At 69.4% G+C, this 56,329-nt stretch carries 48 protein-coding genes and 1 tRNA gene; 29 read left to right on the top strand and 20 right to left on the bottom strand.

Annotated elements, in window-relative coordinates:
- Positions 1-361 precede the first annotated feature (361 nt).
- Complete coding sequence (locus VQ03_RS08885; protein WP_048450511.1) at positions 362-994, bottom strand: HdeD family acid-resistance protein; 633 nt, start codon at positions 992-994, stop codon at positions 362-364.
- A 276-nt stretch (positions 995-1,270) separates the two neighbouring features.
- On the opposite strand from VQ03_RS08885, the gene VQ03_RS08880 reads away from it, so the two are divergent.
- Positions 1,271-2,527: an HlyD family secretion protein gene (locus tag VQ03_RS08880; protein ID WP_083467866.1), complete on the top strand. Its 1,257-nt coding sequence runs from the start codon at positions 1,271-1,273 to the stop codon at positions 2,525-2,527.
- A gap of 176 nt (positions 2,528-2,703) precedes the next feature.
- Entirely contained in the window at positions 2,704-4,239 is a 1,536-nt protein-coding gene (locus tag VQ03_RS08875) for a DHA2 family efflux MFS transporter permease subunit (RefSeq protein WP_083467865.1), read from the top strand.
- Positions 4,240-4,395: 156 nt separating this feature from the next.
- Here VQ03_RS08875 and VQ03_RS08870 read toward each other — a convergent pair whose 3' ends face one another.
- Positions 4,396-5,634, bottom strand: coding sequence for a transglycosylase SLT domain-containing protein (locus VQ03_RS08870; protein WP_048450509.1), 1,239 nt, complete (start codon positions 5,632-5,634; stop codon positions 4,396-4,398).
- Between the two features lie 350 nt (positions 5,635-5,984).
- Between VQ03_RS08870 and VQ03_RS08865 the strand changes: the two genes are divergently transcribed.
- The 11 genes from VQ03_RS08865 to VQ03_RS08815 all read left to right on the top strand — a co-directional run bounded on the left by VQ03_RS08865 (position 5,985) and on the right by VQ03_RS08815 (position 18,281).
- The gene (locus VQ03_RS08865; protein WP_048450508.1) at positions 5,985-7,175 is read left to right on the top strand and encodes an inositol-3-phosphate synthase; all 1,191 of its coding nucleotides are present in this window, start codon (positions 5,985-5,987) and stop codon (positions 7,173-7,175) included.
- Between the two features lie 2 nt (positions 7,176-7,177).
- On the top strand, positions 7,178-8,104 hold the full coding sequence (locus tag VQ03_RS08860) for an HD domain-containing protein (protein WP_048450507.1): 927 nt from the start codon (positions 7,178-7,180) through the stop codon (positions 8,102-8,104).
- 124 nt (positions 8,105-8,228) lie between these two features.
- Positions 8,229-9,401: a class I SAM-dependent methyltransferase gene (locus VQ03_RS08855; RefSeq protein ID WP_048450506.1), complete on the top strand. Its 1,173-nt coding sequence runs from the start codon at positions 8,229-8,231 to the stop codon at positions 9,399-9,401.
- Entirely contained in the window at positions 9,401-10,456 is a 1,056-nt protein-coding gene (locus tag VQ03_RS08850) for a Gfo/Idh/MocA family protein (protein ID WP_048450505.1), read from the top strand. The genes VQ03_RS08855 and VQ03_RS08850 overlap by 1 nt, the downstream gene beginning before the upstream one ends.
- Before the next feature lie 24 nt (positions 10,457-10,480).
- Positions 10,481-12,037 (top strand): YcaO-like family protein, encoded by a 1,557-nt coding sequence (locus VQ03_RS08845; RefSeq protein ID WP_245292011.1) that lies wholly within the window; start codon positions 10,481-10,483, stop codon positions 12,035-12,037.
- Positions 12,034-12,858 (top strand): sugar phosphate isomerase/epimerase family protein, encoded by an 825-nt coding sequence (locus VQ03_RS08840; RefSeq protein WP_048450503.1) that lies wholly within the window; start codon positions 12,034-12,036, stop codon positions 12,856-12,858. Before VQ03_RS08845 ends, VQ03_RS08840 begins: the two co-directional genes overlap by 4 nt.
- Positions 12,859-12,882: 24 nt before the next feature.
- The gene (locus VQ03_RS08835) at positions 12,883-14,118 is read left to right on the top strand and encodes a glycosyltransferase family 4 protein (RefSeq protein ID WP_048450502.1); all 1,236 of its coding nucleotides are present in this window, start codon (positions 12,883-12,885) and stop codon (positions 14,116-14,118) included.
- A 115-nt stretch (positions 14,119-14,233) separates the two neighbouring features.
- Positions 14,234-14,983, top strand: coding sequence for a PIG-L deacetylase family protein (locus tag VQ03_RS08830; RefSeq protein WP_048450529.1), 750 nt, complete (start codon positions 14,234-14,236; stop codon positions 14,981-14,983).
- Positions 14,980-15,603 carry a uracil-DNA glycosylase gene (locus VQ03_RS08825; protein WP_048450501.1) on the top strand — a complete coding sequence of 208 codons (624 nt, stop codon included), beginning with the start codon at positions 14,980-14,982 and terminating at the stop codon, positions 15,601-15,603. Before VQ03_RS08830 ends, VQ03_RS08825 begins: the two co-directional genes overlap by 4 nt.
- Positions 15,604-15,772: 169 nt before the next feature.
- Entirely contained in the window at positions 15,773-16,888 is a 1,116-nt protein-coding gene (locus VQ03_RS08820) for a lysylphosphatidylglycerol synthase domain-containing protein (protein ID WP_048450500.1), read from the top strand.
- Positions 16,889-17,021: 133 nt separating this feature from the next.
- Positions 17,022-18,281, top strand: coding sequence for an ATP-binding protein (locus VQ03_RS08815; RefSeq protein WP_157064027.1), 1,260 nt, complete (start codon positions 17,022-17,024; stop codon positions 18,279-18,281).
- Here VQ03_RS08815 and VQ03_RS08810 read toward each other — a convergent pair.
- Positions 18,248-18,883, bottom strand: coding sequence for a DUF1007 family protein (locus tag VQ03_RS08810; RefSeq protein ID WP_048450499.1), 636 nt, complete (start codon positions 18,881-18,883; stop codon positions 18,248-18,250). The genes VQ03_RS08815 and VQ03_RS08810 overlap by 34 nt on opposite strands.
- Positions 18,884-19,018: 135 nt before the next feature.
- Here VQ03_RS08810 and VQ03_RS08805 point away from each other — a divergent pair, with 135 nt between their 5' ends.
- A complete protein-coding gene (locus VQ03_RS08805) occupies positions 19,019-21,430 on the top strand; it encodes a heavy metal translocating P-type ATPase (RefSeq protein ID WP_048450498.1) in 2,412 nt (803 codons plus the stop codon).
- Positions 21,431-21,518: 88 nt separating this feature from the next.
- Here VQ03_RS08805 and VQ03_RS08800 read toward each other — a convergent pair whose 3' ends face one another.
- A complete protein-coding gene (locus tag VQ03_RS08800; protein ID WP_048450497.1) occupies positions 21,519-22,607 on the bottom strand; it encodes a mandelate racemase/muconate lactonizing enzyme family protein in 1,089 nt (362 codons plus the stop codon).
- 314 nt (positions 22,608-22,921) lie between these two features.
- On the opposite strand from VQ03_RS08800, the gene VQ03_RS08795 reads away from it, so the two are divergent.
- From VQ03_RS08795 to VQ03_RS32870, 5 genes are all read left to right on the top strand, one after another.
- On the top strand, positions 22,922-24,301 hold the full coding sequence (locus tag VQ03_RS08795) for an ABC transporter substrate-binding protein (protein ID WP_048450496.1): 1,380 nt from the start codon (positions 22,922-22,924) through the stop codon (positions 24,299-24,301).
- Between the two features lie 223 nt (positions 24,302-24,524).
- Entirely contained in the window at positions 24,525-25,394 is an 870-nt protein-coding gene (locus VQ03_RS08790) for a carbohydrate ABC transporter permease (RefSeq protein ID WP_048450495.1), read from the top strand.
- Positions 25,391-26,296 carry a carbohydrate ABC transporter permease gene (locus tag VQ03_RS08785; protein WP_083467864.1) on the top strand — a complete coding sequence of 302 codons (906 nt, stop codon included), beginning with the start codon at positions 25,391-25,393 and terminating at the stop codon, positions 26,294-26,296. Before VQ03_RS08790 ends, VQ03_RS08785 begins: the two co-directional genes overlap by 4 nt.
- Positions 26,297-26,567: 271 nt before the next feature.
- Positions 26,568-27,683 (top strand): DUF262 domain-containing protein, encoded by a 1,116-nt coding sequence (locus tag VQ03_RS31680; protein ID WP_083467863.1) that lies wholly within the window; start codon positions 26,568-26,570, stop codon positions 27,681-27,683.
- Positions 27,680-28,354, top strand: a complete 675-nt coding sequence (locus tag VQ03_RS32870; RefSeq protein ID WP_157064025.1) for an MAE_28990/MAE_18760 family HEPN-like nuclease — start codon at positions 27,680-27,682, stop codon at positions 28,352-28,354. The genes VQ03_RS31680 and VQ03_RS32870 overlap by 4 nt, the downstream gene beginning before the upstream one ends.
- A 159-nt stretch (positions 28,355-28,513) precedes the next feature.
- Here VQ03_RS32870 and VQ03_RS08780 read toward each other — a convergent pair whose 3' ends face one another.
- The 5 genes from VQ03_RS08780 to VQ03_RS08760 form a co-directional block, all read right to left on the bottom strand.
- On the bottom strand, positions 28,514-29,560 hold the full coding sequence (locus tag VQ03_RS08780; RefSeq protein ID WP_425350041.1) for an ABC transporter ATP-binding protein: 1,047 nt from the start codon (positions 29,558-29,560) through the stop codon (positions 28,514-28,516).
- On the bottom strand, positions 29,557-30,540 hold the full coding sequence (locus tag VQ03_RS08775; RefSeq protein ID WP_048450525.1) for an ABC transporter ATP-binding protein: 984 nt from the start codon (positions 30,538-30,540) through the stop codon (positions 29,557-29,559). The genes VQ03_RS08780 and VQ03_RS08775 overlap by 4 nt, the downstream gene beginning before the upstream one ends.
- 5 nt (positions 30,541-30,545) lie before the next feature.
- Positions 30,546-31,496, bottom strand: coding sequence for an ABC transporter permease (locus tag VQ03_RS08770; protein WP_048450494.1), 951 nt, complete (start codon positions 31,494-31,496; stop codon positions 30,546-30,548).
- 17 nt (positions 31,497-31,513) lie between these two features.
- Positions 31,514-32,494 carry an ABC transporter permease gene (locus VQ03_RS08765; protein ID WP_048450493.1) on the bottom strand — a complete coding sequence of 327 codons (981 nt, stop codon included), beginning with the start codon at positions 32,492-32,494 and terminating at the stop codon, positions 31,514-31,516.
- Positions 32,495-32,627: 133 nt separating this feature from the next.
- Positions 32,628-34,238 carry an ABC transporter substrate-binding protein gene (locus tag VQ03_RS08760; RefSeq protein WP_048450492.1) on the bottom strand — a complete coding sequence of 537 codons (1,611 nt, stop codon included), beginning with the start codon at positions 34,236-34,238 and terminating at the stop codon, positions 32,628-32,630.
- A gap of 301 nt (positions 34,239-34,539) precedes the next feature.
- Between VQ03_RS08760 and VQ03_RS08755 the strand changes: the two genes are divergently transcribed.
- Together VQ03_RS08755 and VQ03_RS30925 are read left to right on the top strand one after the other, a co-directional pair.
- Positions 34,540-35,709 carry a M20 aminoacylase family protein gene (locus VQ03_RS08755; protein WP_048450491.1) on the top strand — a complete coding sequence of 390 codons (1,170 nt, stop codon included), beginning with the start codon at positions 34,540-34,542 and terminating at the stop codon, positions 35,707-35,709.
- A gap of 206 nt (positions 35,710-35,915) precedes the next feature.
- On the top strand, positions 35,916-37,277 hold the full coding sequence (locus VQ03_RS30925) for a hypothetical protein (protein WP_053078460.1): 1,362 nt from the start codon (positions 35,916-35,918) through the stop codon (positions 37,275-37,277).
- A gap of 20 nt (positions 37,278-37,297) precedes the next feature.
- On the opposite strand, the gene amaB is transcribed toward VQ03_RS30925, so the two are convergent.
- Complete coding sequence (gene amaB, locus VQ03_RS08745; RefSeq protein WP_048450490.1) at positions 37,298-38,827, bottom strand: L-piperidine-6-carboxylate dehydrogenase; 1,530 nt, start codon at positions 38,825-38,827, stop codon at positions 37,298-37,300.
- A gap of 107 nt (positions 38,828-38,934) precedes the next feature.
- Positions 38,935-39,969, bottom strand: a complete 1,035-nt coding sequence (locus VQ03_RS08740; protein WP_048450489.1) for an aspartate-semialdehyde dehydrogenase — start codon at positions 39,967-39,969, stop codon at positions 38,935-38,937.
- Positions 39,970-40,397: 428 nt separating this feature from the next.
- Here VQ03_RS08740 and VQ03_RS08735 point away from each other — a divergent pair, with 428 nt between their 5' ends.
- Both VQ03_RS08735 and VQ03_RS08730 read left to right on the top strand, forming a co-directional pair.
- Positions 40,398-41,309 carry a hypothetical protein gene (locus tag VQ03_RS08735; RefSeq protein ID WP_048450488.1) on the top strand — a complete coding sequence of 304 codons (912 nt, stop codon included), beginning with the start codon at positions 40,398-40,400 and terminating at the stop codon, positions 41,307-41,309.
- A 97-nt stretch (positions 41,310-41,406) separates the two neighbouring features.
- The gene (locus VQ03_RS08730; RefSeq protein ID WP_048450487.1) at positions 41,407-41,820 is read left to right on the top strand and encodes a hypothetical protein; all 414 of its coding nucleotides are present in this window, start codon (positions 41,407-41,409) and stop codon (positions 41,818-41,820) included.
- 94 nt (positions 41,821-41,914) lie between these two features.
- Here VQ03_RS08730 and VQ03_RS08725 read toward each other — a convergent pair whose 3' ends face one another.
- The 3 genes from VQ03_RS08725 to VQ03_RS08715 all read right to left on the bottom strand — a co-directional run bounded on the left by VQ03_RS08725 (position 41,915) and on the right by VQ03_RS08715 (position 44,728).
- Positions 41,915-42,493 (bottom strand): LOG family protein, encoded by a 579-nt coding sequence (locus VQ03_RS08725; protein WP_048450486.1) that lies wholly within the window; start codon positions 42,491-42,493, stop codon positions 41,915-41,917.
- Between the two features lie 17 nt (positions 42,494-42,510).
- The gene (gene leuB, locus VQ03_RS08720; RefSeq protein ID WP_048450485.1) at positions 42,511-43,617 is read right to left on the bottom strand and encodes a 3-isopropylmalate dehydrogenase; all 1,107 of its coding nucleotides are present in this window, start codon (positions 43,615-43,617) and stop codon (positions 42,511-42,513) included.
- 169 nt (positions 43,618-43,786) lie between these two features.
- Positions 43,787-44,728, bottom strand: coding sequence for a polyprenyl synthetase family protein (locus tag VQ03_RS08715; protein WP_048450484.1), 942 nt, complete (start codon positions 44,726-44,728; stop codon positions 43,787-43,789).
- 55 nt (positions 44,729-44,783) lie between these two features.
- Between VQ03_RS08715 and mtgA the strand changes: the two genes are divergently transcribed.
- From mtgA to VQ03_RS08700, 3 genes are all read left to right on the top strand, one after another.
- On the top strand, positions 44,784-45,584 hold the full coding sequence (mtgA, locus tag VQ03_RS08710) for a monofunctional biosynthetic peptidoglycan transglycosylase (RefSeq protein WP_083467862.1): 801 nt from the start codon (positions 44,784-44,786) through the stop codon (positions 45,582-45,584).
- Positions 45,585-45,925: 341 nt separating this feature from the next.
- Positions 45,926-46,882: a DUF4424 domain-containing protein gene (locus VQ03_RS08705; protein ID WP_048450483.1), complete on the top strand. Its 957-nt coding sequence runs from the start codon at positions 45,926-45,928 to the stop codon at positions 46,880-46,882.
- A gap of 158 nt (positions 46,883-47,040) precedes the next feature.
- On the top strand, positions 47,041-47,382 hold the full coding sequence (locus VQ03_RS08700) for a hypothetical protein (RefSeq protein ID WP_048450482.1): 342 nt from the start codon (positions 47,041-47,043) through the stop codon (positions 47,380-47,382).
- A gap of 81 nt (positions 47,383-47,463) precedes the next feature.
- Here VQ03_RS08700 and VQ03_RS08695 read toward each other — a convergent pair whose 3' ends face one another.
- A complete protein-coding gene (locus VQ03_RS08695) occupies positions 47,464-48,705 on the bottom strand; it encodes an argininosuccinate synthase (RefSeq protein ID WP_048450481.1) in 1,242 nt (413 codons plus the stop codon).
- 190 nt (positions 48,706-48,895) lie between these two features.
- Between VQ03_RS08695 and VQ03_RS08690 the strand changes: the two genes are divergently transcribed.
- Positions 48,896-49,522, top strand: a complete 627-nt coding sequence (locus tag VQ03_RS08690; protein WP_048450480.1) for a 2-hydroxychromene-2-carboxylate isomerase — start codon at positions 48,896-48,898, stop codon at positions 49,520-49,522.
- Between the two features lie 224 nt (positions 49,523-49,746).
- Complete coding sequence (locus VQ03_RS08685; protein WP_053078465.1) at positions 49,747-50,316, top strand: DUF2087 domain-containing protein; 570 nt, start codon at positions 49,747-49,749, stop codon at positions 50,314-50,316.
- A 67-nt stretch (positions 50,317-50,383) separates the two neighbouring features.
- Here VQ03_RS08685 and VQ03_RS08680 read toward each other — a convergent pair whose 3' ends face one another.
- The 3 genes from VQ03_RS08680 to VQ03_RS08670 form a co-directional block, all read right to left on the bottom strand.
- Entirely contained in the window at positions 50,384-51,748 is a 1,365-nt protein-coding gene (locus VQ03_RS08680) for an MFS transporter (RefSeq protein ID WP_048450478.1), read from the bottom strand.
- A gap of 125 nt (positions 51,749-51,873) precedes the next feature.
- The gene (locus tag VQ03_RS08675; RefSeq protein WP_048450477.1) at positions 51,874-52,845 is read right to left on the bottom strand and encodes a PDR/VanB family oxidoreductase; all 972 of its coding nucleotides are present in this window, start codon (positions 52,843-52,845) and stop codon (positions 51,874-51,876) included.
- A 4-nt stretch (positions 52,846-52,849) separates the two neighbouring features.
- Positions 52,850-53,953: an aromatic ring-hydroxylating dioxygenase subunit alpha gene (locus VQ03_RS08670; RefSeq protein WP_048450476.1), complete on the bottom strand. Its 1,104-nt coding sequence runs from the start codon at positions 53,951-53,953 to the stop codon at positions 52,850-52,852.
- Positions 53,954-54,321: 368 nt separating this feature from the next.
- Here VQ03_RS08670 and VQ03_RS08665 point away from each other — a divergent pair, with 368 nt between their 5' ends.
- On the top strand, positions 54,322-55,227 hold the full coding sequence (locus tag VQ03_RS08665) for a helix-turn-helix domain-containing protein (protein ID WP_048450475.1): 906 nt from the start codon (positions 54,322-54,324) through the stop codon (positions 55,225-55,227).
- A 69-nt stretch (positions 55,228-55,296) separates the two neighbouring features.
- Here the strand turns inward: VQ03_RS08665 and VQ03_RS08660 are convergent.
- Both VQ03_RS08660 and VQ03_RS08655 read right to left on the bottom strand, forming a co-directional pair.
- Positions 55,297-55,372, bottom strand: a tRNA-Asn gene (locus tag VQ03_RS08660).
- Between the two features lie 93 nt (positions 55,373-55,465).
- Positions 55,466-55,900 (bottom strand): hypothetical protein, encoded by a 435-nt coding sequence (locus tag VQ03_RS08655; protein ID WP_048450474.1) that lies wholly within the window; start codon positions 55,898-55,900, stop codon positions 55,466-55,468.
- Positions 55,901-56,329 lie beyond the last annotated feature (429 nt).

Raw genomic sequence — 56,329 nt, 5'->3', positions numbered from 1 at the left:
CCTTCAGTCAGCCGGCCCGGATTCTAGGTCAGGCCTCCTCACCCGGGGGTTAATACGATGCCGGAACGAGCATCGCCGAACCGGCGGGCAGTCCGGGTTCCGTCGGGACGAGAAGCGGCGCCGCTCTCCTCTGCCGACCGGCCTGGCGTCCTCACATCTCTCGCCCCGATGCCCTGGCTGGAAGCGTGACGGTCACAGGCCGGTCGGCGACTCCGTTGCGATTGCGACTGCGCTCAAGCTCGCGGGACCGCAACAACGACCACTCCGCTGAAGCACTGCCCATCCTTTGTTTCTCGCGATATGTGAACGCGCTGGCTCGCAGAGGGGGGATCATGCGCGCTCCGGCCGGATCGGTCGTCGCTCACGCCGGCCGCGCCGTCGCGCCCGTCCCGACATGACGGCTGCGCAGCCGGAAGGCGAGGACCAGCATGAACGCCCCGAAGGCGATGGCGTAGCCGCCCATCCAGTAGGTCAGGACCAGGAGCGACAGGGCCGGGCTGGCGATCAGGACGATCGCGAACAGGACGGACAGGGCACCGCCGACCGCCAGCCACCAGCGGCCGTGATCGAGGTGGAGCCGGAAGGCGGCGGCGATCATCAGGGCTCCGGTCACCAGGGCCCAGGCGGCAATGAGGTAGATGAAGGCGACGAGCGCGCTGCCCGGCATCAGGAAGGCGAGCACGCCGACGAGGATGTTGATCACGCCCGCGGCGAGGAGGTAGCCCCAGCGCTCGTGGCGCTCGGCGGCCCGGACCGCGGCGACGATCTCGGTGATGCCGTCGACCAGCATGTAGGCGGAGAAGAAGATCACCAGGGTCAGCAAGGTGGCGCCCGGCGCGATCAGCGCGATGATCCCGAACAGGATCGCGAAGACGCCGCGAAGCGCGATCAGCCACCAGTTCCGGGCGAGGACCGCGCTCATCGCGCCGAGGCGGGCGAGCGGGTCGGACGGGGTACCGTAGGGAGAATTGACCCCGGACGTCGTATTCGGCATCGGTGTTCCAGTGCTCATCCCAGCATCCTCCAGGACGATCCGCGCAAGGTGCGCAACGGCAGGCCCGCTTTTCCCGACTCAACGTCCGTCGAGCGTGGCCGTTCCCGGGGTCGCCGTCTGAAAAAATGCCGCCTACGATTCGCGGCCCTGTTTCATCCAAGGACGAATGAAAGTTTTCGCCGCGCTGCGGAACCCGCGCCCGTGCCCGGGCGTCTCTCAGGCCGAGGCGGGCGCCTTGCGCGGTCGGGCCTCCGACTGCTGCGTGGAATTGTCGACATGCTGGACGATCAGTCGCGGGCGGAGGCCCCGGAGAGACGGGGCGCGTCGGCGCCCGTCGTGGCGCGGGCGGACGAGACGGCGTCGCGTGAGGAGAACACGCGTGCGCTTCTCGAGAATACCCGTGCCTTGCGCGAGCACGGCCCGCAGGACGAGGCGAAGGGCGGGAAGGCCGGCGCCGACGATCAGGACTCCGACGGACAGGACGCCGAGGAGAAGGCCGAGAGGCCGGGCCTGATCCGGCGCCATCCGCTGTGGTTCGCGCTCGGCGCGATCCTGCTGCTCCTCGCGGGCGCGGCGGGCTACTGGTACTGGCTGACCTTCGTCCACCCTTACGAGAGCACCGACGACGCCTTCGTGGATGCGCGCCAGTTCGCGGTCGCGCCCAAGGTCTCGGGCTACGTCACCGCCGTGCCGGTGACCGACAACCAGCATGTCGAAGCCGGGGCGGTGCTGTTCCAGATCGACAAGCGCGACTACGAGGTGGCCCTCCGGCAGGCGCGGGCCCAGGTCCAGTCGGCGCAGGCCCAGATCGAGGGCTTCGAGGCCCAGATCCGGGCGCAGCAGGGGACCATTCAGGAGGCCAAGGCCCAGGTCGAGCAGGCCCAGGCGGCCCTGCAATTCGCCAAGCAGGACGCCGCCCGCTACCAGGACCTCGCCCAGCGCGGTGCCGGCTCGGTGCAGCAATCGCAGCAATCGACCTCGAACCTGCAGCAGCAGCAGGCCAATCTCGATCGCGCCAAGGCTGCAGTGACGGTGGCGCAGCGCCAGATCGGTTCGCTCGAGGCGCAGAAGGCGGGCGCCGAGGCGAGCCTCGCCGAGGCGCGCGCGCAGGAAGCGCAGGCGACGCTGAACCTCGCCTACACGACGATCACCACCGCTCAGGCGGGCCGGGTGGTGCGCCTCACCGGCGCGGTCGGGCAGTTCGCGCAGGCCGGCCAGGCGCTCAGCATGTTCGTGCCGGACGACATCTGGGTCACGGCGAACTTCAAGGAAACCCAGATCACCGACATGCGGCCCGGCCAGCCGGTCGATGTCGAGATCGATGCCTATCCGGACCACAAGATCGCCGGCCGGGTCGCCTCGGTGCAGCCGGGCTCCGGCACCGCCTTCAGCCTGCTGCCGGCGGAGAACGCCACCGGCAACTACGTCAAGGTGGTGCAGCGCATCCCGGTGAAGGTCACGGTCGACAACTGGCCGAAGGACGTCTCGATCGGTCCCGGCATGTCGGTCGTGCCGACGGTGCGGGTGCGCTAGAGCGGTTCCCGATCGCGTCGCCACGGAAATCGCTCTAGATCATTGATTTTGCAGCATTTTCTTCGACAATCGGTAGCCGCTTCGTCGGAAGATGCTTCAGGCGCGGAGACGAAGCCGTGAGGACTCAGAGCCCCGCCGACAGCGCCGCGGGGGACCACAATCCCTGGATCATCGCCATGGTGGTGGCGATCGCCACCTTCATGGAGGTGCTCGACACCACCATCGCCAACGTGGCCCTGCGCTACATCTCGGGCGGGCTGGCGGTCGGCCCCGACGAGGCGGCCTGGGTGGTGACGAGCTACCTCGTCGCCAACGCGATCGTGCTCACCGCCTCGAGCTTCCTCGCCAAGCGCTACGGCCGAAAGGCCTTCTTCATGGCGGCGATCACGCTGTTCACGGTCTCCTCCGTGCTGTGCGGCCTCGCCTGGAGCCTCGGATCGCTCCTGTTCTTCCGGGTGCTGCAGGGGCTCGGCGGCGGCGGCATGGCCCCGCTGGCCCAGTCGATCCTGGCGGATTCCTTCCCGCCGGAGAAGCGCGGCCAGGCCTTCGCCCTCTACGGCGTCGCCATCGTGGTCGCGCCGGTGGTCGGCCCGACGCTCGGCGGCTGGCTCTCCGACCAGTATTCCTGGCACTGGTGCTTCCTCATCAACGCCCCCGTCGGCGTGATCGCCCTGTTCCTGATCTGGTGGCTGGTCCAGGACCCGAAATCGGCGGTCGAGGAGAGGAAGCGCCTGCGCCGGGAGGGGGTGCGCTTCGACATCGTCGGCTTCATCCTGGTGGCGACCTTCCTCGGCTCGCTGGAGGTCGTCCTCGACGAGGGCCAGCGCAAGGACTGGTTCGGCTCGAACCTCATCGTGGTCTTCGCCTGCCTGATGGTCGTGTCGTTCGTCGCGATGATCCCCTGGGAGCTCAACCACAAGAACCCGGTCATCGACCTGCGCCTTCTGGGCCAGCGCCAGTTCGGCTCCTGCTTCCTGGTGATGCTCGCCACCGGCGCGATCCTGATCGCCACGACGCAGTTCCTGCCACAATTGCTGCAGGAATATTTCGGCTACACCGCTACCTGGGCCGGCCTGGCTTTGTCGCCCGGCGGCATCGTCACCGCCCTGATGATGTTCGTGGTCGGCCGCCTCTCGACCTTCATCCAGCCGAAATACCTCATCGCTGCGGGCGCGACGATCATCGCCTTCGCGATGGTCGACCTGACCAACCTCTACGGCGACCTCAACTTCGGCTTCTTCGTCTGGTCGCGAATCTATATCGGCATCGGCCTGCCGATGATCTTCCTGTCGATCACCGCCGCCTCGTATGAGGGGATTTCCAAGGACCAGACCGACCAGGCCTCGGCGCTGATCAACGTCGCCCGCAACGTCGGCGGCTCGATGGGCGTGTCGCTCGCCCAGAACATCCTGGCCTACCGCCAGCAATTCCACCAGAGCCGGCTCGTCGAGCACATCGTGCCCTCGGAACCGGCCTACAAGGAGGCGCTGCGGGCGGCGACCCAGTTCTTCTCCACCCGCGGCGCCAGCACGGTCGACGCCCAGAACCAGGCCGTCGCCTGGATCGGCCAGCAGGTGCAGACCCAATCCGCCTTCCTGGCCTATATCGACGTGTTCTGGGCGCTCGCCGTGGTTTCGGCCTGCGCGGTGCCGCTGGCGATGATCCTCAAGAACGTCAAGCGCGGCGGCGAGGCTCCGGCCGGAGGACACTGAGCGACGCCTGACGCGGGGCGGATCGGTTAAAAAATCCTGAACGCTCTGGAACCGGCCGGCGCATCCCGTGTTATCGCAATGTCCCGGTGCGCGGGCCGTCCTTCCCGTGCGCCGTCCCCGTGGCCGCTTCGCTCAAGCTGAGGCCCGGGAACTGGATCAGGGGAGCTGGCTCAGAGCCGCAGGCGGGGCATCGCTCGGCCGGCGGGTATCGATCTGCTCCGCGATCGCCGCGACCGGCTGATACAGGTCGAGGCGCTGGTCGATCATGCCGTCGAGGCGGTCATAGACCTCGGCGACCGTCAGGCTGCGCGTCTTCCGGCCCTCGCGGCGGAAGAAGAGGCTGCGATTCGCCCGTGCGGCGGCCCGGAACGAGGCCTGTGCCGGCTGATGCGGCTTCTCGGCCGTCAATTCCATGAACTTGCCGGCGCTCGCCGCGCCCAGGAAATGCGCGAAGTAGCATTCCGTCGGCTTCAGGTCGCGGCCGAGGCGCTGCTCGACGCGGCTCCGGTCACGCTTCATCATCTCGCCGGCCATCAGGCTTGCCGCGTAGGGATCGCGCCGCAGGGCGAGAACCCGGCGCCGGTCGGCGTCCTTCAGCACCACCAGGGTGCCGCCGCGCTTCTCGATCAGCTCGGCCTCGGCCGAGTAGCCGTGCTTGGCGCCGAAGCTGCGCACCAGTTCGAGCCAGGTACCGGTGAGGAACTGGAACAGTCCTTCCGCCGTGGAGGTCGCGGCCCGTACGCTCGGCTGGAAGCTCGATTCCTTGTCGGCGAGCGCCATCAGGTAGACCGGATCGGTCTCGGTCTCGCGGGCGGCCCGCACGATGGTCTCGACCAGCGCCCGCGGCACCTTCTTGTCGCCGAAGATGACCAGGCCGTCCGCCGTCACCTCCGGGAGCGTCGGCTCGGTGCGCGCCGCATCCTCGACCCGGGTCGGCTCCTGCTGGACCTCGTACGGGAACGCTTGCGGAATCTCGTCGTGCAGGGACGGGTCCTGAAGGGAGGCTTGCCGGGAATCCTGCTGCAGGCGCTCCAGGTCGTCGCGGATCAGCGCCGTGGTGCTGGGGGTTTCCTCGATCAGGGCCGGGCCCGGCCAATCCGGCGACAGGCCGCGCAAGGCGAGCGGGGGACGGGGGGCCGCGAGGTCGATCCGGTCATGCGCCTCCGCCGCGGGAGCGACGGCATCCTGCGGCAGGCAGGCCGCGAAGGCGACGCCCACCGCCAAGGCGGCGGCGGCCTTGCGGCCCAGCAAGGCGGCCACGGACAGGGTCCGTCCGCGCGCTCCAGAATGGTGGCCTTCGCGGGCATCGAGCCAGCGGATGGTGTCGGTGCCCGCCTCGGGCACGAGTCGGCCAGCGTCGTCGGCGCAGGGCGCCGGCTCCGGGTAAACCCCCATCTCGAACCTTTTGTCCTTCGCGCGGGGCCAGTCCCGAGGCCACGCGCCGTTGCTTCGCTCGCCGGCACATCTGGCGGCCCGGTGTGTCCATAATGGGACGAGGCCGGGGCGGGGCCTGAGGCCATTTTGCGGCGCGGGTTCCGGATCGGGGGCGTGGCAAGGGCCGACACAGGGCCGACACCAAGGGCTGACATGCCCGCTCGAAGGCGATCTCAAGTGCACGAAAAAATCGCGCATCGCCCGGAACCAAATACTCCCCGGGGCATTTCCCGTCGCCACGCGGAGTGGGCGAACGATGCTCCGGCGCCCCTTTCGGGGTCCGCGGGTCTTGAAGAGGACAATCCCTACCGATGAGCATGCAGCCCGGTCGGCGCGTCGGCGTCGCTTTCGTCGGGATGGGTGGGGCTGTCGCCACCACTGCCATCGCCGGCATCGAGATGATCAAGTCCGGTTCGAACCGTCTCGATGGACTGCCCCTTGCGGGCCATGCGGTGGCCGGGATGGTCGGATACAAGGATCTCGTCTTCGGCGGCTGGGACCTCAACGGGGACGACCTCGGCGCCGCGGCGAGCGGGCACGGCGTGCTCACCAAGCAGGATCTCGAGAACGGCGCCCAGGTGCTCAACGGCATGAAGCCGTGGCCGGCGGTCGGCTCCGCCAAGTTCTGCAAGAACATCGACGGCGGCAACCGCATCGTCGCCAAGGACCACCGCGAGGCGGTCGACTGCATCGCCGACGACCTCAAGCGCTTCCGCGAGGAGTCGGGCGTCGACGACGTGGTGGTGGTCAACCTCGCCTCGACCGAGCGCTGGCCCGACCTCGACGACCCGACGCTGAACTCGGCTGCCGCCTTCGAGCGCGGCCTCGACGCGAGCGACGAGGCGATCAGCCCGGCGATGCTCTACGCCTATGCGGCGATCAAGAACGGCATCCCCTACGCCAACTTCACGCCCTCCGTCGCCGCCGACGTGCCGGCCCTGGTGGACCTCGCCCGGCAGCTCAACGTCCCGGTCGCCGGCAAGGACGGCAAGACCGGCCAGACCATGATGAAGACGGTGCTGGCCCCGGCCCTCAAGTCGCGGGCGCTCCACGTCGACGGCTGGTTCTCCACCAACATCCTCGGCAACCGCGACGGCCTGGCCCTGAACGACAAGGATTCGCTCCAGTCCAAGCTCAACACCAAGGGCACGGTGCTGGATTCGATCCTCGGCTATCCCGTCGAGGACCATCTGGTCCACATCCATTATTACCGGCCGCGCGGCGACGACAAGGAAGCCTGGGACAACATCGACGTCACCGGCTTCCTCGGTCAGAAGATGCAGATCAAGATCAACTTCCTCTGCAAGGACTCGATCCTGGCCGCCCCCCTGGTGATCGAGATCGCCCGCGTCCTGGATCTGGCCAAGAAGCGCGGCGACGGCGGCGTGCAGGAGCAGCTGTCGCTGTTCTTCAAGGCGCCGATGGTCAAGAACGGCCACGGCCCCGAGCACGCCTTCGGTGCGCAGGAGCGCATGCTGCTCGACTGGCTCGGCGTCCACTAGGGATGGCCGCGAGCCACGAACCGGCGGGCGGGGCTCGCGCCCCGCTCAACCACCGCGAGCTCCTGGTCGAGCTCAACGACATCAAGCGCGTCCGGTCCGCCGGGCGTGCCGGCTCGATCGCCGAGCGGCTGTTCCTCCAGGCCTGGGCGGCGTTGACCGGCGGGGCCGACCCGGCTGCGCTCGCCCTCGACATCACCGCCAAGGCGCTGGCGGCCTCCCGCCTCGGCGACCTCGACGCGGCTTTTCTGAGCCTCGCGGGCCTCTCGCCGGATCAGGCGTCGGCCGTGCTGGTACGGGGCTTCGACGAGGTGGCAGGCCCCCTCGACCCGGCCCTTGCCGCGGCCTTGCGTGCCTGCCTCGCCGCGCCGCGGGACTGGACACCGGGTCCGGTCCCCCACTTCGCCCTGCTTCAGGCCGACCAGCCCCGCGCCGGCGTCACCTGCCCGGGCAAGCCGCGCATCCTGCTCGAGCCGCCGGAGAACCATGCCGAGCACTGCCTGACGGTGGCGGTCTACGGCGTGACGTTGAGCCCGTTCTACGGCGCCGACCCAACCACGGTCTTCGTCGCCGCCCTCGCCCACCACCTGCACAATGCCCTGATGCCGGATGCCGGCTTCACCGGCGAGATCCTGCTCGGCGAGCATCTCGATGCGGTGATCGCCACCTTGAGCGAGCGGGCGCTCTCCGAACTGGCGACGCCGCTCCGTGACGTCGTCGCCTCGTCGCGAAAAATCCTGGCGGATGACGGGACGGCAGAGGGCCGGGCGTTCCACGCCGCCGACGTGATCGACAGGGTGCTCCAGATCGCCCAGCACCTGCGGGCGGCCTCGCTCACCATGGACACGGTCCTGGGCGAGATGGCGCTCGTGCATGACGGCCCGGTGAAGGGGTTTCACGATCGGGTGCTCGCCGACATGCGGCTGCCGTGACGCGCATCGCGGACGCCCTCGGGGGTCGGCACGTCCTTGAGGGCTCCGTCCTTGGGCGTTCGCGCCCGCGCTCTATCTCACGTCAGAGCCTGCCGCAGGGTGGGCGCCGCGAGGAAACGCATCCGTGATCCCGTTCGGGCTCCTCTCGCCGGTCACCGGCGAGGCGCTGCACCACGACACGCCCCATTCCCTGCGCGAGGGCAAGCGCGGGCCGCGCTGGCCGGTGGTCGACGGCATTCCCTATCTGCGCGTCGGGCGCGACGGCCTGATCGGGGACGTTCTGGGCCATCTCGACAAGGGCGCGCCGGGCCACGCCCTCGAACTCCTTCTCGCCGACCAGGACGATTGGTGGACCGGCCCGCCCGCCGACCCCGCGACGTTGCGCGACCTCGTGCGCGAGATGAAGTACGTCTCGTTGCGGGAGGCCTGCGCCCGTCTCGGCTGGGGCCGGGTCGGCGACTACTTCGTGCATCGCTGGAGCGACCCGACCTACCTGGCGGGGCTCGCCCTGCTGGAGGCGCATTGGAACCAGCCGGCCTGCGCCTTCGAGCTCGCCTGCGGCATCGGCCATTACCTGCGCGAACTGCAGGGACGGGGCGTGCGGGTCTCGGGGGGCGACGTGGTCTTCGCCAAGCTCTGGGTCGCCCGCCACTGGGTCGCCGGGCAGAGGCCGCAGCTCGTCTGCTTCGACGCCGCCTCGCCGCACTGGCCGATCGACCAGGCCCCGGTCGATCTCGTGATGTGCCACGACGCCTTCTACTTCCTGCCCGAGAAGGCCCGCATCCTCGATTGCTTGCGCAAGACAGCCGGCGAGGAGGGATGGCTGGCCCTCAGCCACGTCCATAACAGTGCCCGTCCCGGCTTCTCGGCCGGTCACGCGGTCTCGGCGGCGGAGGTCGAGGAGCTGTTTCCCGACGGGCTCGTCTACGACGACGACGAGCTGACCCGGGCCCTCGTCGAGGCCCGCGCGCCCGTGCCGGCCTCGCCCGCCGCCCTCGACCATGTCGAGGCCTTCTCGGTGGTCTGCGGCCCCGGCATGCGCCCGGCCCCCCGGCCCCTCGTCGACGGCCTGACCCTGCCGCGGGAAGGCGCCACGTTGCGGCTCAACCCGCTCTACAAGCCCGATCCGGCGGGCGGTTCCACCGTCGCCTGGCCCTCCGAGCGCTACCGCGACGAGTACGCTCCGCGCGCTACCTACCCGTTGCACTCCGAGGGCCCCGAGACCCTGGAGGCGACGCCCGACACCATCGATCGCGCCCGCATCCGCGAGTTCGTCGACCTGCCGGAGCGCTGGTGATGCCGGAATCGATCGGCTGGGGCATCGTCGGGTTCGGCTGGGTCGCGCGGGACTTCATGGCGCCGGCGATCCGGGAGGCCGGCCATCGCCTCGTCGCCATCTGCGATCCCGGGGCCGACGCCCGTGCCGCCGCGGCCGATCTCGGCGCGCGGGGACACGCCGAGCTCGCCGGGCTCCTCGCCGAGCCGGAGGTCGAGGCGGTCTATGTCGCGACGCCCAACCACCTCCATCGCGGCGCCGTCGAGGCCCTGGCCGAGTCCGGCAAGGCGATCCTGTGCGAGAAGCCGATGGCGGCCTCGCTCGACGACGCCGAGGCGATGGCGGCGGCGGTCGGCCGCACCGGCATCCTGTACGGCACCGCCTTCGACCAGCGCCACCACCCGGCCCACCGGCTGCTCCGAGACGAGATCCGCGCCGGCCGGGTCGGCACCGTGACGGCCATCCGGATCGTCTATGCCTGCTGGCTCGACCGGGGCTGGACGGCGATCCCCGGCCAGGCGAACTGGCGCATCGACCAGGCCCAGGCCGGCGGCGGCGCGCTGATGGACCTCGCCCCCCACGGCCTCGACCTGACCGATTTCCTGCTCGGCGAGCCGATTCTCGACGTCACGGCGCTGACCCAGGCGAGGGCGCAGGATTACGCCGTCGATGACGGTGCGCTGCTGATCGGCCGCACCGGCTCCGGCATCCTGGCGAGCCTGCACGTCGCCTATAATTGCCCCGATGCGCTGCCGCGGCGGCGCCTGGAGGTCGCCGGCACCCAGGGCCTGCTCGTGGCGCAGAACACCATGGGGCAGGAGGCCGGCGGGCGCGTCACCTTCACCGACGGCGCGACGGGCGAGACCGTGCCGCTCGCCTTCGACCGCCAGGCCTCGCCGTTCCTGGAGCAGGTGCGGGCCTTCGGGCGCAGCTTGCGCGATCCCGCGGGGCGCGGCGCCTGGTCGGCCACGCGCGACCTCCACACCATGCGGCTGCTCACCCGCGCCTACGCCGCCTCGCCGTCCCACCGTCCCGCGCATCGTCCCGCCCAATTCCCCGACATGCCGGCCGCCTGAGGCCTGCGGAGGAGTCTTTCCATCGTGGACACGCCCACCGCACCCCGCCCCTACGCCTACGGCCAGACACGCGTCATCGAGGGACTCCCCGAGCGCCTGCCGGATGCGGTCCGGGCCTATCTCGACGTGCTGCCGCCGGGCCGGATCGTCGGCTTTCCCCTGGCGCCCCTCGACCGCACCGGGGTGCCGTGCTGGTTCGTCTCGCTCTTCCTCGACGATCCCTATTTCGTCGGCGCGATGCCGAGCGGCATCGGCTACGGCGCCACCGACGACGAGGCGATCATCGGCTCGGTGGCCGAGATCGCCGAGAACCTGATGCCGAGCCTGGCGCTGATCCCGCGCAAGAAGGAGCGCGGCAGCTACCACGATCTGGTGCGGGTCTTCGGCGCCGGCTCCGTCGCCGATCCGCTCACCCTCGGCCTGCCGGCGGGCAGCCCGGTGGACCGCGACACCGTGCTCGAATGGACCGGCACGGTGCGGGCCCGCACCGGAGAGACGGTGCTGATGCCGCTCGACCTCGCGGCGACCGACTATTTCGAGCTGTCCAAGGGCTACCAGCCCTTCACCAACCTCATCACCAACGGGCTGGGCGCCGGGCCGGACGTGGACTTCGCCCTCGGGCACGGGCTGCTCGAACTGCTCCAGCGCGACGGCAACGGCCTGCTCTTCCGCGCCCTCGACCAGGGCGTGATGCTCGACACCTCGGAAGGCCTCGGCCCCGAGACGAAGGGAATGCTCGACCGGCTGGAGAGCTTGGGCATCCGCGCGATGCCGAAATTCGCCACCGACCAGTTCGGCTTCACCAACGTCTACTGCGTCGGCTACGACGTCGACGCCGCGCGCACCCCGGCGCCGATCGCGCTCTCGGCCTGCGGCGAGGCCTGCGACCCCGACCGCGAGCGGGCCCTGCGCAAGGCGATCCTGGAATTCCAGGCGGCGCGGGTGCGCAAGACCTTCGGGCACGGTCCCCTGGCTCTCGCCCGCTCGATCACCCCGCCCGGCTACGTCGACGCCTTCATCGAGAAGGCGCTCCCCAGCCTCGACCTGGAGGAGGGGAGGGCGCTCGCCGCGATGCTCGACTGGATCGGCGAGCCCGCCGAGACCCTGCGGGGCTTCCTGTCCGACACCGTCTATTCCGAGCGCAGCACCAAGCGCTTCACCGACCTGCCGACGCAGCCCGCCCCGACCGGCCAGGACCGTGCCCGCATCGCCCGCGAGCGCCTGGAAGCGGAAGGATTCGACGTGCTCTACGTTGACGCCTCGCCGCCGGGCGGCGGCGTCGGCATCGTCAAGGCGATCGTGCCGGGGCTCGAAGTCGAGACCATGAGCTACTACCGCATCGGCGAGCGCAACACCCGGAAGCTCATCGAGCGCGACCACCCGCTGATTCGCTTCGGACAAGCGAGCGAGACCTTGCGGCCGGTGCGCCTGACCCCGGAGGCGCTGGAGCGCTTCGGCGGGCAGCCGCTCTTCGACGTCGCGCTCGCGGACAGGCTCGTCGGACCGCTCTATCCGCTCTACCGCGAGCCGGAATCGCACCATGCGCCGTTCCGCCTCGAGCGCCGGGGGAGGGCGGCATGAGCTTACGCTTCGCCTACAACACCAACGGCGCGGCCAACCACCGCCTCGACGACGCCCTCGATCTCATCGCCGAGGCCGGCTACGACGGCGTGGCGCTCACCCTCGACATCCATCACCTCGACCCCTTCGCGGCGAGCTGGGCCCAGGATGCCGAGCGGGTGCGCGGCCGGCTCTATACCCTGGGTCTCGGCTCGGTGATCGAGACCGGCGCCCGCTTCCTCCTCGACCCGCGGGCCAAGCACGAGCCGACCCTGGTGACGGCCGACGCGGCGGGCCGGGCGCGCCGGGTCGCCTTCCTGCAGCGGGCCATCGACATCGCGGCGATCCTCGGCTCGGAGGCGGTGTCGTTCTGGGCCGGCGTGCCGAAGCCCGGCGTCGATCCGGAGGCCGCGAAGGGCTGGCTGCGGGCGGGGCTTGAGGAGGTCGTCACCTACGCCGCCGAGCGTCGGGTCGTGGCGGCGCTCGAACCCGAACCCGGCATGCTGATCGAGACCCTGGACGATTACGCCGCCCTCGATCTGCCCGGCCTCCGGCTCGCCCTCGATACCGGCCACTGCCTGGTGACGCAGGAGCGCGAGCCCGCCGCGGCGGTCCGGGAATTCGCCGACAGGCTCGGCACCGTGGCGATCGAGGACATGGCGCGGGGCACCCATATCCACCTGCCCTTCGGCGAGGGCGACATGGACGTCGCCGGCGTGCTCGACGCCCTGGAGGCGATCCGGTTCAGCAAGCTCGTCTGCGTCGAGCTGTCCCGCGAGAGCCACCGGGCCGACCGGATGATCCCGGATTCGCTGCGCTACCTCCGGGAGTGCCGCCGATGAGGATCTGCCCATGAGGATCTGCCCATGAGGATCTGTTTCGTCAGCCGGCGCTACTTCCCGGCGATTTCGGGCATGAGCGTCTACGCGCAGAACCTGTTGCGCGAGCTGGTCGGCGCCGGCCACGACGTGACGATGGTGAGCCAGTACCGGGGCGACGCCTTCGGCACCAAGGTCTATGGCGGCGGCCCGCCGCCGCCGGTGCCGGGCGTGCGGGTGATCGGCCTCGAACAGCTCGGCGAGCAGGAGAGCGGCGACTTCGAGCGCGACATCGCCACGATGGTCGAGACGATCGCGGCCGAGCACGCGAAGGCGCCGTTCGACGTGCTGCACGCGCAATACGGCTATCCCACCGGTTTCGCCACGCTGGTCGCCTCGCAGCGTTTGGGCGTGCCGAACGTGGTCTCGATCCAGGGCGGCGACGGCCACTGGGTCGGCTCGTGCTGCGAGACCCACCGCCTCGCCATGGTGCGGGTGCTGGCGCACGCCAACGCGCTGCTGATCGGCGGTCGCTCCTTCGTGGCCGAGGTCTGCGACCGGCTCGGCAGCGACCCCGACCGCTTCACCATCGTGCCGGGGGCCGTCGACACCGCGCGCTTCCGCCCGCCGCCGGGATGGCAGCCGGGCGACGCCGCCGATCCGGTGCGGCTGTTCTACCACGGCCGGGTCGACCGCCGGAAAGGCGTGCTCGACTTCCTCGACGCGCTCAGTCTCCTGCGCCTGCGCGGCACGCCCTTTACCGCCATCATCTCCGGCATCGGCCCCGACGTGGAACCGGCCCGCGCCCTGGCGGCCGATCTCGGCTTTTCCGACGCCCAAGTCCGCTTCACCGGCTACGCCGATTACGACGCGGTGCCGGGCCTCTATGCCATGGGCGACGTGTTCGTCTCGCCGACCTATGCCGAGGGCTTCTCCAACACCATCCTGGAGGCGATGGCGGCCGGCCAGGCGGTCGTCTCGACCCACTCGGTCGGCGTCTCGGATTGCCTGCGCGACGGCGAGAACGGGTTGCTGGTCCAGCCCGGCGACGTGCCGGCGCTCGCCGAGGCGCTGCACCGGATCATCACCGACCGTGCCTTGCGCGCGCGCCTCGCGGCCTCGGCCCTGGAGGAGTGCCGGCAGGTCTATTCCTGGCAGGCGGTGGGGCGGCAGATCATGGACGTCTACGCGGCGGTGAAGGGGGAGCGGCCGGATCCGGATTTCGACCCGGACCTGCCGCACGATCCGGGCTGCCGCTTCCGGGCCGAGCCGCATCTGCTGTGAGCGATCTGCGGCGCGGTCTCACAGTTTCACTCCCGGGCTGTGCGCATCTCCCCTCTCCCCGCCCGCGGGGAGAGGGGAGATGCGCGCCATCCTGGTTTTCGTCAGTCGAGTCCCGATGCCCACAGCCCTCGCCCTCTCGCCCCATCTCGACGACGCCGCCTTCTCCTGCGGCGGCACCCTGGCGCAACTCGCGAACGGGGGCTGGCGGGTGGTGATGGTGACGCTGCTCACCGCCAGCGTGCCGGACCCGACCGGCTTCGCGCTCGCCTGCCAGCTCGACAAGGGGCTCGGGCCGGAGGTCGACTACATGGCCCTGCGCCGCGACGAGGACCGGGCGGCCGCGGCGGCGCTCGGCCTGCATCCGCCGGTCCACGTCGCCCTCAGGGAGGCGCCGCATCGCGGCTACGCCTCGGCGCCCGCGCTCTTCGCCGAGACCCGGCCCGACGACACCCTCGCCGACGACCTCGCCCCCTTCCTCGCCCGCCTGATGGACGAGGGGACGCCCGACCTGCTTCTCGCCCCGCAGGGGGTCGGCGGCCATGTCGATCACGTCCAGCTGGTCCGCGCGCTGACCGCGCTGGCGCCGGCCTGCCCGGTCCTGTGGTGGCGCGACTTTCCCTACACCGTGCGCCACCCCGATCCGAAGGAGCCGTTCCGCGCCGCCTTCGCCGGATTGCCCGCCGTCACCGTGCGCCTCTCCCCGGAGGAGGCGGCCGCCAAGCATGCGGCCTGCGCGGCCTATGCGAGTCAGATCGGCTTCCAGTTCGGCGGCCCCGAAGGCCTCGCCGAGCGTTTGAGCGCCGAGGGCGCGTGCGAGCATTTCCGCCTCGCCGGCGTCCTGCCGGACGGGCTGACCCTGGCGTGAGCCCGTCCGCTCCGAAAAGCCTGGCCGATCCCGGCGCCGTCGCGGCGCGCCATGCCCTCGCCGAGGTCAGCCCCCACCTCGCGCCCCTGCGCCGCCTCGCCGAACGGATCCGGGCCGAGCAGGATAGACCGGTGCCGGAGGCCGATCCCCTCGACGGCGGCGTGAGCGCCCGCCTGCTCCTCCTCCTCGAGACCCCCGGCCCGGCCACCGGCCGCACCGCCTTCGTCTCCCGCGACAACCCGACCGGCACCGCCGCCAACCTGTTCCGCTTTCTCTCCGAGGCCGGCCTCGCGCGGGCCGAGACTCTGATCTGGAACGCCGTGCCATGGGTGATCCACGCCCCCGGCGCCCGCAACCGGGCGCCCCGCACCGGCGAGATTCGGGCGGCGCGGGCCTACCTGCCCCCACTCCTCGACCTGATGCCGAACCTCGCCGTCGTCGTTCTGTCCGGCCGGGTCGCGCAAACCCTGGCCCCCGTCCTCGGCGAGGCGCGACCGCACCTCCCGGTGGTCGCGATCCCGCATCCGAGCCCGACCTATGTCTGCACCAGCCCGGCGGTGCCGGCCCGCATCGCCGCCGGCCTCGGCGAGGCGGCCCGCCACCTCGGCGTCCCCGGTTGATTTCCCGCCTGCCCAACGGTCCGGCTGGTCATTCGCCGGCAGAGGGCCTACATGGCCCCTCATGCGAGCGGGGCTCGGTCGGAGTGCCGCCGGGCACCTTTGTGCGCGAGCCTGGCCGCGATCGGCCGTGGGCTCGCGCCGGCGACCAGCGGGGTCGGACGCCGACGCGATGAATTTCGCCAGCCAGGACAAGAACCTCGCGCAGGCCCGGCCCCTGCGCGATGCGCGCGCCGGGGACGGGCTGCCGCGCGACGAGGATCCGGCCGGTCACGAGCCCGGCCGTGGTCCGGAGGAGCACCGCGCCCGCCATCGGCGCCGCTATGCCTGGATCGGCACGCTCGCCAGCGTGGTGCTGTTCGTCATCTCCCTCGGGGTGCTGGGCAAGCTCGTCTCCACCGTCACCTGGGCCGACCTGCGCACCGCCTTCCTGGCGGCGACGCCGGAGCAGGTCGGGCTCGCCATCGGTCTCGTGGTGGTGAGCTACCTGTTCCTCACCTGCTACGATGCCCTGGCGCTGCGCCAGCTCAAGCTGAAGGTGCCCTACCGCACCACCGCGCTCGCCTCCTTCACCAGCTACGCGGTGAGCTTCAACCTCGGCTTCCCGCTGCTCACCGCCGGCACGGTGCGCTACTGGATCTATTCCGCGCAAGGGCTCAGTCCCGGGCGCATCGCGGCGCTGACCATCGTCGCCGGCTTCACCTTCTGGCTCGGCATGGGGGCGGTGCTCGGCATCAGCCTGATCCGCGAGGCCGAGCCGCTCTCGCACCTCACCTATACCAGCGTCCTGTTCAACCAGGGGCTCGGGGTCGCGACGCTGGCGGCGGTGCTCGCCTATCTCGCCTGGGTCACCGTCAAGCGCCGCAGCGTCAAGGTGCGGGGCTGGCGCCTGGAACTGCCGGGCCTGAAGCTGTCCTTGAGCCAGATGCTGGTCGGCGCCGGCGACGTCTGCGCGGCGGCCGGCGTGCTCTACGTGCTGCTGCCGGCCGGCCACGGCGTCAGCTTCGAGACCTTCGTGGCGATCTACGTGCTCGCCGCCATGCTCGGCATCGCCAGCCACGCGCCGGGCGGGCTCGGGGTGTTCGAGGCCACGGTGCTGCTGGCGCTCTCCGGCCTGCCGCGGGAATCGGTGCTCGGCGCGCTGCTGCTGTTCCGGGTCTGCTACTACCTGATCCCGTTCGTGGTGGCGCTCGCCGCACTCGGCGCCTATGAGATCGCCAAGCGGGCGCGCCTCACCCCGCGGGAGGCGCCCGACGATGATGCCGCCGAGAGCGACCCGACGCCCTGACGCCGTGGATCCGCCGCCGGACGACCGCGACCGTGCCGACCCCGAGACCGCGCTGCCGCCTTTCCTGCCCGGTGCCGCCGGCACGCTGTCCTCCGCCCGGCGGGCGGCCTGGCGGGGCGCGTTCTGTGCCGTCATGGTCCTCATGGTCGGCCTCACCTGGCTGCGGGGTCTCGACCTCGGCGCCTGGCTGATGGCGCTCGCCGCCCTCCTGATCGGCGGCCTCCTGGCCGCGCCGCGCCGGGGCGAGCCGGTGCTGCGCTCCGAGGCCGGGCCGGGCCGGGGCCGCCACGGCCTCGCCGAGGCCCTGCTCGCCAACATCCCGGACCCGGTCATCCTGATCGACCGCCGCGCCCTGGTGATCGAGTCGAACGCCGCCGCCCGCGCGCTCCTGCCCTCCCTGCGGCCCCGCCACCCGCTCTCCTTCGCGCTGCGCGACCCCGACGTGCTCGACGGCATCGAGACGGTGCTGCGCACCGGCGAGCCGCTGAAGACGCTCTATTCCCCCCGGGTTCCCACCGAGCGCACCTTCGAGGTGCAGATCGGCGCCATGCAGGGCGGCGAGGCCGGGCGCGCGGGACCGAACGTGGTGCTGTTCCTGCGCGACCTCACCTCGGCCCAGCGCCTGGAGACGATGCGGGTCGATTTCGTCGCCAATGCCAGCCACGAGCTGCGCACCCCGCTGGCCTCGCTGCTGGGCTTCATCGAGACCCTTCAGGGGCCGGCCCGGGACGATGCCAAGGCCCGCGAGCGCTTCCTCGGCATCATGCGGATGCAGGCCCTGCGCATGACGCGGCTGATCGACGACCTCCTGTCGCTCTCCCGCATCGAGCTGCGGGCCCACGTGCCGCCGACCCAGGTGGTCGACATCGTGCCGCTCGCCCGCCAGATCGCCGATGCGCTGGGGGTGATCGCCCGCGAGCGCGGCGTCGCCATCACGCTCGCCGCCGAGCCCGGCCCGCACCGCGTCCTCGGCGACCGGGACGAGATCCTGCGGGTGATCGAGAACCTGGTCGAGAACGCCGTGAAGTATGGCGGCGACGGCGGCCGGGTCGAGGTGCGGCTGGAGACCCTGCCGGCGGAGGAGGGACGGCCGCCGCAGGTCGAGATCGCGGTGCGCGACGAGGGCCCGGGCATCGCCCCCGAGCACCTGCCGCGCCTGACCGAGCGGTTCTACCGGGTCGATGCCGCCTCGAGCCGCCAGCAGGGCGGCACGGGCCTCGGCCTCGCCATCGTCAAACACATCCTCAACCGCCATCGCGGCCGGCTGGTGATCGAGAGCACCCCGGGGGAGGGGGCGACCTTCCGGGCCCTGATCCCGGCCCTGGTCCCGGCTCACGGCGATGCGAAGCAGGCCGCGGCTCAGGGGCAGGCGACGAGCAGCCGCCCGGTATAGTCGGCCGCGGCGGCGGCCGCGCCCGGCGTGCCGGTGGCCACGTCGTCGGGGATCAGCTGCTCGCCCTCCTGCGCCTGCCGGGCCGGGCGGTTGAGCTTCAGCACGCAATCCGGGCTGCCCGACAGCTTGACCGGGTCCCCCGGCGGCAGCCCGAAGGCGACGTAGAAGTCCGGATCGTCGAAGCTCACCACCAGGTTGCGCACCGGGCCGGCGGGTCCTTGCGGCACCAGCGTGAAATCGAGGGTGAGGCGGCCTTGCGAAAAGCTCGCCGTCGGGGAGGGCCCCGCCTTGAGGGCGAGCGGGCGGCCGTTGATCTTCCCTCGCGTGAAGAAGGCGGTCTCCGCCATCGCTTCCAGGCGCTCGACGGCCATCGCGTCGAGCTTTCCCTGGTCTGGCACCCCGTCGCGCTTCGAATCGAGGTTCAGCACCGCGAAGGCGGAGTATTCCGGGTCGAAGGTCCAGGATTCGCGGATCGCCACCAGGTTGCGCTTCTGGTCGAGCACCAGCTCGGCCCGGGCCTGCACCCAGACATGGGGATGCGCCAGCGCCGCGCCCGCCCCGCCGCACACCATCGCCAAAGCCGCCAGAACCCGCCCGATCATCGCCCGCTCCCGCTTCGCTCCGCGCTCTGGCGCCGGAGCGCGGCGAAACCATGTTCGCGACGCAACGGCCGATCGCGATCTCAGCCGTACCGGAAGGCCGCCCGGCGCCCCACATCGGGTCCGGGAGACCGCACCATGACCGCACCCGCCCGTCGCCTCACCCTGCCCGTCGAGGGCATGACCTGCGCGACCTGCACCGGCCGGGTCGAGCGGGTGCTGAAACGGGTGCCGGGGGTGCAGGCGGTGGCGGTCAACCTCGCCACCGGCCGCGCCACCCTCGACCTGTCCCCCGGCAACGATCCGGTCGCCCTCGCCGAGGCGGTGGAGGGCGCCGGCTACGCCGTGCCCGAGGCGGCGAGCGAGCTCGCCGTCGCGGGCATGACCTGCGCGTCCTGCACCGGCCGGGTCGAGCGGCTGCTCCGGCGCGTGCCCGGCGTGCGCGAGGCGAGCGCCAACCTCGCCACCGGCCGGGTGACCGTGCGCCATCCCGCCGGCCTCGTCCCCCTCGATGCCCTCGAGGCCGCCGTGCGGGAGGCCGGCTACGAGCCCCGCCGGGTGTCCGAGGAGACGGAATCGCCCTCGGGTCCCCGCGAGGCCGAGACGCTGACCCGCGACCTGATCCTCGCCGCCCTGCTCTCGCTCCCCGTCGTGGTGCTCGACATGGGGAGCCACCTCGTCGGCCACGGCCTCCTGCCCGGCGCCTGGAGCGCCGGCATCCAGGCCGTGTTCGCCACCCTGGTGCTCGCCGGGCCCGGCCGGCGCTTCTTCGCCCGCGGCCTGCCCGGCCTGGTGCGCGGCCATCCGGACATGAACGCCCTCGTGGCGCTCGGCGCCGGCGCCGCCTACCTGTTCTCCCTCGTCGCGACGCTGGTCCCCCACTGGCTGCCGGCGGGGGCGGCGCATGTCTATTTCGAGGCGTCGGTCCTCATCGTCACCCTGATCCTGCTCGGGCGAAGCCTGGAGGCGCGGGCCCGGGGCCGCACCGGCGCGGCGGTGGCGCGCCTCGTCGGCCTCGCGCCGAAGACCGCGCTCCTTCTGCGGGACGGCGCCGAGACCGAGGTGCCGGTGGCCGAGCTCGCGGTCGGCGACCGGGTCCGCGTCCGCCCCGGCGAGCGCCTGCCGGCGGACGGACGGGTGGTCGAGGGCACGTCCCGCATCGACGAGAGCATGCTCACCGGCGAGCCGGTGCCGGTGGCGAAGAACCCGGGCGATCCCGTCACCGGCGGCACCGTCAACGGCACCGGCGCGCTGACCGTCCGGGTCGAGCGGGTCGGCGCCGACACGGCGCTCGCCCAGATCGTCCGCATGGTCGAGGCGGCGCAAGGTGCCAAGCTCCCGATCCAGGCCCTCGCCGACCGGGTCACCGCCTGGTTCGTGCCGGCGGTGCTGGCCCTGGCCCTCCTCACGGCCCTCACCTGGCTCGTCCTCGCGCCGTCCCCCGCCCTCGGCCTCGCCCTGGTCCACGCCGTCGCGGTGCTGATCATCGCCTGCCCCTGCGCCATGGGCCTCGCCACCCCGACCTCGATCATGGTCGGGACCGGCCGGGCGGCGGAGCGCGGCATCCTGTTTCGCAGCGGCGCCGGCTTGCAGGCCCTGGAGGATGTCCGCGTCGTCGCCTTCGACAAGACCGGCACCCTGACCGAGGGCCGCCCGACCCTCACCGACCTGATCCCGGCCCCCGGCTTCGACGCCGACGAGGTGCTGGCCCTGGCCGCCGCCCTCGAAGCCCGCTCGGAGCACCCGATCGCCCGGGCCATCGTGGCCGCCGCCGCCGAGAAGGGCCTGGACCTGCCGCCGGTGAGCGAGTTCGCGGCAGTGCCGGGCCACGGCATCACCGGTCGGGCCGGCGGCCGCGCCGTCGCGGTCGGTGCCGCCCGCCATTTCGCCGGCCTCGACCTTTCGGGGCTCGCGCCAAAGGCCGAGCGCCTGGCGGCGGAAGGGCGCTCCCCGGTCTACCTCGCCATTGATGGCGTGCCGGCGGCTCTGCTGGCGGTGTCCGATCCGATCAAGCCCGGCGCCGCGGCGGCCGTGCGGGCGCTCACCGGCCAGGGGCTGACGGTGGCCCTCGTCACCGGCGACGCGAGGCGCACCGCCGAGGGCGTCGCGCGCAGCCTCGGCATCGCCACGGTCCTCGCCGAGGTGCTGCCCGCCGGCAAGCGCGACGCCGTCCAGTCCTTGCGCGCTCAGCACGGCCCGGTCGCCTTCGTGGGCGACGGCATCAACGACGCCCCGGCCCTCGCCGAGGCCGATGCGGGCCTGGCGCTCGGCACCGGCACCGACGTGGCGGTGGAAAGCGCCGACGTGGTGCTGATGGCCGGCGATCCCGCCACCGTCGCCGAGGCGCTGAGGCTGTCGCGGGCGGTGATGCGCAACATCCGCCAGAACCTGTTCTGGGCCTTCGCCTACAACGTGGCGCTGATTCCGGTGGCGGCGGGCGGCTTGCGGGCGGTCGGCGGGCCGTCCCTGTCGCCGGTGCTGGCGGCGGGCGCCATGGCCCTGTCGAGCGTGTTCGTGGTCGGCAACGCCCTGCGGTTGCGGCGGGCGTGACCGTCAGCGCTCCGCACCCTTGCGCCGCACCGCGACGCGGCCACCGGGAAGCCGGCGCCGTAAGACCTGGAGCCGGCCCTCCGCCGGCTCAGGCGCGGATGGCGTCGAGCCCCTTCCAGTCGAAGGCGATGCCGTGGCCCGGCCGGTCCGGCGCCACCGCGACGCCGTCCTCGATCGCCAGCGGCTCGGCGATGTAGGCGTCGAGGCCGAAACCGTGCGCCTCCAGGTAGGAGCGGTTGGGCGCCGCCGCGAGCAGGTGCACCGTCACGTCGTGCGCGCCGTGGGACGTGACCGGCAGGTTGAAGGCCTCGGCGAGGTGGGCGATCTTCATGAACGGCGTGACGCCGCCGCAATTCGTGACGTCGGGCTCCGGGAAGGTGACGCCGCCCGCCGCGATCAGCTGCTTGAAGTCCCACAAGGTGCGCAGGTTCTCGCCCGCGGCGATCGGCAGCCCGCCCTCGCGCACGACGCGGGCCTGGCCGGCGACGTCGTCGGGGATGACCGGCTCCTCCAGCCAGAACGGCTCGAAGGGCAGCAGGGCCCGCGCGGCGCGGATCGCCTCGTCGGCGCTCCAGCGCATGTTGGCGTCCACCATCAGCGGAAAGCCGTCGCCGAGATGCTCCCGCATCGCCCGCACCCGCTCGACATCCTCGGAGAGCTTCGGCCGCCCCACCTTCATCTTGATGGCGCGGAAACCCTTCTTCAGGTTGTCGTCGGTCTGCCGGAGCAGCTTGTCGATGGGCAGGTGGAGGTCGATGCCGCCGGCGTAGCACGGGACGCGCGGGTCGTGGCCGCCGAGCAGCGTCCAGAGCGGCTGGCCCAGGCGCTTCGCCTTCAGGTCCCACAGGGCCATGTCCACGGCCGACTGGGCGAGGACCGTGGGGCCGCCGCGGCCGCCGTAATGCTGTCCCCACCAGAGCCTGTGCCAGAGATGCTCGATCCGGTCGGCCTCCTGGCCGATGATCTGCTCGGGGATGTCGCGCCGCAGGATCGCGTCGATCGCCGCGCCGTTGCGGCCGCAGGTATAGGTGTAGCCGACGCCCTCGGCGCCGTCCGCGTCGCGCAGGGTGACGGTGTTCAGCTCGAAGGCCGGCATGTCGCCGTGCATGCTGTCGCTGAGCGTCACGGCCAGCGGCACGCGATAATAGCCGGCCTCCAGCGAAACGATGCGGGGCATGGCGCTCCTCCCTTGTATGCAGCTCATCGACTGCTTATGAATATTTGATTATATTATTTTGGGCGCCTTATATGGTTGTTAGGCCTCGTCGTCAAGACGTGATCATGATGTATTGTCGGGGGTGGCGGACCGTTATTATCGGGTCCGTCCCGTCCGTCGCGTGATATTCATGCGCGGCTAACCCTGTCGCGCGCAATTGAATCTCGCCGAATCTCGCCCGTCCTTGACTTTCGCCGAATTGCCTCGGGCTCCGTCCCGTGCTGATATATCGGGACAGACGCCCGACCAACGAGGCGAATGGGAGGAACGGACCGATGAAGCGAGTGATCGCGGGAGCGCTGTCGCTGGGCGCGCTGATGCTGGCAGCGCTGCCGGCCGTCGCGCAGGACAACAAGACGCTCACCGTCTGGTTCAGCAAGGGCTTCTACCGCTCCGAGGACGAGTCGCTCTGGGCGACCATCAAGAAGTTCGAGCAGAAGACCGGGATCAAGGTCGAGCTGTCGCAATACGCGATCCAGGACATGATCCCCAAGACGGTCGCGGCGCTCGATTCCGGCTCGCCGCCGGATGTCGGGTATTCCGACACCTACAACAACCAGGCGGCGGGCAAGTGGGCCTACGAGGGCAAGCTCGAGGACCTCACCGACATCCTCCAGCCGATGATGCCGCGCTTCGCGCCCCAGACCGTCGAGCACGTGCTGCTCATGAACGGCCAGACCGGCAAGAAGGCCTATTACGGATTCCCGCTCAAGCGCCAGACGCTCCACACCGAGATCTGGGGCGACATGCTGGAGAAGGCCGGCTTCAAGCAGGCCGACATCCCGACCAAGTGGGCCGATTACTGGTCGTTCTGGTGTGACAAGGTGCAGCCGGCCTACCGCAAGGCGTCCGGCTCCCGCGTCTACGGCATCGGCGCGCCGATGGGCGTGGAATCGACCGACAGCTTCCAGTCGTTCTACGCCTTCATGGACGCCTACGACGCCAAGCTCGTCGACAACGACGGCAAGCTGACCGTCGACGATCCGAAGACCCGCGAGGGCGTGATCAAGGCCCTCAAGGACTACACCGACCCCTACGTCAAGGGCTGCGTGCCCCCGTCGGCGACGACCTGGAAGGACCCCGACAACAACGTCGCCTTCCACAACCGCACCACGGTGATGACGCACAACTTCACCATCTCGATCGCCGCGAAATGGTACGAGGACAGCGTCAACCCGAACAACACGCCCGAGCAGCGCGAGGCCTCGAAGAAGGCCTACGAGGAGACGATCATCACCGCGCCGTTCCCGGCCCGGCCGGACGGCAAGCCGATGACCTACCGCGCCGACGTCAAGCAGGGCGTGGTCTTCTCGGGCGCCAAGAACAAGGCGGCGGCCAAGGAGTTCGTGAAGTTCATCATGGAGGAGGACAACCTCCGTCCCTACGTCGAGGGCGCGATCGGCCGCTGGTTCCCGGTCACCAAGGCCTCGATCGAGAGCCCGTTCTGGCAGGCCGACAAGCACCGCAAGGCGGTCTACAACCAGTTCACCTCGGGCACCGAGCCGTTCGACTACGTGAAGAACTACAAGTTCACGCTGGTCAACAATGAGAACGTGTTCGCCAAGGCGATGAACCGGGTGGTGAGCGAGAAGGTCCCGGTCGAGAAGGCCGCCGACGAGATGCTGGCCCGCGTCAAGCAGATCGCCGGGCAGTAAGAAGCAAGGGCTGTTCGCGAAAGGAAGAGGCGCAGGTCCCCCCTCTCCCGTGTGGGAGAGGGGATCCCGCGTTTCATCGTTGAACGACAGCCCTGCGGACCAAGAGGGGAGGCGGACTTGCCTCGAACCACATCATCCCGAGCGGGGTCCGATCGCATCAGGGTCGGAGCCCGCTCTCGGTTTTCAACGATCCCCCATCCAGGCCTCGTCAGGGAGCCAGACCATGTCCGCAACGGTCGCTGAGGCAGCGCCGGTCGCCGCGGCCCAGCCCTTCCGCCTGACCTCGTGGCAGGCCTGGGGGCTGATCCTGATCGCGCCCTACCTGCTCGTCTTCCTGTTCTTCGTCATCTACCCGATTGGCTACGGGTTGTGGCTGGCGCGCAGCCCCGAGAGCTACGCGCATCTCGCCGCCGACCCGATCTTCGCCCGCGCCGTCGTCAACACGCTGGTGTTCCTGATCGTCGGCATCAACGTGAAGATGGCGATCGCGCTGCTCTTGTCGGGCTTCTTCACCAACGAGCGGAAGTGGATCCGCTGGCTGTCGGTGCTGTTCATCCTGCCCTGGGCGGTGCCGTCGATCCCGACCATCCTGTCGGTGCGGTTCATGCTGAACCCGGAATGGGGCGTGGTGAACTCGCTGATCTTCCGCTTCACCGGCGATGACGGCCCGAACTGGCTCAACGACCCGTCGCTGGCGCTGACGCTGGCCATCGGCGTCCATATCTGGAAGTCGCTGCCGTTCTGGACGCTGATCCTGCTCGCCGGGCGGCTCGCCATCTCGGCCGACCTCTACGAGGCGGCCTCGGTCGACGGCGCCACCAAGTGGCAGAAGTTCCTGCACGTCACCTGGCCGTCGATGCGGACGCTCTACGTGACCTGCACCATCCTGTCGATGATCTGGACGCTGGGCGACTTCAACTCGGTCTACCTGCTCACCGGCGGCGGTCCCGCCGACCTCACCCACGTGCTCGCGACCCTCGGCATCCGGTATCTCCGCCTCGATCAGGTCGACGCCTCGATGGCGGCGGTGGTCTGCGCGATGCCCTTCGTGCTGCCGCTGGTCTACGTGCTGATGAAGAGGCTCTCGAAATGAGCACGACCCTGACAGCCCGCGCCGCTCCGTCCGCCGAGGAGCGCTCCGCCGCCCGCACCAACTGGCTGCGCGCGGCCGGCACGGAGGCCAAACTCCTCCTCATCGGCATCCCGGTCCTGCTCTGGACCGTGATCCCGATCTACCACCTCGTCCTGTTCGCGATCTCGCCGAAGCAGGACGCGATGTCGGGGGCTTTGTTCCCGGCCCACCCGACGCTGCAGAACTTCAAGATCGTGTTCGGGCAGCAGCACTACTTCCTGTCGAACTTCTGGCAGCAATTCTGGAACTCGGCGGTCATCGCCTTCGCGACCGGCGTGCTGACGCTGTTCGTCGCCACCGCGGCGGCCTTCGCGATCAGCCGCCTGAAGGTGAAGGGCGGCCGGACCGTGATGAACATGGCCCTGTTCACCTACTTCATCCCGGCCGCGTTCCTGGCCGTGCCGATGTACAAGACGATGGGAGCGTACGGGCTGCTGAACAGCAAGTGGGCGCTGATCCTCGCGATGGTGACAATCGCCAGCCCCTACGCGATCTGGGTGCTGAAGCAGGCCTCCGACAAGCTGCCGGTGGAACTGGACGAAGCCGCGATCATGGACGGCGCCTCGCCGCCCCAGCTCTTCCGCTTCGTCTACCTGCCGCTGATGGTCCCGTCGCTGGTCGCGATCGGCGTCTACGCGCTGCTGCTCGCCTGGAACGAGTACCTGTTCGCCTTCCTGCTCCTGTCCCGCGACACCGACGTGACCCTGCCGGTGGCGTTAGGGAGCTTCCTGGCGGCGGATGACTCGCCGTGGGAGCTGCTGATGACCACCGGGTTGATCTACGCCTTGCCGCCGGCGGCGATCTATTATGTGTTCAAGCGGTATATGGTGGGTGGGTTGACGGCTGGGGCGGTCAAGAGCTGATTACTGGCGATTGCTCTGCCTAGGATTTGCGGCCGGTCATGAACGATGGTTTGTGGCCGGTCTTTTTTATTGCTGGAAAAAGACGCAAATCGCCATTTGAAAAATGCACTATTTCGGCCACTGCCCACGCCCTGCCTATGTTATCCTCATGGGTCGGATTGCTATCCTGTAAAACGGCGTACTGGCGCTCACGGCGAGCTAGCCGAAGCAGCGAAACTGATATAGAAGATTGTTCGTTCAAACAGGTTCCTTTGGGACGGATTGCATCAAAATGAGCTTGCAAGAAGAAATAGAGGCCCGCAGGCGTCTAATTAAGACCGACAGCTACTCAATGTCGATCGGCGAGTTGATGAGTATTTATCAAAATAATGAACTTGATCTCCATCCTGAGTTTCAAAGATTTTTTAGGTGGAGCCTGCCTCAAAAAACAAAACTTATCGAGTCTATCATGTTGGGGATTCCTTTGCCGCCGGTCTTCGTGTCTCAGCGACAGGACGGTGTATGGGACGTTATTGATGGGCTGCAAAGATTGTCTACCATTTTTCAATTTGCGGGGATACTTTTGGATAATGATGGCAATAAGGTCGAGCGGCTTAAGCTTTCTAAAGCAAAGTATTTACCATCTCTTGAGAATAAGATTTGGGAAAGCAAAGGCGATGACAAGGACGATGATTGCTTAACGCAGCAACAGCGCATCGACATTCGGCGTTCGAAAATCGATGTTAACATTATACAGAGAGAAAGTAATAAAGATACTAAATACGACATGTTTGAGCGACTTAATACTGGCGGCACGCCATTATCGGAACAAGAAGTGAGAAACTGTCTATTAATTATGACAAATCGTGAATTTTATAAATCTTTTGAGAGCCTAGCCAATAATCCAGATTTCCAAGAGTCGGTCACTCTTACTGATAGGGCCCGGGAAGAGCGATACGATATGGAATTGATTACGAGGTTCATAGTTCTTCGTCACTCTGAAATTGGCGCGCTTGCAGCCCGTGATGATGTAAACACGTTTATTACTGAGAAGCTTGTTGATCTTGCTTCGGGTGATTTCGATTTTGCAGTTGAGACCGCTAGATTCGAGAAGACTTTCAGAATTATAAATTCCGCCTTAGCCGATAATGCATTCAAAAAATATGTTGTTGAGAAAAGCAGATATTCAGGTGGCTTCTTGGTTTCCGTGTTTGAAATGATTGCAATTGGTTTGGGTCAGAATGTAGATGCCTGGGCAGACGAAGTCCGGGCTCAGGAGCGAGTAAAAGAAGTTTCAAAAATTATCTGGCACGACGTGCGGTTTACGAGCCATCAAGGATCTGGAGTGCGGGGATCAAGCCGTATTCCCCACACGATTCCTCTTGGCGCTGAGCTATTCGCGGCATGACGAAAGTAAGAACTGCGGAGGAGTGCTTAATTGCACTTCAAGGCGAAAGTGCTTGGCGAAAAAAGGAAATCTCTACACTAAGGACCCTCATTGACGGGCTCTCGCCTGCCGAGCACGATGTCCTACTGCGTTCTGCTGTTGTAATGATCTATGCCCATTGGGAGGGCTTTGTTAAGCGGGCCTGTGAGCTTTACATAACCCACATAAATGAGCGTATATCGAGACAAACTGTTGTGCTGTCTGACCATTTCCATATGATTCTCATGTGGAAAGAGTTTCGCAAGTCTGGAGAGCATCCATTTTGGAAAAATCCCGCTCCATATATCGAAGCGACCAAGTCATATTTTGAAAGCAGAACAGATAAAGAAACTTTGCCTCTGGAGTGGATCGATACAGAAGCAAATCTAAATTCGAAAGTCTTAAAAAAACTATCGATTATGATAGACATAGATTATTCTTTATTCGAAACAAAAGAAAAACTTATCGATGAGAGTTTATTGGGCAAGCGAAATCGAATCGCACATGGGGAGCGCATTTCAATAAAGCAAGATGATTATATGGCAATCGAGAGTGAAATTAGAGATCTAATCGACATATTTCAGAATGCAATCGAGGGTTGCGTCCAGAGTGAAAAATATAGACATCCTGCGGCTAAATATCTGGCGTTGTAGTTTATTGTAAGGATATAATAAGTACTAGTAACTAATATAGTATTTTATGAATAACATTTAATAGATAATCGAAGATGTGCGTGCAAGTCACAAACTGAAATTGAGGCAAAATCGAAATTTTGGGACGCCGCGACAGTGTCAGGTGTCGCGGCATCCTAACTACGCCACCGCCGCCACACCCCCCGGCATCAACCGCCCCTCCTCCACCGCATGACACGCCACCCCATCCCGGAACACCGGGACCTCCGCCTTGCACCGCTCATTCGCGAACGGGCAGCGCGGGTGGAAGGTGCACCCTGACGGCGGGTTGATCGGGTTCGGGATCTCGCCCTGCACCGGCACGCGCTGCCTCCCGACATGCGCAAGATCAGGGACCGCGTCGAGGAGCATGCGGGTGTAGGGGTGCTTCGGGGCGGTGAAGAGCTCGCGGCCGCCGCCGATCTCGACGATGCGGCCGAGATACATCACGCCGATGCGGTTCGCCATGTGGCGCACCACGGCGAGGTTGTGGCTGATGAACAGGTAGGTCAGGCCGAGCCGGTCCTGGAGGTCGCGCATCAGGTTCAGGATCTGGGCCTGGACCGAGACGTCGAGGGCCGAGGTCGGCTCGTCGGCGACCAGGAACTCGGCCTCGGAGGCGAGCGCCCGCGCGATGGCGATGCGCTGGCGCTGGCCGCCCGAGAAGGCGTGGGGGTAGCGCTTGCCGTCGTCGGGATGCAGGCCGACCAGGGTCAGCAGCTCGCCGACCCGGGCTTGAATCTCGCGCTCGCCGCTGAGGAGCCCGAAGGCGCGGATCGGTTCGGAGACGATCCGGTCGACCCGCCAGCGCGGGTTCATCGAGGCGTAGGGGTCCTGGAAGATCATCTGGATGCGGCGGCGCAGCTGGCGTCGCTCCGCGGCTTGGCGCGGGTCGGTCATCGAGATGCCGGCAATCGAGACCTCGCCGTCGGAGGGCGGCATCAGGCCGACCACCATGCGGGCGACCGTCGACTTGCCGGAGCCGGATTCGCCGACGATTGCCAGGGTCTCGCCTTTGGCGACCGAGAACGAGACGTGGTCCACCGCGCGCAGGAACTGGCGCGGCTGGCGCTCGATCACCCGGTTGAGCCAGGGGCGCGAGACGTCGAACAGGCGGCGCAGGTCGCGGACCTGCACGTAGTCGGGCTGGGGAGACATGACCGGCTTCAAGGAAATGTGGGGCTTCATGCGGCGGCCTGTCCGGACGCGTCGTAGAGGTGGCAGGCGACCCGGTGCGAGCCGACCGTCAGGGGCTCGGGCCGGTCCACCGTGCAGCGGGCAAACACCTTCGGGCAGCGCGGGTTGAAGGCGCAGCCGGGCGGGATCGCCGAGAGCCGCGGCATCGCGCCGGGGATCTGGGCCAGCCGGTCGGCCTCGTGCGACAGGCTCGGAATCGCCCCCATCAGGCCCTTGGCGTAGGGGTGGAGCGGATCGCCCACCACCGCCGCCACCGGGCCGATCTCGGCGACGCGGCCGGCATACATCACCGCCACCCGGTCGGCGGCCTCGGCGATCACCCCCATGTCGTGGGTGATCAGCATCACGGCGGTGCCGTGGTCGCGCCCGAGGCGCTTCAGGAGCGTGATGATCTGGGCCTGGACCGAGACGTCGAGCGCCGTCGTCGGCTCGTCGGCGATGATCAGCTCCGGCTCGGCGGCGAGCGCCAGCGCGATGACGACGCGCTGCCTCATGCCGCCCGAGAATTCGTGCGGGAAGCCGTCGATGCGCCGCTCCGGCGCCGGGATGCCGACCTCGGCGAGCAGGTCGATCGCCCGCTGGCGGGCGGCCTTGGCCGAGAGATCGGTATGGGTGCGGATCGTCTCCTCGATCTGCCGGCCGACCCGGTAGAGCGGGTTGAGGCTGGTCAGCGGGTCCTGGAAGATCATGCCGATGCGCTTGCCGCGGACCTTGCGCATCGCCTCCGGGGGGAGGTTGTCGATGCGCTCGCCGGCAAGGCGGATCTCGCCGCCGGCGATGCGGCCGGGCGGGTCGATCAGGCCGATCACCGCCGAGCCGGTCACCGACTTGCCGGCGCCGGATTCGCCGACGACGCCGAGCACCTCGCCGCGGTTGATCTCGAAGGAGACGCCGTCGAGGGCGGTCAGCACGCCGCGGCGGGTGGCGAACTCGACCCGCAGGTCGCGCACCGAGAGGACGGGTTGGGTCATGTCGGTCATTGCAGCTTGGGGTTCAGGGCGTCGCGCAGCCAGTCGCCCAGCAGGTTGATCGCCAAAACGAGGCCGGCCAGCGCCAGGCCCGGAAAGGCGACGATCCACCACTCGCCCGAGAACAGGAAGCGGTTGCCGGTGCGGATGAGCGTGCCGAGGGACGGCATCGTCTCCGGCAGGCCGGTGCCGAGGAAGGACAGCGTCGCCTCGGTGATGATGGCGAGCGCCAGGTTGATCGTGGCGATGACGAAGACCGGGCCGGTGACGTTTGGCAGGATGTGGCGGGTGAGGATCACCGGCGCCGACAGGCCGATGAGCCGGCCGGCCTGGACGTAATCCTTGTTCTTCTCGACCATCACCGAGCCGCGCACGGTGCGGGCATACTGCACCCAGAACGACAGGCCGATCGCCACGACGATCAGCGCGATCTGCGCATCCGCCTCCATGTGGCCGCCGGCCACCGCCTTGGCGACGCCGTCGACGATGAGCGCGATCAGGATCGCCGGGAAGGTCAGCTGCACGTCGGCGACGCGCATGATGATGGTGTCGACCCAGCCGCCGGCATAGCCGGCGATCAGGCCGAGGCCGATGCCGATGAAGCCCGACAGGAGCACGCCGAGCACCCCGACGAGGAGCGACAGGCGCATGCCGTAGAACACTGCCGAGAGCACGTCGCGGCCCTGGTCGTCGGTGCCGATCAGGAACGGCGCCTGGCCGTCGGCGTACCAGATCGGCGGCAGGCTCGCATTCATCAGCTCGAGCTGCGCCGGATCGTAGGGGTTCTGCGGCGAGATGACGGGGGCGAGCAGCGCGAGCGCCACGAACAGGACCGTGGCGGCGAAGGCCGCCATGGCGAGCTTCGAGCGCTTGAAGTTGGCGAAGAGGTCGGAATCGAGGAAGCGCGCGAGGCGCGACGGCGGCGCTGCGGCTGAGAGAGCGGGGGCGGGGGAGGCCATGGCTTTTTAAAAAATCCTCACGTCGCCCGCCGCACCGAGAGGCGCAGGCGCGGATCGACGATGGTGTAGAGGAGATCGACCACGAGGTTGATCGTCACGAAGATGAGGGCGACCAGCAGCAGGTAGGCGGCCATGATCGGCACGTCGACGTTCTGCACCGCCTGCACGAAGAGCAGGCCCATGCCGGGCCACTGGAACACCGTCTCGGTGATGATCGAGAAGGCGATGATCGAGCCGAGTTGCAGGCCGGCGACGGTGATGACCGGAACCAGCGTGTTCTTCAGGGCGTGGCCGAAATGGATGGAGCGGGTGGTCAAGCCCCGGGCGCGGGCGAAGCGGATGTAGTCGGTGCGCAGAACCTCCAGCATCTCGGCCCGGACGAGACGCATGATCAGCGTCATCTGGAACAGCCCCAGCGTGATCGAGGGCAGGATCAGGGCCTTCCAGCCGGATACGGTAAGGAAGCCGGTGGTCCACCAGCCGATCCGCACCGTGTCGCCGCGGCCGTAGGACGGCAGCCAGCCGAGGGTCACCGAGAACAGGAAGATCAGCAGGATGCCGATCAGGAAGGTCGGCAGCGAGACGCCGACGAGCGAGATGGCCTGGACGATCTTGGCCCCAACGCTGTCGCGGTGGAGCGCCGAGTAGACCCCCATCAGGATGCCGGCGGTGAGCGCGAACAGGGTGGCGCAGAAAGCGAGTTCGAGCGTCGCGGGCATGCGCTCGGCGAGCAGCGTCGAGACCGGCTGGCGGAACTGGTACGAGTTGCCGAACTGGCCGCGCACGGCGTTGCCGGCATAGCGGGCGAACTGCACCAGCACCGGATCGTCGAGGCCGAGGCTCTGGCGGATCTGCAACCGCTCGGCATAGGGCGTATCGGGTGCCACGAGCTGGTTCACCGGATCGCCGGCGAAGCGGAACATCGCGAAGGCGATCAGCCCGACCGCCAGCAGCACCCCGACGGATTGCAGCAGGCGGCGGAGAATGAAGGCGAGCATGGGGGTTTTTCTTGGGTTCTGGTGTGGTCCGAGACTGCGTCTCGGGCTCTGTCCGAAAAAATAGAACGCTTTCCCCTCCCCCTTGTGGGGAGGGGAAGCGCTCGTCCTTACAAGGGTTAGCTCTAAAGGCGCCTTACGGCTCCTTCGACACCCAGAACAGCATCATCTGGTTGTCGGCACGCGGCACCAGCTTCACCTTCTTCGACACGCCCCAGGCCAGGGCCTGCTGGTGCAGCGGGATGTAGCCCCAATCGTTCTGGATGATCTCGTAGGCCTGCTTGATCATCAGGTTGCGGGCCTCCTGGTCGGTCTCGCGCTCGATCTTGTCGGCGAGCGCATCGACCTTCGGGTTGCAGTAATTCCCGAGGTTGGTGGTGCCCCGCGGCGAGGACTTGTCGTTCCGGCAGCCGGCGATCTCGAACAGGATGTTGTGCGAGTCCATCGACGACGGCGTCCACCCCAGCATGTAGAACGAGGTGTCGAAGGCGGGCTTGAGGATCTTGGCGAAGTACTTCGCCTTGGGCTGGGCGTTCAGGTTCACCTTGACGCCGACGCGGGCGAGCATCGAGGTGATGGCCTGGCAGATCGCCTCGTCGTTGACGTAGCGGTCGTTCGGGCAGTCGAGCGGCACCTCGAAGCCGTTGGGATAGCCGGCCTCCGCCAGCAGCGCCTTGGCCTTGTTCGGGTCGTAGGTCGGGCGCTTGAAGTCACCGGCCAGCGGGAAGAGCGGCGGGGCGATCAGGAGGGCGGCCGGCGTCGCCTGGCCGCGCATCACGCGCTTGACGATCGCGTCCTCGTCGATCGCCCGATAGAAGGCCTCGCGCACCCGCACGTCCTTGAACGGGTTCTTGCCCTTGACGTTGGAGCCGCGCAGCTCGTCGCTGGTCTGGTCCATGCCGAGGAAGATCGTGCGCAGCTCGGGCGCGTTCACCACCACGGCGTTGGCGCTGGAGCTGACGCGGCTCTGGTCCTGCAGCGGGACCGGATCGACCCAGTCGACCTCGCCTGAGAGCAGGGCGGCGACGCGGGTCGCGTCGTTGCTGATGGTGGTGAAGATCGCCTCGTCGAGGTTCGACTCGACCTTGCCCCAGTAGCCGTCGAACTTCTTGAACACCGTGCGCACGCCGGGCTGGTGCTCGGTGATGGTGAACGGGCCGGTGCCGTTCTCGTGCAAGGCCGCGTAGCTCGGAGCCGAGGCCGAGACCGGAGTGGGCTTCGTCGCGTCGTGCTTCTCGGCCCAGGCCTTCGACATGATGTACCAGCCGCCGAACTGGTACAGGGCGATGGGGTTGGGGTTCTTGAGCACCATGTCGACGGTGTGGTCGTCCACCTTCACGAAGGTGGCGTCCGCCGGGACGTTGGTCTGGAAGTTGGACCCCGGCGCCCGCACGCGCTCGGCGGAGAAGATCACGTCGTCGGCGGTGAAGGGCGAGCCGTCGTGGAACTTGACGTTCTTGCGAAGCTTGAAGCGGTAGCGGGTCGGCTCCGGGGTCTCCCAGGATTCGGCGAGGCCCGGGACCAGCTTCAGGTTCTTGTCGCGGGTGACGAGCGACTCGTAGACCGCGCCGTGCGCCGAGATCGTGAACGTCTCCTTGAGGGTGTACGGGTCGAGGGACTTGAGGTCGCCCTGGAAGGCGAACCGGAAGGTGTTGGCGGCCGAGGCCGGCGCGGCGCCGGCGATCGCCCCGAGGGCGGTGGCGGCGGCGAGGCAGGCCAGCAGCGGACGAAACTTCACAGGCGACATCGACGAGGACACTCCGCGGAGGCAAAAGAGGCGATCAAGCGCGTTAGAGCATCTTCCGGCGCCATAGGCGACGCCGAAATGCTGAAAAATGATGCACCGTCCCGTCCCTTCCGGCCAGGGGCCGGGTAGGGGTGGAACGATCGTGCAGCCGTAACAAGTCCCGGGCCAACCGGCGCCCGGGCCATGCAGCCGGCGCCGAGGTCCGCGGCATTCGCGAGCCGCGCAAGGGAGTTGACCGCGGGCCGGTCTGCCTGTTGCATCCTGCACCTTCGTTCCCGCCCCGACACGAGCGTCTTGTCACATGCCCGTCATCAACCGCGTCGCCGCCCTCTCCGACGAGATCACGGCCTGGCGCCGCGACTTCCACCAGCATCCCGAGCTGCTGTTCGCCCTCGACCGCACCTCCGGCCTGGTGGCCGACCGGCTGCGCGCCTTCGGCTGCGACGAGGTGGTGACGGGTCTGGGCAAGACCGGCGTCGTCGGCGTCATCCGTGGCCGCAACTCCGGATCGGGCAAGGTGGTGGCCTTGCGCGCCGACATGGACGCCCTGCCGATCGAGGAGACGAGCGGCGTTCCCCACCGCTCGACGGTGCCGGGCAAGATGCACGCCTGCGGGCATGACGGCCACACGGCGATGCTGCTCGGCGCCGCCAAGTACCTCGCCGAGACCCGCAACTTCGACGGCACGGCGGTGGTGATCTTCCAGCCGGCGGAGGAGGGCGGCGGCGGCGCCGACGTGATGCTGAAGGACGGCCTGATGGAGCGCTTCGGCATCCAGGAGGTCTACGGCCTGCACAACATGCCGGGCCTGGCCCTCGGCAGCTTCGCGATCCGTTCCGGCGCGATCATGGCGGCGGCCGACCGGATCACCATCACGGTCCGGGGCAAGGGCGGCCACGCGGCGGCGCCGCACGATTGCATCGACCCGGTGCTGGTGGCATCCCACATCGTCACCGCCCTGCAATCGATCGTGTCGCGCACCGTCGATCCCGTGCAGTCGGCGGTGATCTCGATCACGCAGGTGAAGGCGGGCGACGCCTTCAACGTGATCCCGGAGGTCGCGATCCTCAACGGCACCGTGCGCACCCTCTCCGAGAGCGTCCGCGACCTGTGCGAGGCGCGCATCAGTCAAGTGGCCTCGAACGTCGCCGCCGCGTTCGGCGCCACCGCGACCGCCGATTACGGCCGCGGCTACCCGGTGACCGCCAACGATCCGGAGCGGGCGCGCTTCATGGCCGACGTCGCGGCGGAGGTCTCCGGCGAGGGCGCGGTGGAGCGCGCGGTCCAGCCGATGATGGGCGCGGAGGATTTCTCCTACATGCTGAACGCCCGGCCCGGCGCCTACATCTTCCTCGGCACCGGCCCCGGCGCCGGCCTGCACCACCCGGCCTACGATTTCAACGACCAGGCATCGCCCTACGGCGTCTCGCTGTTCGCCCGGGTGATCGAGCGGGCGATGCCGGCGGCGTGAGGGCCGCGCGCCGTCGGACGAGGCCGTCCGGCGGCGCAAGGTCCGACGGAGCAGGATCGGGCGGCCGGCCTTCGGGCGCTGCGGCATCGTTGCGGCCAGGGCCGATCCGCTCGCCGCGATCCCGGCTCGCTCCCGAGCGCGCGCGGCATCATATGGCGAGAGGCACGATTGCCCGGCGCCGAAGCCGTGAGAGCCTCGAGGACCCGATGCCCCGCCTGTTGCCGACCCTCGCCCTGTCCGCCGTGCTCGGATCGCCGCTCGCGCCCGCCTTCGCCCGGGACGGGCATCACGGCGGCGTGGATCTGGCTCAGCTCGATGTCGGGCCGGTTCCGGTCCGCGATGCGGGAGCTGTCGGCGGGCCCGGCGCGGCGGTCGCCGGCGCCTGCGACACCGCCGCCTGGGCGGGCTACGTCAACGGCACCTCGTCGCCGCAGCAGAGCTGCTACACGACGAAGACGTCTCCGAGGATCGACATCCCTTTCGCGGCCAGCGTCGGCATCGGGCCGGAGCGCATGGCCGATCCGCTGCTCCCTGCCGGGGACCAGACCTACATCCAGCTTGCCCAGCAACTCGTCCAGGCGAGGACGACGCAGGGCAACATGCGTCAGGAATCCGGGCTCGTCGTCAATTTCGAGAGCATGACGGGGGCCGGGCCGCAGACCAACCACGGTCAGAAGGTGGCGCTCTACGTGCCGACCCTGGTGCGGCCGGGCGGCGGCAATACCTGGGCGTTCAATCCGGCGCTCACCATCCTCGGCGGCGTCGGCGTCCAGTCGCAGTACAACACCGAGATCGACATGACGAACTTCAACGGGCCGTACCTGCCCGGCGGCAAGCTCGGCAACGCGGCCTCGGTGTTCCGCACCTTCTCGGGATTTCCGATCACGGCCGGCGAATTGTGGTCGGGTGAGACGCCTGCGCCTTCGACGCTCACTGCGACCACCAGGACGGGCAGCCCGAGCATCACGTTCTCGGGGACGCTCCATGTCGGCGACCGCCTCAGCGGACCCGGCATTGCCGGCCTCGCGACGGTCGCGGCGATCGGCGGCGACCCGGCGGCCGTCAACCAGGGCTCCGGTACCGCGACGCTCAACCAGGCCGCGACCGCGACCGGATCGCGCGTGACGTTGACGCGCGAGACCTACAACATGATCAACGGGCACCTCTACCAGGGCGCCCATCTGATCCGCGACAACACGTTCTATGACGGGACAAGTGCGATCACGAGCGTCAACATCGCCGGAAAACATTTCAGCGGGGTCAATACCAGCCAGGGTACGATGCCCTACGCGCTCATCGCCGGTGCGGGACAGAATCTCTGCCTCAACAGCCTCGACGGCTGCCTGTCCTATGCCGACGGCGCACTCCGCTACGTCCAGGGCGGGGCGGCGGCCCTCACCGCAACGCCGGCGCGGATGACCACAAGTGGCCTCCTCAACTCGCCGCTCGGGACGCCAGCCTCGTCCAAGGCCCCCTGTGCCCCCGGTGATTGGGCGCACGACGCCAACTTCGTCTATACCTGCGTCGCCGCCAATACCTGGAAGCGGGCCGCCCTCTCGTCCTGGTGAGGGGCGGCCGCTCCGGCGCGCTACACCTCGAACGTCACGCCCTGCGCCAGCGGCAGGGTCTTGCCGTAATTGATGGTGTTGGTCGCGCGCCGCATGTAGGCCTTCCAGGAATCCGAGCCGGCCTCGCGGCCGCCGCCGGTCTCCTTCTCGCCGCCGAAAGCCCCGCCGATCTCGGCGCCCGAGGGGCCGATATTGACGTTGGCGATGCCGCAATCGGAGCCTGAGGCCGACAGGAAGGTCTCGGCCTCCGACAGGTCCTTGGTGAAGATCGACGAGGACAGGCCGGCCGCCACGGCGTTCTGGGCGTGGATCGCTTCCTCCAGATCGGAGTAGCGGGTCACGTAGAGGATCGGCGCGAAGGTCTCGCGGCGCATCGGGCCGGCCTGCTCGGGCATCTCGACGAGGGCCGGGCGGATATAGGCCGCCGCCTCGCCGCGGATGTCGCGCAGGCGCTCGCCGCCATGGACGGTGCCGCCGATCGCCCGGGCCTCGTCGAGGGCGCGGGCCATGCCGTCGGCGGCCGCCACGTCGATCAGCGGGCCGATCAGGGTGGCGGGGTCGCGCGGATCGCCGATCCGCACCGAGCCGTAGGCGGCCTTCAGGCGCGGCACGAGCGCGTCGTAGACGCTCTCATGCACGAAGAGGCGCCGCAGGGTGGTGCAGCGCTGGCCGGCGGTGCCCATCGCCGCGAAGGCGATGGCGCGCAAAGCCAGGTCGAGATCGGCGGAGGGCGCCACGATGGCGGCGTTGTTGCCGCCGAGCTCCAGGATCGCCCGGGCGAAGCGGGCGGCGAGCTTCGGCGCCACCTGCCGGCCCATCGCGGTCGAGCCGGTGGCGGAGACGAGCGCAACCCGCTCGTCCTCGACCAGCCGCTCGCCGAGGTCCCGGCCGCCGATCAGCAGGCCGAGCAGGCCGTCCGGCGCCTCCGCGCCGAAGCGCTTCACCGCCTTCGTGGCGAGAGCATGGACGGCGAGCGCGGTGAGCGGGGTCTTCTCCGACGGCTTCCAGATGACCGGATCGCCGCAGACGAGCGCCAGCGCCGCGTTCCACGACCAGACCGCCACGGGGAAGTTGAACGCCGTGATGACACCACACACGCCCAGCGGGTGCCAGACCTCCATCATGCGATGGTCCGGCCGCTCGGTGGCGATGGTGAGCCCGTGCAATTGCCGCGACAGGCCGACGGCGAAGTCGCAGATGTCGATCATCTCCTGGACCTCGCCGAGGCCCTCCGAGAGGATCTTGCCGGCCTCGAGTGTCACGAGGCGGCCGAGATCGTCCTTGTGGGCGCGCAGCTCCTCGCCCAAGAGCCGCACCAGCTCGCCCCGGCGCGGGCCGGGCACCCGGCGCCAGGCCAGGAAGGCCTGGGCGGCTTTCGCGACGATCGCCTCGGCCTCGTCCCGGCCGGTCTCGCCCAGCTCCGCCACCACCCCGCCGTCGATCGGCGAGCGCGCCGGGAGCCCACCCTCCGCGAAGGCCGAGGCCGGAACGCCGAGGCGCTCCAGCACCGCCAGGGTGTCGTCGCGGACGGACAGGACGGTCGGGGCCATGGGCGCAATCTCCGCTTTCGACGAAGCACGGCCCGCCTCGGACGGGAGGCGGGCCGGGCATGGTTCGCGATCCTACGGGATTCGATCCCGTTTCACATCGCCGGCGCTCAGGCGGCCTTCTGCTTCGGGGAGATCAGCTTGCGGTTGACCAGCACCTCGGCGATCTGGACCGTGTTGAGCGCCGCGCCCTTGCGCAGGTTGTCCGACACGCACCAGAACGACAGGCCGTTCTCCACCGTGATGTCCTCGCGGATGCGCGAGATGTAGGTCGCGTCCTCGCCCGCCGCCTCGTGGGGGGTGATGTAGCCGCCGGGCTCGCGCTTGTCGTCGACCAGGATGCCGGGCGCCGAGCGCAGGATCTGGGTCGCCTCCTCCGCCGAGAGCGGGCGCTCGAACTCGACGTTCACCGCCTCCGAGTGGCCGATGAACACCGGCACGCGCACGCAGGTCGCGGTCAGCTTGATCTTGGGGTCGAGCATCTTCTTCGTCTCGGCCACCATCTTCCACTCTTCCTTGGTGGAGCCGTCCTCCATGAAGACGTCGATGTGCGGGATGACGTTGAAGGCAATGCGCTTAGGAAACTTCTGCACCTTGACCTCGCCGGCGGTGAACACCGCGCGGGTCTGGTTGAACAGCTCGTCCATGGCGTCCTTGCCGGCGCCGGAGACCGACTGGTAGGTCGCGACGACGACGCGCTTGATGGTGGCGGCCTCGTGCAGGGGCTTCAAGGCCACGACGAGCTGCGCGGTCGAGCAGTTCGGGTTGGCGATGATGTTCTTCTTGGTGAAGCCCACGACGGCGTCGGCATTCACCTCCGGCACGATCAAGGGCACGTCGGAATCGTAGCGGAAGGCCGACGAGTTATCGATGACCACGCAGCCCTGCTGGCCGATGCGGGGCGACCACTCCTTCGAGGTCTCGCCGCCGGCCGACATCAGGCAGATGTCGGTGCCGGAGAAGTCGTACTGGTCGAGGGCCTGGACCTTCAGCGTCTTGTCGCCGAAGGACACCTCTTGCCCGAGGCTGCGGCGGGAGGCGAGCGCTACCACGGTGTCGGCCGGGAAGGCGCGCTCGGCCAGGATGTCGAGCATCTCGCGGCCCACATTGCCGGTGGCTCCGACGACGGCAACCTTGTAACCCATCTCAATCGCTCCAGTTCGGACTTGCTCCTCCCCGGACGATCTCAGGCGGGCTCGTGGAGCCCGGCCTCCGTCCGCCACGGACGGGGAGGGATCCGAGGACGACGCGAGGCTTCAGCCGGCGGCGGTAATCGCCGTCGTGGCTTTGCGTTTCGTCGTGGTCGACACAGGCCGCATGGCGCGGTCAGTCCTCGGAAAAGGCGACACCCGAGATGGGGTGCGCGAGCGCGGGAAGCAACAGCCCGAACGCACCTGCCTGTCAAGGGCCGGGACCGATCGTCGGCACCAGATTCCGCCTCCCGTCACCCGTTAGGGTTTCGTTGACTCTGCGGTCGGCCGGCCGGGGACAAGTCGGGGCCGGTCAACGGAATCGCTAAAATGCGAAGGGATCCTGGGTTCGCGACCACGTGCAACCGTGAAGGAGCGATCCCGTGCGGCAGAGGCCGGACTTCGACGACGCCGCCCTGGCGCGGGCGGGACAGGCACTTGCCAAGGACACGCTTGCCGAGGACCTGGCCCTTTCGCAGGATATCGGCCCGGTCGAGCCGCTGCTGCCGCGGCCGCTGCCCCGCGCGGCGCCCCGCCCGTCGCGGCCCTGGCGCAGCGCCCGCCGCACCGTCGCGGCGGCGGCGGTGATCGCGCTGCTCAGCGTGCTCGCCAGCGAGCGGCGCCTGGCCGACCCGCCGGTCGCCGATCAGGCGGCCTTCGTGCCGCGCTACGCCGCCCCCGCGGTGGCGCCGCCCGCCTGGAGCGAGGTCGCGGCCGATCGCTACCGCCTCGGCGAGGCGACCGGCAGCGCCCGGACGCAAGCCGGCCTGCGGGAGGACACGCTGGCCGCCGGCACCTTCCCGGTCCAGGAGGCGCCGTTCCTGCGCCTGATCGCCATCGAAGCCGCGGAGCCGGAAGGGGAGGGGAGCCTGTTCGTCACCCTCGCCCGCCGGGCCGCGGAGGCCGGCGGCCTCGCGGTGGTCCGCACCGGCGAGCGCGGGCAGCTGGCGACGCGGTTCGGGGCCCTCGACACCGTCGACGCGACGCTCGCCGACGCGGAGGGCCGGCGCGCCTGCACGGCGTTCCGCCTCGGCGCGGCCTTGCGGATCGAAGGCTGGCTCTGCGCCCCTCTGGGCCAGCTGCCCGAGCCGCAGGCGGTGGCCTGCACGGTCGAGCGCCTCGCCGCCCTGCCGGGGGCCGGGCTCTCCCCGGCGGTCGTCGCGATGCTGGCCGAGCCGAGGGCGGCGTCCTGCCCGCCCGAGGAGCCGGTCACCACCGCGGCCCTGTCCGCGCCCCGCAAGCCGGTTCGGAAGAATGCGGCGAGAGTGCGGCATTCGCGACCAGCTTCGCCGTGAACGGGAACCTCGGCCGCGCTCGCACGTCTCTTTCCACAACGGCGTCGTTTCTTAACGAGTGCGGCGCTACCCTGGCGACGTTCATCAAAGGTGCGTCATGCGCTTCCAGACTCTCGCCCTGACCGGGCTTCTCTCCCTCGCGGCCCTGGGCGCCGGCACCGCCGCCTCGCAGGCGCAGGACAGCTACGTGATCCGCAGCTACCGGGACGGCCAGGGCCTCGCGATCCGCGTGCGCCCGCGCAGCTGGCTCGATGCCGGCAACGTGGTGGAGGCCAATTCGGGTGCGACCGGCAACCCGGCCACCAACCCGCACTTCATCGCCGCCTCCTACCTGAACTCGCCGCCCTACATCGCCAACCGCGAGCGCTTCGGCGGCGCCGGCATCCTGCCCGACCCGATCACCAACGGCCCGTTCATCGGCGCCCGGCGCAGCGCCGTCACGGTCGACCTGTCGGCGATCGACTACCTCGACCCGACCTCGCCGCTGTCGCGGGCGCGCTACGGGTACTGAGCGGGCCGCATCGGCTGGATGTGCGACGGGCCCCGAGTGGGGCCCGTTTCGTTTGTGGAGTCGAGGTCGCTCGCGGGCGAGGGCGGAGACCCCCTTACCGCTCCTCCGCCTTCACCCACTTGATCACCCGCGGCGGCTCGTAGGCCCGGATGCGGGCCACGAGGTCGGCCGGCTCGGTGCCGACGATCAGCATCGCCCGGTGCGGCTCGCGCACGAAACCTTCCTGGACGACGGAGTCGAGGAAGCTCAGCAGCCCGTCGAAGAAGCCGCCGGCGTTGAACACGGCGAGTGGCTTGCGGTGGTAGCCGAGCTGGGCCCAGGTCCAGACCTCGAACATCTCCTCGAAGGTGCCCAAGCCCCCCGGGAGCGCCACGAAGCCGTCGGCGAGGTCGGCCATCAGGGCCTTGCGCTCGTGCATCGAGGCGACGACGCGCAGCTCCGTCAGGCCGAGATGCGCGGTCTCCTTCTCGACGAGGGCCTGCGGGATGATGCCGGTCACCCGGCCGCCGGCGGCGAGCACGCCGTCGGCGACCGCCCCCATCAGCCCGACCTTGCCGCCGCCATAGACCAGCTCGATCCCGCTTTCTGCGAAGGAGCGCCCGAGGGCGGTCGCCGCCTCGCGGTAGAGCGGGCGGGCGCCGTCGCTGGAGCCGCAGAACACGCACAGGCGCATCGTTCGTCCTTCCCGGTTCAGCCCGCCTGAGCCTGCAGCTCGCGCACGATCGCGTCGCCCATCTCGGTGGTGCCGACCGCGTTGGCGCCCGGGGCCGCGATGTCGCGGGTGCGGGTGCCGGCGGCGAGCGTCCGGGTGATGGCGCTCTCGAGCTGGTCGGCGGCTTCGAGCAGGCCGAAGGAGTAGCGAAGCGCCATCGCCAGCGAGCCGATCATCGCGATCGGGTTGGCGAGGTTCTGGCCGGCGATATCGGGGGCCGAGCCGTGGACCGGCTCGTAGAGGGCGCGGCGCGTGCCGTTCTCGACCGCGCCCAGCGAGGCCGAGGGCAGCATCCCGAGCGAGCCGGTCAGCATCGCGGCCACGTCCGACAGGATGTCGCCGAACAGGTTGTCGGTGACCAGCACGTCGTACTGCTTGGGGTTGCGCACCAGCTGCATGGCGCAGTTATCGGCCAGAACGTGCTCCAGCCCGACATCGGAGTACTGCTCGGCATGGAGCCGGGTGACCGTCTCCTTCCACAGCACGCCGGTCTTCATCACGTTGTGCTTCTCGGCCGAGGCGACCTTGTTGCGGCGCTTGCGGGCAAGGTCGAAGGCGACCGCCGCGATCCGCTCGATCTCGCCGGTCGTATAGATCTGCGTATCGACGGCGCGCTTCTGGCCGTCCTCGAGAGTCACGATCTCCTTCGGCTCGCCGAAATAGACGCCGCCGGTCAGCTCGCGCACGATGACGATGTCGAGGCCTTCGACCAGCTCGCGCTTGAGCGCCGAGGCGTCGGCCAAAGCCGGGTAGCAGATCGCCGGACGGAGATTGGCGAACAGGCCCAGATCCTTGCGCAGGCGCAACAGGCCCGCCTCGGGGCGCTTGGCATACGGCACGCCGGCCCATTTCGGCCCGCCGACGGCGCCGAACAAAACCGCGTCGGCGGCCTTGGCCCGGTCCATCGCGGCTTCCGAGAGGGGCACGCCGTGGGCGTCGATCGCCGCCCCGCCGACGAGGTCGGTCTCGGTCTCGAACCGGGCGATGCCGGCGCGGGTGAACCAGGCCAGCACCTTGGAGACTTCCCCAGCCACCTCGGGGCCGATGCCGTCGCCGGGCAGGAGCAGGATCTTGTACGTGGCCATGGCGTGACTCTTCTGGTCTGGAAATTCCGGGTGGGCAGAGGGCAGATCCCTCTGCCGGGGTCCACGGCCCTCTCCGGACGAGCCGGTGACCGGTTCGTCCGGAGAGGGCGTCATCATCGAAGTCTGCGATGCGCTCCCTGGAGAGCGGATCGTGGGCGGAGCCCCCGGATCAGGACTTGCGCGCGACGGTGAAGCGGGCGGCCTCGCAGAGCGTCGCGGCGGCCTCGCCCCAGGGCTTCAGGGCGTTCTCGCACTCGCCCACCAGGCGCTCGCATTCGGCGCGGGCGCCGTCGAGGCCGAGGCGGTCGACGAGGGTGGCCTTGCCGGCCTCCTTGTCCTTGCCGGTGCGCTTGCCCATCGCCTCCGAGGAGGCCTCGCGGTCGAGGATGTCGTCGGCGACCTGGAAGGCCTGGCCCAGCGCCCGGCCATAGGCCAGGAGGGCGCGGCGCTCCTCCGGAGTCGCGCCGCCGACCAGCGCTCCGGCATCGACCGAGAAGGCCAGGAGGGCGCCGGTCTTCATCGCCTGGAGCTGGAGCGTGGCATCGACGTCGAGGTTGGCCGGGCCGAAGCGCCCCTCCGCCCCGAGGTCGAGGAGCTGGCCGCCGACCATGCCGCCGAGGCCCGACGCCCGGGCGAGGCCGAGCACCAGCTCGGACCGGATCAGCGGGTCGGCCTGCCAGGCCGGATCGGCCACGATCTCGAAGGCGAGGGTCTGGAGGGCGTCGCCGACCAGGATCGCGGTGGCCTCGTCGTACTTCTTGTGCACCGTCGGCTGGCCGCGGCGCAGGTCGTCGTCGTCCATCGCCGGCAGGTCGTCATGGACCAGCGAGTAGCAATGAACCAGTTCGACGCCGGCGCCGGCCGCCATGGCGCCCTCGAAGGGTCCGCCGAGCATCCGGGCGGTCTCGATGGCGAGGAACGGGCGCAGGCGCTTGCCGCCGTTGAGCACGGCATGGCGCATCGCCTCCATCAGCCGGGGCGGCCGGGCGATCTCGCCGGGCTGCACCGCGTCGCCGAGACGCTCGGCGAGAAAGCCTTCGACGCTCTTGGCGACGGCCGAGAGCCGCGCCGTGAAATCGCCTGCCTGCGGGTATCCTGTGGTGCCGGCCATCGTATTTTCCTGGGGACGGCCCGGCGTCGTGTCCTGCGGGGCCCGCGTTGACGTCATGGTGGCCTCGTATCGACGGGCACGCCGAGAGGAGGGTCGAATTCAGGAGCCGCGCATCACGGCGGACCGCAATGAGCGCGTGCCGCAACCGCTGCGCGGGCTGGTCCCGGCGGGGGCGCCGCCGGCCCGGGCCCGCGGGCGGCGGGTGTTGCGCGCCGTGCTCCTCGTGCCCGTCATGGCGGTCGCCCTCGTCCTGATCCTGGCGCTCGTCTATCGCGCGCTGACCCCGCCCTCAACCCTGATGCTCGGCCGCTGGGCCACGCTCCAGCCGGTGAGCCGGGAGGTGGTGCCGCTGGAGGCCATCGCCCCGGCCCTGGTCCAGGGCGTCGTAGCCTCCGAGGACCAGCGCTTCTGCCTGCATGGCGGCGTCGATTGGGACGCGCTGTGGAGCGTCGTCGACGACGAGGACGGCCCGAGCCGCGGCGCCTCGACGGTGACGATGCAGACGGTGAAGAACGTCTTCCTGTGGCCGGGCCGGTCTTACCTGCGCAAGGCCCTGGAGATCCCGCTGGCGCTGATGGTCGACGTGGTCTGGGGCAAGCGCCGGACGATGGAGATCTACCTCAACGTCGCCGAGTGGGGGGAGGGGATCTTCGGCGCGGAGGCCGCCGCCCGGCACTGGTTCGGCAAGTCCGCCCGCGACCTCACGAAGGGAGAGGCGGCGCTGCTGGTCGCCGCCCTGCCGAACCCGATCGCCCGCAACCCGCGCCGGCCGACCCGGGCCTTGCGGGCGCTGGCCGGACGCATCCAGGGGCGGACGGCGGGAATCGGGGGGTTGAGCCAGTGCGTGCGGCCGTAATCTGGTTTTGTCCAAGATATCGAGAGTAGGTCTCGGCTCCCCTCTCCGGTGTGGAAGCGGGGATCCCGCGACGTGCCGTCAAAAGGCGAGACCTGCGGGCAACCTTGGTATGATACCAACGGTCGTTGAAAACGACCTTTGGTTCCGTTCTCGAATTTTCGCCAAGCTTTTGGCTTGAAATCGAAAATTCGAGATGGGTCAACGGCCTGATGCGTCAGCATCTTAGGCCGATGGTATGACGATTGCGGGCAGGATGCGGTCTGCCGCAGGCGGAGCCGTGCAAGGAACGGGGGACGGCGATGACGGGCAGCGGAGTTCGGGCGGTCCTGGCCGCATGTGCCATGGCGGCGTCCCTGGCTGCTCCGGCCGAGGCCAACGACAGCGCCGCCGCCCTCGATGCCGGCGGCCTCGTGCTGGTGCGCGATCCGGACATCACGCTCGCCAGCGAGGACCTGCGCATCGGCGTCGACCGCATCGCGGTCGATTACGTCTTCCGCAACGACGCGGCCGCGCCCAAGACCCTGCGGATCGCCTTCCCGCTCCCGCCCATCGACGGGGCCGAACTGTCGACCAGCGCCCTCGGCCTGCCCTTCGAGGACCGGGCGAACTTCGTCGGCTTCACGGTGACCGTGGACGGGGCGCCGGTGACGCCGCATCTCGAGGAACGGGCCTATCTCGGCACGCGGGAGGTGACCGGACTGCTCACCCGCCACGGCCTGCCGCTCAACCCGCTGCGGCGCGGCGACCTGGACGTCGCGCTCAAGCGCCTCGCGCCGCCGGCCCTGCAGGAACTGGTAAAAGCCGGTCTCCTCACCGAACCTTCGGCGAGTGCCGATGCCCTGTGGCGCGGCGAGGCCAAGTTCCACTGGGAGCAGACGTTTCCGGCCGGCCGCGCGCTTCGCGTCTCGCACGCCTACGCCCCCGTGAAGGGCAACCACCTGCTCGCGGCCGAGGAGGCGGCGACGCCCGCCTACCGGGCCCGCTACTGCCTCGACGATGCCGGCCTCGCCGGGGTGCGCCGCCTGATCGCCGCCTCGCCGATGAAGGGTCAGGGCCTGACCCGGGCGGTCGAGGTGCCCTACATCGTGACGACCGCGCGCAACTGGGCCGGCCGCATCGGCCGCTTCACCCTGACGGTGGACAAGGGCAGCCCGGGCGCGCTCGTGAGCTTCTGCCGCAAGGGCGTGCGCAAGGCCGGCGCCACCACCTTCGTGTGGGAGGCGAAGGATTACGTGCCCGATGCCGACCTGCGCATCCTGATCGTCTCGAACGACGACGCCTCGCTCGGGATCCGGTAGGCGCGCTCCGGCGAGTCGCCGTGGAGCCGGCGAACCATCGCAGGCCCGCGCGACTTTCCGTCGAGGCCGCCCGGAACGGGGCTGGCGCGGCGGCCTTTCCCCCCGTAACACCGGCCCCGCCCGCCCTTTGCGGCGCGGCCCTGAGCAAGGGAAGCACGATGTTCACTCTCGAGATCGACGGCACGCCCGTCGCCATCATCCGGTCGAACGAGGAACGGGCCCGGGAGCTTCTCGAGGTCGAGGGCTTTCAGGACGACCTGCGCACCATGAAGAGCGACGGCCGGCCGCTTTGGTCGGGCAAGGCCGAATCGCTGAAGCTGCGCCCCGCCACCGAGGACGAGGTCGAGACCTTCGAGGACTCGATGGACGAGGAGGATTTCGAGGACGAGGACGAGCCCAAGGCCGCGAATGACAGCCAGGGCGAGACCGACGACGAGGACGAGGAGGACGACGTCGACATCCTGTTCCTGGTCGATATCGACGACGAGGACGAGGAGTAAGGCAGTCTCGCGGCCGGCCTGCGCGCCGGCCGCATCGTCCGCTCGCGAGGCCTGCTCCGTCGCCGGAGCAGGCCTCTTCTCTTACGCGCCGAGCTTGCGCTTGCGCTGGCCGAGCGTGCGCAGGCGGAGCGCATTGAGCTTGATGAAGCCCGCCGCGTCGCGGTGGTCGTAGGCCACGGCGCCCTCCTCGAAGGTGACGAGGTCCTGGTCGTAGAGCGAGTTCGGGCTCTCGCGGCCGATGACGTGGACGCCGCCCTTGTAGAGCTTCAGCCGCACGGTGCCGGTGACCATCTCCTGGCTCTTGTCGATCAGCGCCTGGAGCATCTCGCGCTCCGGCGAGAACCAGAAGCCGTTATAGATCAGCTCGGCGTAGCGCGGCATCAGCTCGTCCTTGAGATGGGCCGCGCCGCGGTCGAGGGTGATCGACTCGATCGCCCGGTGGGCCGGCAGCAGGATGGTGCCGCCGGGGGTCTCGTACATGCCGCGGCTCTTCATGCCGACGAAGCGGTTCTCGACGAGGTCGAGGCGGCCGATGCCGTTGGCCCGGCCCAGCTCGTTGAGCTTGGCGAGCAGGGTCGCGGGCGACAGCTTTTCACCGTCGATCGAGACCGCGTCGCCGCGCTCGAAGCCGATGGTGATGACCGTCGGGGTGTCGGGCGCCTCCTCGGGCGACAGGGTGCGCGAGTAGACGTAGTCGGGCACGTCCTGCGCCGGATCCTCCAGCACCTTGCCCTCGGAAGAGGCGTGCAGGAGGTTCGCGTCGACCGAGAACGGCGCCTCGCCGCGCTTGTCCTTGGCGATCGGGATCTGGTGCTGCTCGGCGAAGGCGATCAGCGCCTCGCGGGAACGGAAATCCCATTCGCGCCACGGGGCGATCACCGTCACGTCGGGCTTGAGGGCATAATAGCCGAGTTCGAACCGGACCTGGTCGTTGCCCTTGCCGGTGGCGCCGTGGGACACGGCGTCGGCGCCGACGCGCTCGGCGATCTCGATCTGCTTCTTGGCGATCAGGGGCCGGGCGATCGAGGTGCCCAGGAGATAGATGCCCTCGTACTGGGCATTGGCCCGGAACATCGGGAAGACGTAGTCGCGGACGAATTCCTCGCGCAGGTCCTCGATGAAGATGTTCTCGGGCTTGATGCCGAGCAGCTCGGCCTTGGCACGGGCCGGCTCCAGCTCCTCGCCCTGGCCGAGATCGGCGGTGAACGTCACCACCTCGCAGCCGTAGGTGGTCTGGAGCCACTTGAGGATGATCGAGGTGTCGAGGCCGCCCGAGTAGGCGAGCACGACCTTCTTCACGCGCTTCTGGGGCTGGTCGGACATGCGGGGCGAGCCTCGGGTGTGGAGGAATTGAACGAACGGGCGGGGGCTTACCAGCCCGGCCCGGCCGCGTGCAACCGCGCTGCCAAAGTTCCCATCCCGCCCCGTGGCGATGCGACGCCCGGGGCGGCGCTTGTGGCCGGCGCGTGCGGACGCGAAGGTGCGCCGATCAGTCCAACGCAAGAGGGGTGCGATGCCGCGCCGGCCCACGCTCGAATTCTGGTTCGAGTTCGCATCCACCTATTCCTACCTCGCCGCGATGCGGATCGAGGCGCTGGCCGACGCGGCCGGGGTGCGCCTGCGCTGGCGCCCGTTCCTGCTCGGGCCGGTCTTCGCCGCGCAAGGCTGGACCTCCTCGCCGTTCAACCTCTACCCGGCCAAGGGCCGCCACATGTGGCGCGACCTCGCCCGCGAGGCCGCCCGCCTCGGCCTGCCGCCGGTGACGCGGCCCGAGAGCTTCCCGCAGAACAGCCTCGCGGCGACGCGGGTGGCGGTCCACGGCGCCGAGGAGCCGTGGATCGGTGCCTATGTGCGGGCGGTCTACGATGCCGAGTTCGCCCGAGGCGCCTCGATCGCCGAGCCGGCGGCGATCTCCGCCCTCCTCAACGGCCTGGGCCTCGACGGCCCGGCCCTGATCCGGGCGTCGACGCAGGAGCCGGTGAAGAGCCGCCTGCGCTCGATCGGCGAGGAGGCGAAGTCGCGCGGCCTGTTCGGCGCCCCGACCTTCCTGACCGAGGACGGCGAACTCTTCTGGGGCAACGACCGGCTGGAGCAGGCGCTGGCCTGGGCGGTGGGGGAGCGGCCGGCGGGTTTGCGGTGAGGCGCGCGTCGGGCGGCTTGCCGCCCCGGCGGATCCGGATATCATTTCCCTCAGGGTCGGCAGTCACCCAGGCGTCACCGCCCCGCGAGGGGAGCTAAACCTGCCTCACGTCCGTACGGCCGTTCCGTTCGGTCCGCGCGCATTCCCGTGCCGCGTCGAAAGCCGGTGACCATCGACACCTGACCGGGCGTTCCCCGGTCGGGATCGGCACTCGGAGAATGATCGTGCCGAGAGAACCGCTTCCCTTCGCGACCGGCGACGTGTCGGCGCTGGCCAAGTCGCTGCGCAGCCAATGGGCCTCCCGCGCGGCGCCACCGGGTCCAGGTGGCGGCCATGTCCCGAGCCATCTCGAGATGCTGAACATGCTGGCCCGGGCGGCCGGCCACCGGAACTTCCAGCATCTTCGCGCCCGCCTCGCGTCCGGTCCGCGGGTGGGGCAAGCGGCGCAGGACCCGCCTGCGCAGGCCGGTCCGGCGATCGTCCTGCGCGCCGCGCGCTACTTCGATCCCCAGGGACGCCTGGGACGTTGGCCGGCCCAGCGGTCGATCCAGGACCTGTGCCTCTGGGCGATCTGGTCGCGGATCCCACCCAGGCGCTCGTTCGACGAGCGCGAGATCAGTGCCGTCCTCGCCAGGCTGCACCTCTTCGGCGATCCCGCCATCCTCCGGCGCACGATGTGCCATACCGGCCTCATGACCCGCAGCCAGGACGGGCGGGACTATCGCCGCATCGAGCGGGCGCCGTCGCCCGACGGCGCGGCGTTGATCCGCCACCTGCGCGAGCGCGCGCCCTGACCCCGGCCGGGCGGCGAGGACCGGTTTTCGCCGCCTCGCTGCCCGGCCCTTCCGCCGGCGATCGTGGTCAGGCCTTCATCCCGACGGCGGGAACCCCGCCCGGCACGGCGGCCGCCGGCTCCCGCGCCGCGACCCAGCGCAGGCAGAAAGCCGCCACGAGCATCGGCAGGGCCAGCGCCATGCAGTATTCCGCCCGCTCCCAGCCCGCCGCCATCAGCATCCCGGCGAGCGCCGGCCCGGTGACGGCGCCGAGGCGGCCGACGCTCATGGCGAGGCCGGTGCCGGTGGTGCGAACGGGGGCGGGGAAGATCGGCGGCACCACCGCGTACATCGCGTTGATCGAGCCGTAGAGGCAGAAGCCGATGAAGAGGGTGGCGGCGAGCAGAGCCGCGGGCGTCGCCGGGACGTGGCCGAAGAGCGTCGCGGCGAGGAACAGCCCGGCCATGAAGGCGGCGGCGAGCCGGCGCGTCCCGGCCCGGCGGGCGACGAAGCCGAACAGCAGGCAGCCGACCGCGCCGCCGAGATTCATCAGCATCGCCCCCGAGATGCCGCCGCTGACGCTCAGGCCCAGCTCGGTCAGCACCTTCGGGGTCCAGCTCAGGAAGAAGTAGCAGGTCGTCATCACGCAGAAATACGCCGCGCAGGCCGCGAGCGTCCGGCTGCGGTAGGGCGGACGGGCGATGGCCGAGAGGCTGGCGCCGGTCTCGGCCTCGGCCCGCAGGGGCGCCGGCAGGGCGGCCAGCGCCGGGCGCCCGAGGCGCGCCAGCACCCGGTTGACCTTGGCGAGCGCCCCGGCCGGGCGGCGGGCGATGAGGTAGTCGAGGGATTCCGGCAGGAAGGCCAGCACCGCCGGCACCAGCGCGAGCGCCACGAGGCCGCCGAAGACGTAGACCGAGCGCCAGCCATGGGCTGCGATGAGATAGACCGAGAACGCCCCGCCCAGCGTCGCGCCGAGGGGATAGCCCAGCGACATCAGCGAGATCGACAGGTTGCGCCAGCGGTCGGTAGCGTATTCGGCCACCACGATGTTGACCGTGGCGAGGCCTCCGCCGATGCCGAGCCCGGTGAACAGCCGCACCAGGGCGAGTTCGGTGAGGGTGTTCACCGCGGCGGCGGCCAGCATGCCGGTGCACAGGATGGCGAGGCACAGGAGCAGGGTGGTGCGCCGGCCGAACCGGTCGCTCAGCGGCGCGATCAGCAGGGCGCCGAGCCCCATCCCGGCGAGGCCGGCGCTGAACAGCAGGCCGAGATCGGTCGGCTTCAGCGAAAAATCCTTGGCGATCGAGGCCGCCGTGAAGGCGACCACCAGCACGTCGAACCCGTCCAGCGCGCAGATCAGCACGCAGACCGCCACGGCGGCGACCTGGAACGGGGTCATGGCGCCCTGCCGGATGGCGGCACGGGGGTCGGATGCGTCCTGTGCGATGGGCATGATGTCCTCCCGAAGGATTCGATTGTCGTTTTTTGATGATGGCGAGGGTCATGACACCCTCTGCGTCGTCCCGGGGCCGCGCCCGGGATCCATAACTTCGATTTGCTTTCGCCGAATCCCTCGTCTCACCCCGCCCGATCCGCCGTATCGATCGTGATCCCGCCGCCGACCACCCGCGACACGCAGGTGCAGAGCTGCGCATTCGTCGCCTTCTGGGCATCGCTGAAGAATACGTCGCGGTGATCGACCGTGCCGTCCACGCCTAAGATCTTCACCGTGCACAGGCCGCACTCGCCGCGCCGGCAATCGTGGATCATGCCGACGCCCGCCGCCTCCAGCGCCTCCAGCATGGTCTGGTGGCGCGGGACGACGATCTCCCTGGCGAGCCGCGGGATGCGCACGGTGAACGCCTCGGCGGCGTGGCGGCCGCCGGTGCCGAAGGTCTCGAACCGCAACCCTTGCGCCGGGCGGCCCGATTCCGCCCAGGCCCGGCGGGCCGCCTCCATCATCCCGTAAGGGCCGCAGACATAGGCCTCGCCACCGGCCGGCAGGTCGGCGATGGCCGCCGCGAGGTCGATCCGCCCGCCCTCCTGGTCGGTGACGGTCTGGAGCTTTTCGCCGATCCGCGCCCGCAACTCGTCGGCGAGGGCGAGGTCCTGCCGGGTCCGGGCGGCGTAGAGCAGGCGGAACGGAGAGCCGGCCCGGTGCAGGGCCAGCGCCATGGCGTGGAGCGGGGTGATGCCGATGCCGCCGGCCACGAGCAGGTAGCCCGGCCGGCCGGGGACGAGGCCGAAATGGTTGCGCGGGCCCGAGATGCTGAGGCGCGCGCCGGGCTCCAGCCCGTGCATGTAGGCCGAGCCGCCGCGGCTGTCGGGCAGCCGCTTCACGGCGATGCGGTAGAGCCCGTCGGTGCCTGAATCGAGCAGCGAGTAGGAGCGGGTGTCCGGCCGCTCGCCGATCATCACCGCCACCCCGAGATGGCTCCCGGGCGGGACCGGGGCGACCGGCTCCGTGGGCTCGATCTCGAAGAGGCGGATGTCGGGCGTCAGCGCCCGGGTGGCGCGCAGGCGCGCAGGCGTCCAGTCGGTCGCGGCCATGGCATCATTCCGCCGCGATGCCGGCCGCCGGCGCGGCCTTGGCCGGACCGCTCTTGGCCGGATCGCGTCCCTCCTTCGCCATCATGCCGTCGATCAGGCGATGGGCCCACAGGGCGCCGGCATCGATGTTGAGGTTGTAGAAGGGCTGGCGCGGCTGGCGGTCGATCGCCCGCTGCTGCGCCTCCAGCACGTCGTGGTCCTGGTCGTAGACGCCCTTGCCGTCATTGACGTGGGCACGGTTGAGCGCCTTCGTCAGCTCCTCGTCGTCGGTGCGCCAGCTGCGCACGAAGTTCCAGAAATAATGGCAGCTCGTCGCGGTCTCGGGGGTGATGGCCGCCAGGAAGAAGCCGTTGACGCCTTGGCTCCGGTCGCCCTGCCGCGCGCCGGTGCCGGTGAGCGCCACCCCGACATCGCCCGCCACCACCGTCGGCGCCTCGAACCGGATGATCTGCCAGCGGTCGACATGGCCGGGCTTGCCCAGGTTCCGGGCCCAGAACGGCGGCGGCTCGATGTTCTCCATCCAGCGCTCCACCGTGACGCACGTGTCGGTATGCGTCACCTCGAACGGGCTGCGGGTGATCGCGTCGTCGCCGATGCTGCCGGCATGGACGTAGGTCTCGTGGGTCAGGTCCATCAGGTTGTCGATGACCAGCCGGTAATTGCACTTCAGGCTGTAGAACGTGCCGCCCTCGCCGACCCAGGGCGCGTCGCTGTTCCAGTGGAAATCCGGCACGAGGTCCGGATCGGCGAGCGCCGGGTCGCCCATCCAGAGCCAGACCAGGCGGTAGCGCTCGACCGCCGGGAAGGCGCGCACGCAGGCGGACGGGTTGATGGTCTCCTGCGCCGGCATGAAGGTGCAGCGGCCGGTCGCGTCGAAGACGAGGCCGTGATAGCCGCACATCACCTGGTCGCCCTTGAGGTGGCCCAGCGACAGCGGCAGCAGCCGGTGCCAGCAGGCATCCTCCAGGGCCGCGACGGCGCCGTCGGTGCGGCGGTAGAGCACCACGTCCTTGTCGCAGATCCGGCGCGGCGTCAGTTCGCGGCCGATCTCGTGGCCCCAGGCGGCGGCGTACCAGGCATTCAGGGGGAAGCCCTTCGGGTCCGTCATCGTTCTCTCCCTCGTCGTCTCGGCCCCGCGGGTCTTGTCGCCTCGCTGACGGTCCGGTCCAGCGGCACTCAGGCTTGGCCGTATCGGGGCGCCGGGCGGAGGCTTTCCAGCCTTCCGCCGGCGGGCCGGCCGGTGTTGCGCCGCACACAGGTTTCGCGTGCCGGATCAGCAGTTTGGAACTGGTCCGGTTCGAGGCTCGGACGCTAGCCGCAAGGGACCGCCCTCGCCATGGACGCGGCCCGGAATTTCTTGGACGGATCTGGCGCCGCGGCTTACCCTCGGCGCACAGGTCGACTCGTCGGAAAGAGAATGGACGCGGGTGTCCGATGTTTCCCGGGCAGCCTTGCTCCGGGTGGGAGGACACGGCGATGCCAACGCTGCGGGAACGCCCGATCCCGGTCTTTCGCCTCTACGGCGAGACCGCCGAGGCCACGGTGCCGAGCTTCGTCCATGCCGAGCGGATCGGCACCAGCGCAGCCCTGCACGATTGGGAGATCGCGCCCCACCGCCACGGCGCGCTGACCCAGGGGCTCGTCGTCACGAGCGGCCACGGCGCCCTGTCGCTCGATGCGAGCCGGGAAGAGTTCTCCGCCCCCTGGCTGGTCTGGGTGCCGTCGGGGGTGGTGCACGCCTTCTCGTTCCGGCCCGGCACCGACGGGGTGGTGCTGTCGCTCGCCGACGACTTCCTCGCCGCCGTGCTCGATCCCGACGCGGAAGCGGCTCGCCTGCGGGTGACGGCCGAGGCGACGTTCAGCGGCCGGCCCGGCTCGCCGGAGGAGATCGACCTCGATCTCGCGAGGCTCGTCGAGACCCTGATGCGGGAGGCCGCCGGTGCCCTGCCGGGGGCGGCGAGCGCGGTGGCGGCGCTGGTCAAGCTCCTGGTCGTCGGCGTGATGCGCACCCGCGCCGCCCGCTCGATCACCGAGCCGGCGGCCTTGGCGCGGGCCGACCTGCACCGCCGCTTCCGCCGCCTGGTCGAGGCGCATTTGCGCGAGGGCTGGCCGGTCGCCCGCTTCGCCGCCGCGCTCGGGGTCAGCCCGGACCGGCTGCACGCCGCCTGCACCGAGGCGGTGCGGCGCTCGCCGCAAGGCATCCTGCACGACCGGCTGATGCTCGAGGCCAAGCGCAGCCTCGTCTACACCACGCTGCCGGTCTCGAAGGTCGCCTTCGATCTCGGCTTCAACGATCCGGCCTATTTCTCACGCTTCTTCGCGGCGCGCGCAGGCCTGAGCCCGGCGTCGTTCCGGCGTGCGAGTCGGGGAGGAGAGACTTGACCCATGGATCGTGGCGCGGGCGCAAAGGCGTCGCCGCAGGATCCCGAATGTGGGTCGGAAGAAGGAGAGTGGCTCCCCGAGTAGGACTCGAACCTACGACAAGGCGATTAACAGTCGCCTGCTCTACCAACTGAGCTATCGGGGAACGTCGCTGCCGGCGCTGGTTCGGCGCCGACGGGGGCTTCTTAGCCAGTTCATTCGGGCGGCGCAACCCCGATGTCGCGCCCGGTGTCGCGCCTCAACGCGGCGGGCAGGCCGGGCCGTCCGGGCCGATCACGAGATCGCCCTGGCGCGGGTTGTTGAGCACGAAGGGCTCGGTGCCGCCCTGGCCGAAGCCCATCAGGCCGAGGTCGTAGTAGCAGCGGTCGAGGATCGCCGTGAACGTGTAGCTGTCCTGCGCCACCGGCGGCCCGACCGGAACGAGGCGTCCGCGCGGGCCCCGGGCGGCGCAATGGGCCGCGATGTCGACCTTGCCCGGGGCGAGCATGCGGATCGAGCGCGAGGAATGCGGCGGGATGCCGACGCTGGGGCCGTCGTTGCGGCTCGCCACCGCGAAATAGGGCGAGCGGTTGATGACGCGCCGGACGCAGCCGGCCTCCGCCGCGCTGATGCCGCCGGCAAGAAGGGCCGCCGCCGCCGACCACAGATAGAGCCGCTTCACGCCCGGCCGCATGGCTTGCCTCTCCTCAACTGCCCAGGAACTCTTGTCACCGAATTCCTGTCACCGAATCCTTGCCAAGGACCTCATCCTTGCCAAGGACCTCTCGGCCCTCACCTAAGGCGGCGCCGCGCAGCTGCCAGGCTTGAGGCTGCGCACGGCTCCCGCCTGGGAACGGAACGGCAGAGCTTGGCGTTGAGTTCCGGTCTCGTCGTGGCGACGGCATCGCGATGCCGTCGCCACGCGTCCCGTCCTCCGCCTGGATCCTCCCACGATCCCTCCCTTTTCTTATACACATCTCCGCGCCCACGAGACCCTACTAGAACTCGTATGCCCTCCTTTGCTTTAAAAAAAAAAAAAAACATCACTCTAATTCGCGAACGTTTTAAATAACTTTTCCATCATAGTCATCATCATACCTGACATGAGTTGACTACTTACTAC

The organism is Methylobacterium tarhaniae (assembly GCF_001043955.1).
Classification (GTDB): Bacteria; Pseudomonadota; Alphaproteobacteria; order Rhizobiales; family Beijerinckiaceae; genus Methylobacterium; species Methylobacterium tarhaniae.
This window is presented reverse-complemented; position numbering and strand designations above follow the sequence as displayed.

Coding starts and splice junctions, on each gene's coding strand:
- VQ03_RS08885 (WP_048450511.1), bottom strand. CDS start 994: ATGCCGAATACGACGTCCGGGGTCAATTCTCCCTACGGTACCCCGTCC.
- VQ03_RS08880 (WP_083467866.1), top strand. CDS start 1,271: ATGCTGGACGATCAGTCGCGGGCGGAGGCCCCGGAGAGACGGGGCGCG.
- VQ03_RS08875 (WP_083467865.1), top strand. CDS start 2,704: ATGGTGGTGGCGATCGCCACCTTCATGGAGGTGCTCGACACCACCATC.
- VQ03_RS08870 (WP_048450509.1), bottom strand. CDS start 5,634: ATGGGGGTTTACCCGGAGCCGGCGCCCTGCGCCGACGACGCTGGCCGA.
- VQ03_RS08865 (WP_048450508.1), top strand. CDS start 5,985: ATGAGCATGCAGCCCGGTCGGCGCGTCGGCGTCGCTTTCGTCGGGATG.
- VQ03_RS08860 (WP_048450507.1), top strand. CDS start 7,178: ATGGCCGCGAGCCACGAACCGGCGGGCGGGGCTCGCGCCCCGCTCAAC.
- VQ03_RS08850 (WP_048450505.1), top strand. CDS start 9,401: ATGCCGGAATCGATCGGCTGGGGCATCGTCGGGTTCGGCTGGGTCGCG.
- VQ03_RS08840 (WP_048450503.1), top strand. CDS start 12,034: ATGAGCTTACGCTTCGCCTACAACACCAACGGCGCGGCCAACCACCGC.
- VQ03_RS08835 (WP_048450502.1), top strand. CDS start 12,883: ATGAGGATCTGTTTCGTCAGCCGGCGCTACTTCCCGGCGATTTCGGGC.
- VQ03_RS08830 (WP_048450529.1), top strand. CDS start 14,234: ATGCCCACAGCCCTCGCCCTCTCGCCCCATCTCGACGACGCCGCCTTC.
- VQ03_RS08820 (WP_048450500.1), top strand. CDS start 15,773: ATGAATTTCGCCAGCCAGGACAAGAACCTCGCGCAGGCCCGGCCCCTG.
- VQ03_RS08815 (WP_157064027.1), top strand. CDS start 17,022: ATGGTCCTCATGGTCGGCCTCACCTGGCTGCGGGGTCTCGACCTCGGC.
- VQ03_RS08810 (WP_048450499.1), bottom strand. CDS start 18,883: ATGATCGGGCGGGTTCTGGCGGCTTTGGCGATGGTGTGCGGCGGGGCG.
- VQ03_RS08805 (WP_048450498.1), top strand. CDS start 19,019: ATGACCGCACCCGCCCGTCGCCTCACCCTGCCCGTCGAGGGCATGACC.
- VQ03_RS08800 (WP_048450497.1), bottom strand. CDS start 22,607: ATGCCCCGCATCGTTTCGCTGGAGGCCGGCTATTATCGCGTGCCGCTG.
- VQ03_RS08795 (WP_048450496.1), top strand. CDS start 22,922: ATGAAGCGAGTGATCGCGGGAGCGCTGTCGCTGGGCGCGCTGATGCTG.
- VQ03_RS08790 (WP_048450495.1), top strand. CDS start 24,525: ATGTCCGCAACGGTCGCTGAGGCAGCGCCGGTCGCCGCGGCCCAGCCC.
- VQ03_RS08785 (WP_083467864.1), top strand. CDS start 25,391: ATGAGCACGACCCTGACAGCCCGCGCCGCTCCGTCCGCCGAGGAGCGC.
- VQ03_RS31680 (WP_083467863.1), top strand. CDS start 26,568: ATGAGCTTGCAAGAAGAAATAGAGGCCCGCAGGCGTCTAATTAAGACC.
- VQ03_RS32870 (WP_157064025.1), top strand. CDS start 27,680: ATGACGAAAGTAAGAACTGCGGAGGAGTGCTTAATTGCACTTCAAGGC.
- VQ03_RS08780 (WP_425350041.1), bottom strand. CDS start 29,560: ATGAAGCCCCACATTTCCTTGAAGCCGGTCATGTCTCCCCAGCCCGAC.
- VQ03_RS08775 (WP_048450525.1), bottom strand. CDS start 30,540: ATGACCCAACCCGTCCTCTCGGTGCGCGACCTGCGGGTCGAGTTCGCC.
- VQ03_RS08770 (WP_048450494.1), bottom strand. CDS start 31,496: ATGGCCTCCCCCGCCCCCGCTCTCTCAGCCGCAGCGCCGCCGTCGCGC.
- VQ03_RS08765 (WP_048450493.1), bottom strand. CDS start 32,494: ATGCTCGCCTTCATTCTCCGCCGCCTGCTGCAATCCGTCGGGGTGCTG.
- VQ03_RS08760 (WP_048450492.1), bottom strand. CDS start 34,238: ATGTCGCCTGTGAAGTTTCGTCCGCTGCTGGCCTGCCTCGCCGCCGCC.
- VQ03_RS08755 (WP_048450491.1), top strand. CDS start 34,540: ATGCCCGTCATCAACCGCGTCGCCGCCCTCTCCGACGAGATCACGGCC.
- VQ03_RS30925 (WP_053078460.1), top strand. CDS start 35,916: ATGCCCCGCCTGTTGCCGACCCTCGCCCTGTCCGCCGTGCTCGGATCG.
- amaB (WP_048450490.1), bottom strand. CDS start 38,827: ATGGCCCCGACCGTCCTGTCCGTCCGCGACGACACCCTGGCGGTGCTG.
- VQ03_RS08740 (WP_048450489.1), bottom strand. CDS start 39,969: ATGGGTTACAAGGTTGCCGTCGTCGGAGCCACCGGCAATGTGGGCCGC.
- VQ03_RS08730 (WP_048450487.1), top strand. CDS start 41,407: ATGCGCTTCCAGACTCTCGCCCTGACCGGGCTTCTCTCCCTCGCGGCC.
- VQ03_RS08725 (WP_048450486.1), bottom strand. CDS start 42,493: ATGCGCCTGTGCGTGTTCTGCGGCTCCAGCGACGGCGCCCGCCCGCTC.
- leuB (WP_048450485.1), bottom strand. CDS start 43,617: ATGGCCACGTACAAGATCCTGCTCCTGCCCGGCGACGGCATCGGCCCC.
- VQ03_RS08715 (WP_048450484.1), bottom strand. CDS start 44,728: ATGGCCGGCACCACAGGATACCCGCAGGCAGGCGATTTCACGGCGCGG.
- mtgA (WP_083467862.1), top strand. CDS start 44,784: ATGGTGGCCTCGTATCGACGGGCACGCCGAGAGGAGGGTCGAATTCAG.
- VQ03_RS08705 (WP_048450483.1), top strand. CDS start 45,926: ATGGCGGCGTCCCTGGCTGCTCCGGCCGAGGCCAACGACAGCGCCGCC.
- VQ03_RS08700 (WP_048450482.1), top strand. CDS start 47,041: ATGTTCACTCTCGAGATCGACGGCACGCCCGTCGCCATCATCCGGTCG.
- VQ03_RS08695 (WP_048450481.1), bottom strand. CDS start 48,705: ATGTCCGACCAGCCCCAGAAGCGCGTGAAGAAGGTCGTGCTCGCCTAC.
- VQ03_RS08690 (WP_048450480.1), top strand. CDS start 48,896: ATGCCGCGCCGGCCCACGCTCGAATTCTGGTTCGAGTTCGCATCCACC.
- VQ03_RS08680 (WP_048450478.1), bottom strand. CDS start 51,748: ATGCCCATCGCACAGGACGCATCCGACCCCCGTGCCGCCATCCGGCAG.
- VQ03_RS08675 (WP_048450477.1), bottom strand. CDS start 52,845: ATGGCCGCGACCGACTGGACGCCTGCGCGCCTGCGCGCCACCCGGGCG.
- VQ03_RS08670 (WP_048450476.1), bottom strand. CDS start 53,953: ATGACGGACCCGAAGGGCTTCCCCCTGAATGCCTGGTACGCCGCCGCC.
- VQ03_RS08665 (WP_048450475.1), top strand. CDS start 54,322: ATGCCAACGCTGCGGGAACGCCCGATCCCGGTCTTTCGCCTCTACGGC.
- VQ03_RS08655 (WP_048450474.1), bottom strand. CDS start 55,900: ATGCGGCCGGGCGTGAAGCGGCTCTATCTGTGGTCGGCGGCGGCGGCC.